General features: G+C 58.8%; 51 protein-coding genes and 2 pseudogenes (1 of these 53 running past the window's edge). 23 read left to right on the plus strand and 30 right to left on the minus strand.

Going from position 1 to position 57,671, the window contains the following annotated elements:
- Nucleotides 1–53 precede the first annotated feature (53 nt).
- Nucleotides 54–482: pseudogene (locus tag V7066_RS19065) on the plus strand (IS5 family transposase); the annotation flags it as partial.
- A gap of 165 nt (nt 483–647) precedes the next feature.
- Here V7066_RS19065 and V7066_RS19070 read toward each other — a convergent pair.
- The 5 genes from V7066_RS19070 to V7066_RS19090 all read right to left on the minus strand — a co-directional run bounded on the left by V7066_RS19070 (nt 648) and on the right by V7066_RS19090 (nt 6,515).
- Nucleotides 648–1,862, minus strand: coding sequence for an MFS transporter (locus tag V7066_RS19070; RefSeq protein ID WP_334184566.1), 1,215 nt, complete (start codon nt 1,860–1,862; stop codon nt 648–650).
- 27 nt (nt 1,863–1,889) lie between these two features.
- Complete coding sequence (locus V7066_RS19075) at nt 1,890–2,909, minus strand: SphA family protein (protein ID WP_334184567.1); 1,020 nt, start codon at nt 2,907–2,909, stop codon at nt 1,890–1,892.
- A 186-nt stretch (nt 2,910–3,095) separates the two neighbouring features.
- Complete coding sequence (locus V7066_RS19080) at nt 3,096–4,778, minus strand: bifunctional 3-(3-hydroxy-phenyl)propionate/3-hydroxycinnamic acid hydroxylase (RefSeq protein WP_334184568.1); 1,683 nt, start codon at nt 4,776–4,778, stop codon at nt 3,096–3,098.
- On the minus strand, nt 4,775–5,623 hold the full coding sequence (locus tag V7066_RS19085) for a fumarylacetoacetate hydrolase family protein (protein WP_334184569.1): 849 nt from the start codon (nt 5,621–5,623) through the stop codon (nt 4,775–4,777). Before V7066_RS19085 ends, V7066_RS19080 begins: the two co-directional genes overlap by 4 nt.
- 28 nt (nt 5,624–5,651) lie before the next feature.
- The gene (locus tag V7066_RS19090) at nt 5,652–6,515 is read right to left on the minus strand and encodes a VOC family protein (protein WP_334184570.1); all 864 of its coding nucleotides are present in this window, start codon (nt 6,513–6,515) and stop codon (nt 5,652–5,654) included.
- A 183-nt stretch (nt 6,516–6,698) separates the two neighbouring features.
- Here V7066_RS19090 and V7066_RS19095 point away from each other — a divergent pair, with 183 nt between their 5' ends.
- Both V7066_RS19095 and V7066_RS19100 read left to right on the plus strand, forming a co-directional pair.
- Complete coding sequence (locus tag V7066_RS19095; RefSeq protein ID WP_334184571.1) at nt 6,699–8,159, plus strand: carotenoid oxygenase family protein; 1,461 nt, start codon at nt 6,699–6,701, stop codon at nt 8,157–8,159.
- Between the two features lie 24 nt (nt 8,160–8,183).
- Nucleotides 8,184–9,659, plus strand: a complete 1,476-nt coding sequence (locus tag V7066_RS19100) for an aldehyde dehydrogenase family protein (RefSeq protein WP_334184572.1) — start codon at nt 8,184–8,186, stop codon at nt 9,657–9,659.
- A 52-nt stretch (nt 9,660–9,711) separates the two neighbouring features.
- Here the strand turns inward: V7066_RS19100 and V7066_RS19105 are convergent, their stop codons facing one another.
- A complete protein-coding gene (locus tag V7066_RS19105; protein WP_334184573.1) occupies nt 9,712–10,470 on the minus strand; it encodes an IclR family transcriptional regulator in 759 nt (252 codons plus the stop codon).
- A gap of 375 nt (nt 10,471–10,845) precedes the next feature.
- Nucleotides 10,846–11,814, minus strand: a complete 969-nt coding sequence (locus V7066_RS19110; RefSeq protein WP_334184574.1) for a helix-turn-helix domain-containing protein — start codon at nt 11,812–11,814, stop codon at nt 10,846–10,848.
- Between the two features lie 144 nt (nt 11,815–11,958).
- Between V7066_RS19110 and V7066_RS19115 the strand changes: the two genes are divergently transcribed.
- Genes V7066_RS19115 through V7066_RS19125 form a run of 3 tightly spaced genes read left to right on the plus strand, consistent with a single transcriptional unit; the run spans nt 11,959 to nt 15,108 of the window.
- A complete protein-coding gene (locus V7066_RS19115) occupies nt 11,959–13,173 on the plus strand; it encodes a flavin-dependent oxidoreductase (protein WP_334184575.1) in 1,215 nt (404 codons plus the stop codon).
- A 4-nt stretch (nt 13,174–13,177) separates the two neighbouring features.
- Nucleotides 13,178–14,257, plus strand: coding sequence for a maleylacetate reductase (locus tag V7066_RS19120; RefSeq protein ID WP_334184576.1), 1,080 nt, complete (start codon nt 13,178–13,180; stop codon nt 14,255–14,257).
- Between the two features lie 53 nt (nt 14,258–14,310).
- Nucleotides 14,311–15,108, plus strand: coding sequence for a dioxygenase family protein (locus tag V7066_RS19125; RefSeq protein ID WP_334184577.1), 798 nt, complete (start codon nt 14,311–14,313; stop codon nt 15,106–15,108).
- Nucleotides 15,109–15,319: 211 nt separating this feature from the next.
- On the opposite strand, the gene V7066_RS19130 is transcribed toward V7066_RS19125, so the two are convergent.
- The 7 genes from V7066_RS19130 to V7066_RS19160 form a co-directional block, all read right to left on the minus strand.
- Nucleotides 15,320–16,090 carry an IclR family transcriptional regulator domain-containing protein gene (locus V7066_RS19130; protein WP_334184578.1) on the minus strand — a complete coding sequence of 257 codons (771 nt, stop codon included), beginning with the start codon at nt 16,088–16,090 and terminating at the stop codon, nt 15,320–15,322.
- Nucleotides 16,087–17,289 (minus strand): 3-oxoadipyl-CoA thiolase, encoded by a 1,203-nt coding sequence (pcaF, locus tag V7066_RS19135; protein WP_334184579.1) that lies wholly within the window; start codon nt 17,287–17,289, stop codon nt 16,087–16,089. The genes V7066_RS19130 and pcaF overlap by 4 nt, the downstream gene beginning before the upstream one ends.
- Nucleotides 17,286–17,930, minus strand: coding sequence for a 3-oxoacid CoA-transferase subunit B (locus V7066_RS19140; RefSeq protein WP_334184580.1), 645 nt, complete (start codon nt 17,928–17,930; stop codon nt 17,286–17,288). The genes pcaF and V7066_RS19140 overlap by 4 nt, the downstream gene beginning before the upstream one ends.
- Nucleotides 17,930–18,655 (minus strand): CoA transferase subunit A, encoded by a 726-nt coding sequence (locus V7066_RS19145; RefSeq protein ID WP_334184627.1) that lies wholly within the window; start codon nt 18,653–18,655, stop codon nt 17,930–17,932. Before V7066_RS19145 ends, V7066_RS19140 begins: the two co-directional genes overlap by 1 nt.
- 737 nt (nt 18,656–19,392) lie before the next feature.
- Entirely contained in the window at nt 19,393–20,637 is a 1,245-nt protein-coding gene (locus V7066_RS19150; protein ID WP_334184581.1) for a type II toxin-antitoxin system HipA family toxin, read from the minus strand.
- Between the two features lie 5 nt (nt 20,638–20,642).
- The gene (locus tag V7066_RS19155; protein ID WP_123905526.1) at nt 20,643–20,984 is read right to left on the minus strand and encodes a helix-turn-helix domain-containing protein; all 342 of its coding nucleotides are present in this window, start codon (nt 20,982–20,984) and stop codon (nt 20,643–20,645) included.
- Nucleotides 20,985–21,219: 235 nt separating this feature from the next.
- Entirely contained in the window at nt 21,220–21,519 is a 300-nt protein-coding gene (locus V7066_RS19160) for a putative quinol monooxygenase (protein WP_334184582.1), read from the minus strand.
- A gap of 247 nt (nt 21,520–21,766) precedes the next feature.
- Between V7066_RS19160 and V7066_RS19165 the strand changes: the two genes are divergently transcribed.
- Nucleotides 21,767–22,687, plus strand: coding sequence for a LysR family transcriptional regulator (locus V7066_RS19165; RefSeq protein ID WP_334184583.1), 921 nt, complete (start codon nt 21,767–21,769; stop codon nt 22,685–22,687).
- Between the two features lie 185 nt (nt 22,688–22,872).
- Here the strand turns inward: V7066_RS19165 and V7066_RS19170 are convergent, their stop codons facing one another.
- The 4 genes from V7066_RS19170 to V7066_RS19185 are packed head-to-tail and all read right to left on the minus strand — an operon-like array spanning nt 22,873 to nt 29,824.
- Nucleotides 22,873–24,120 (minus strand): multidrug effflux MFS transporter, encoded by a 1,248-nt coding sequence (locus tag V7066_RS19170; RefSeq protein WP_334184584.1) that lies wholly within the window; start codon nt 24,118–24,120, stop codon nt 22,873–22,875.
- Nucleotides 24,117–25,532, minus strand: a complete 1,416-nt coding sequence (locus V7066_RS19175; RefSeq protein WP_334184585.1) for an efflux transporter outer membrane subunit — start codon at nt 25,530–25,532, stop codon at nt 24,117–24,119. Before V7066_RS19175 ends, V7066_RS19170 begins: the two co-directional genes overlap by 4 nt.
- 4 nt (nt 25,533–25,536) lie before the next feature.
- Nucleotides 25,537–28,713 (minus strand): efflux RND transporter permease subunit, encoded by a 3,177-nt coding sequence (locus tag V7066_RS19180; protein ID WP_334184628.1) that lies wholly within the window; start codon nt 28,711–28,713, stop codon nt 25,537–25,539.
- Nucleotides 28,714–28,723: 10 nt separating this feature from the next.
- Complete coding sequence (locus tag V7066_RS19185; protein ID WP_334184629.1) at nt 28,724–29,824, minus strand: efflux RND transporter periplasmic adaptor subunit; 1,101 nt, start codon at nt 29,822–29,824, stop codon at nt 28,724–28,726.
- A 136-nt stretch (nt 29,825–29,960) separates the two neighbouring features.
- Between V7066_RS19185 and V7066_RS19190 the strand changes: the two genes are divergently transcribed.
- From V7066_RS19190 to V7066_RS19200, 3 genes are all read left to right on the plus strand, one after another.
- Nucleotides 29,961–30,581: a TetR/AcrR family transcriptional regulator gene (locus V7066_RS19190; RefSeq protein ID WP_334184630.1), complete on the plus strand. Its 621-nt coding sequence runs from the start codon at nt 29,961–29,963 to the stop codon at nt 30,579–30,581.
- 405 nt (nt 30,582–30,986) lie between these two features.
- Nucleotides 30,987–31,286, plus strand: a complete 300-nt coding sequence (locus V7066_RS19195) for a Dabb family protein (RefSeq protein WP_334184586.1) — start codon at nt 30,987–30,989, stop codon at nt 31,284–31,286.
- A gap of 408 nt (nt 31,287–31,694) precedes the next feature.
- A protein-coding gene (locus tag V7066_RS19200) for an IS630 family transposase (RefSeq protein ID WP_334184587.1) occupies nt 31,695–32,635 on the plus strand; the annotation gives its coding sequence in 2 pieces (ribosomal slippage) (nt 31,695–32,040 and nt 32,040–32,635; 942 coding nt in all).
- Nucleotides 32,636–32,711: 76 nt separating this feature from the next.
- Here V7066_RS19200 and V7066_RS19205 read toward each other — a convergent pair.
- Together V7066_RS19205 and V7066_RS19210 are read right to left on the minus strand one after the other, a co-directional pair.
- On the minus strand, nt 32,712–33,113 hold the full coding sequence (locus tag V7066_RS19205) for an ArsR/SmtB family transcription factor (protein ID WP_334184588.1): 402 nt from the start codon (nt 33,111–33,113) through the stop codon (nt 32,712–32,714).
- Nucleotides 33,110–33,727 carry a peroxiredoxin gene (locus tag V7066_RS19210; RefSeq protein WP_334184631.1) on the minus strand — a complete coding sequence of 206 codons (618 nt, stop codon included), beginning with the start codon at nt 33,725–33,727 and terminating at the stop codon, nt 33,110–33,112. Before V7066_RS19210 ends, V7066_RS19205 begins: the two co-directional genes overlap by 4 nt.
- Before the next feature lie 144 nt (nt 33,728–33,871).
- Here V7066_RS19210 and V7066_RS19215 point away from each other — a divergent pair, with 144 nt between their 5' ends.
- The 4 genes and pseudogenes from V7066_RS19215 to V7066_RS19230 all read left to right on the plus strand — a co-directional run.
- Nucleotides 33,872–34,513, plus strand: coding sequence for an MBL fold metallo-hydrolase (locus V7066_RS19215; RefSeq protein WP_442947347.1), 642 nt, complete (start codon nt 33,872–33,874; stop codon nt 34,511–34,513).
- A 76-nt stretch (nt 34,514–34,589) separates the two neighbouring features.
- Nucleotides 34,590–36,083, plus strand: a complete 1,494-nt coding sequence (gene istA, locus V7066_RS19220) for an IS21 family transposase (protein ID WP_334184589.1) — start codon at nt 34,590–34,592, stop codon at nt 36,081–36,083.
- A complete protein-coding gene (istB, locus tag V7066_RS19225) occupies nt 36,080–36,847 on the plus strand; it encodes an IS21-like element ISSsp5 family helper ATPase IstB (protein WP_039390639.1) in 768 nt (255 codons plus the stop codon). Before istA ends, istB begins: the two co-directional genes overlap by 4 nt.
- 121 nt (nt 36,848–36,968) lie before the next feature.
- Nucleotides 36,969–37,571, plus strand: a pseudogene (locus V7066_RS19230) (IS3 family transposase); the annotation flags it as partial.
- A 133-nt stretch (nt 37,572–37,704) separates the two neighbouring features.
- Here V7066_RS19230 and V7066_RS19235 read toward each other — a convergent pair.
- The 9 genes from V7066_RS19235 to V7066_RS19275 all read right to left on the minus strand — a co-directional run bounded on the left by V7066_RS19235 (nt 37,705) and on the right by V7066_RS19275 (nt 46,716).
- Entirely contained in the window at nt 37,705–38,142 is a 438-nt protein-coding gene (locus V7066_RS19235) for a DUF2147 domain-containing protein (RefSeq protein WP_334184590.1), read from the minus strand.
- 82 nt (nt 38,143–38,224) lie between these two features.
- Nucleotides 38,225–39,418, minus strand: coding sequence for a phospholipase A (locus V7066_RS19240; protein ID WP_334184591.1), 1,194 nt, complete (start codon nt 39,416–39,418; stop codon nt 38,225–38,227).
- 1 nt (nt 39,419) lies between these two features.
- Nucleotides 39,420–40,703 carry an NAD(P)/FAD-dependent oxidoreductase gene (locus tag V7066_RS19245; protein WP_334184592.1) on the minus strand — a complete coding sequence of 428 codons (1,284 nt, stop codon included), beginning with the start codon at nt 40,701–40,703 and terminating at the stop codon, nt 39,420–39,422.
- A gap of 28 nt (nt 40,704–40,731) precedes the next feature.
- Nucleotides 40,732–41,310, minus strand: a complete 579-nt coding sequence (locus V7066_RS19250; protein WP_334184593.1) for an HdeD family acid-resistance protein — start codon at nt 41,308–41,310, stop codon at nt 40,732–40,734.
- A complete protein-coding gene (locus V7066_RS19255; RefSeq protein WP_334184594.1) occupies nt 41,307–41,771 on the minus strand; it encodes a CsbD family protein in 465 nt (154 codons plus the stop codon). The genes V7066_RS19250 and V7066_RS19255 overlap by 4 nt, the downstream gene beginning before the upstream one ends.
- On the minus strand, nt 41,771–42,493 hold the full coding sequence (locus V7066_RS19260) for a TetR/AcrR family transcriptional regulator (protein ID WP_334184632.1): 723 nt from the start codon (nt 42,491–42,493) through the stop codon (nt 41,771–41,773). Before V7066_RS19260 ends, V7066_RS19255 begins: the two co-directional genes overlap by 1 nt.
- Nucleotides 42,494–42,538: 45 nt before the next feature.
- Entirely contained in the window at nt 42,539–44,086 is a 1,548-nt protein-coding gene (locus tag V7066_RS19265) for a DHA2 family efflux MFS transporter permease subunit (protein ID WP_334184595.1), read from the minus strand.
- Between the two features lie 15 nt (nt 44,087–44,101).
- Nucleotides 44,102–45,268 (minus strand): HlyD family secretion protein, encoded by a 1,167-nt coding sequence (locus V7066_RS19270; RefSeq protein ID WP_442947348.1) that lies wholly within the window; start codon nt 45,266–45,268, stop codon nt 44,102–44,104.
- An 11-nt stretch (nt 45,269–45,279) separates the two neighbouring features.
- On the minus strand, nt 45,280–46,716 hold the full coding sequence (locus V7066_RS19275; RefSeq protein WP_334184596.1) for an efflux transporter outer membrane subunit: 1,437 nt from the start codon (nt 46,714–46,716) through the stop codon (nt 45,280–45,282).
- A gap of 110 nt (nt 46,717–46,826) precedes the next feature.
- Between V7066_RS19275 and V7066_RS19280 the strand changes: the two genes are divergently transcribed.
- The 7 genes from V7066_RS19280 to V7066_RS19310 all read left to right on the plus strand — a co-directional run bounded on the left by V7066_RS19280 (nt 46,827) and on the right by V7066_RS19310 (nt 54,373).
- Nucleotides 46,827–47,420, plus strand: coding sequence for a TetR/AcrR family transcriptional regulator (locus tag V7066_RS19280; protein ID WP_334184597.1), 594 nt, complete (start codon nt 46,827–46,829; stop codon nt 47,418–47,420).
- A gap of 760 nt (nt 47,421–48,180) precedes the next feature.
- Complete coding sequence (locus V7066_RS19285; protein ID WP_334184598.1) at nt 48,181–50,433, plus strand: TonB-dependent receptor; 2,253 nt, start codon at nt 48,181–48,183, stop codon at nt 50,431–50,433.
- Nucleotides 50,434–50,551: 118 nt separating this feature from the next.
- Nucleotides 50,552–51,301: an NAD(P)-dependent oxidoreductase gene (locus tag V7066_RS19290; protein ID WP_334184599.1), complete on the plus strand. Its 750-nt coding sequence runs from the start codon at nt 50,552–50,554 to the stop codon at nt 51,299–51,301.
- Between the two features lie 177 nt (nt 51,302–51,478).
- Entirely contained in the window at nt 51,479–52,726 is a 1,248-nt protein-coding gene (locus tag V7066_RS19295) for an MFS transporter (RefSeq protein ID WP_334184600.1), read from the plus strand.
- 9 nt (nt 52,727–52,735) lie between these two features.
- Nucleotides 52,736–52,861, plus strand: a complete 126-nt coding sequence (locus V7066_RS19300) for a hypothetical protein (protein ID WP_334184601.1) — start codon at nt 52,736–52,738, stop codon at nt 52,859–52,861.
- Nucleotides 52,862–52,913: 52 nt separating this feature from the next.
- Nucleotides 52,914–53,858, plus strand: coding sequence for a fumarylacetoacetate hydrolase family protein (locus V7066_RS19305; protein WP_334184602.1), 945 nt, complete (start codon nt 52,914–52,916; stop codon nt 53,856–53,858).
- Nucleotides 53,855–54,373 (plus strand): cupin domain-containing protein, encoded by a 519-nt coding sequence (locus tag V7066_RS19310; protein WP_334184603.1) that lies wholly within the window; start codon nt 53,855–53,857, stop codon nt 54,371–54,373. Before V7066_RS19305 ends, V7066_RS19310 begins: the two co-directional genes overlap by 4 nt.
- Nucleotides 54,374–54,837: 464 nt before the next feature.
- On the opposite strand, the gene V7066_RS19315 is transcribed toward V7066_RS19310, so the two are convergent.
- Nucleotides 54,838–55,758, minus strand: coding sequence for an NAD-dependent epimerase/dehydratase family protein (locus V7066_RS19315; RefSeq protein WP_334184604.1), 921 nt, complete (start codon nt 55,756–55,758; stop codon nt 54,838–54,840).
- 394 nt (nt 55,759–56,152) lie between these two features.
- On the opposite strand from V7066_RS19315, the gene V7066_RS19320 reads away from it, so the two are divergent.
- Together V7066_RS19320 and V7066_RS19325 are read left to right on the plus strand one after the other, a co-directional pair.
- Nucleotides 56,153–57,211, plus strand: coding sequence for a VOC family protein (locus tag V7066_RS19320; RefSeq protein WP_334184605.1), 1,059 nt, complete (start codon nt 56,153–56,155; stop codon nt 57,209–57,211).
- 20 nt (nt 57,212–57,231) lie between these two features.
- On the plus strand, nt 57,232–57,671 hold the start of the coding sequence (locus V7066_RS19325) for an FAD-dependent monooxygenase (protein WP_334184606.1). 682 nt of this gene lie beyond the right edge of the window; only the first 440 of its 1,122 coding nucleotides appear in the window; its start codon is at nt 57,232–57,234; the stop codon falls past the right edge of the window.

Consider the following 57,671-nt stretch of genomic DNA (forward strand, 5'->3'; position numbering starts at 1 on the left):
AACGCATGTCCGCGATTTTGTGAAACGGCTGTCCAGAACTTCTGAAATACGCAGCGGTTGGCGATGCGCCGACCCTGCCGGACCTGCTGACACAAATCCCGGCCGATGAGACCATAGTTAGCGTCGGCGGCGACGGTGCCTATGACACCAAGGACTGTCATGCTGCCATGGCCGGGCGCGATGCAGAACCGATTATCCCGGTTCGGCGCAATGGCTGACCATGGACAAAGGACGGGCCCGGCGTCGATGCTCGCAATGAAACGCTACGATCAATGAAGCGGCTTGGTCGTACCATCTGGAAAAAATGGAGCGGCTATCACCGGCGCAGTCTGGTCGAGACCAAAATGCATTGCTTCAAGCTACTGGGCTCACACGTCGCTGCGCGCACCTTCGAACGTCAGGTAAACGAACTCAAATTGCGCGCCACAATCCTCAATCGCTTCTCTGAAATAGGAACGCCCGTTACTGTCCGCGCTGCATAATATTAACAAGTAATTAGAGGTTTGCGTCGTCATAGGGTTACACAACAAAGCCATATCAAAAGGCAGTTGACCGGCGCCTACAGGAAATATTTGGCGACAATGTATTTCGATAACGAAGGGTGGTGGACACTCAAATTCCATTTCCCGCACAGATCCAATTCAATACTAGCGAAGGGATTTCGGGAATTTACTCCCAATCAAAAGAGACAAACTTCCACCAACTACCAGCGCGATAAATGAAAAAGCGCCGACTGCATGTGTCAATCCGCCGAGTACCGCCGTCACACAGATCACAAGAACAGGGCTGAAGAACTGACCCGACCAGAAGCTCGATTGCCACAGCCCCGCTCCCAATCCGCGCTGCTCCGGCGTTAACAAAGCCATTGCCCCTGTCACAAGGTTCGGTAGTGCTATTCCCCCGGCAAAGCTCGCCATGACGAGGCCCAAAACAAGTCCCGGATAAGTTTTGGCATATGCGGCCAGACCCAGCCCAACCGCAATCAACGTAAAGCACACCAAGCTAATCGAACTCAAGGGCCAGCGCCTGATCAGTACAAAGCAGAATGATCCTGCGACCACGGCGCTATTCGTAATGGCCGAGACCAAACCGACCGTGGCGGGGGACACCTTACCAATAGCATTGAGCAAATAAGGCGTTTGAATCTGTGCCACGTAAAAGCACAGCGAAAAAATCACCGTCGTGACGCAAACGATGAGGAGGCGCCTCCATGGAAGTGGAGCGACGCAAAGCGCTCGAACCCGGCGCTCGATTTCGACGTTGGGAATGAAATAGAAGACGGCGGGAACGAACAATAGGGAGAGTCCGTAGACCATGAACGGCGCCCGCCATCCCAGCTCGCCCAACGCGCCACCGATCATAGCGAAAGCCACAGCGGCAATGGACGCGCAAGCCGTCTGGAGGGAAAGAAGTCCTTCACGCCTCCCTTGGGTATAGAGATCGCCGATCAGCGCCGTCGAGCAGGTGATAATGACTCCTTCCGCAAGGCCCATCCCCGACCGCACTGCGATGATGGCCTCCAAACTCTTGAGAATGAGCGGAGACAGGCCGAAGATCGCGTAGAAAAACAGCGCGACAAGCAAAAGACGGCGCTTGCCCATCCGGTCTGCCAACCAGCCTACACATCCCGAGCTAACGGCAATAGCAAGAGCTGGGACGGTCAGCGCTATTGAAACCTTGAGGCGAAGGTCCGCCGTTCCGGTGAAGGCTTCTTCCATTTGCGGCAAGACCTGTGCGATCAGGAGCGTGCCGGCGATCGGCAGGCAAGCCAGTAGCGCGAGGATGATCCCGGGAGCCCGGCTCTCGACCAGATCACCGTGTGCGCTCAATGCCGGGTTGTCATGATGAACGATACTATGCATGACGCCTCTCCTGTGGCCGGTACGATCTCATCGGATCGGTACTATGAACAAAATGTTCAGTTGTGGTCCGTTCGCCAGATTACGGGTTTTGACCGGCAAATAGGCATTGATGTTTATTCGCCAATTGGGTAGCCGATCTATATATAATCCGGGTCCAATATATACGGCGGATCGCCTGGTATTGGGCAGGCTTATTCCGTTGATGCGATCGTTGGTTATTTGTTGGAGCGCATAGCCATTGAGGCCCAGTCCAACACGTGATGCTACCTCACGCGTCACTGTGAAGTTGCTCCACATCAGTTGCCCGGCCTGGCCATCCACAAACCTGAACCCGGGAATTTCCGGCGCATTGGGAATTTTCGATGTTTTGAAATTGTATAGATACTGCGCTCTTCCAGAGATCTCCCAACCTTTCGCGGGCAGGGCAGTCCACGCGACATAGGGATTGATCGACCAATAGCCGCTGCTCTGGTTGAGGTCCCGACGGCTGTTGAAACTACCTGTCGGCGCAATCACGTCCAGGGCGATCCGGAAGGATGCGATCGGTCGATGGTTCCGCATGATCGGCTTGAACTGCAAAAACGGGCCGAAGGTCAGATCACCGAATTTTGTTCCATTATCGGCCAGGCGCTGCCCGCCATTGCCGAAACGGGCATCGATGCGTGTAATCGGGACCAACAGATCGAAGCCCAGGGCATTGCCGCCGATCGTAACCGGCGAGGTGATCGAGAACTGAGTCAGCGATGTAGTAGTGTCGATCCGCGGATCGTCGAAAGACGACGATTCGTGCGAGTTCGAATCGGTTATTGAGTTCAGGTGATTGTGCCGAAAATATTGAAGTACAGTTATTCCGGGCTCCAGTGTACTGAAGCCGTCGTTGAAGCTCGTACTGCCCAGATTGATGCCGTTCGGAGGAACCACAAGATCGGGTATCTGGGACGCTGGCAAGCTGGTGGCGGATGCACCCGCCGACTGGGCCGTCACAGGGCTCGAGACCACCAGCGTAACTACCGAGCAGAATGACCAGCCAAGAACATTTGCTTTCAACACACTTCTCCCCCGGGGTGGGGAAATCCCCCACCCTCATTATCGTTATCGGTACCGTATGGCGCCGTTTGTTTAGCGTTATTCCCGGATTTGCGGAATAATGTCAATATCACAAAATTCCGTTATAGGTGGGATTTTGCGTTTTATATTGGCGAGGAGCTATCCATCCCTATACCGGGCGGACCCTCACGCCACCAAGCGAGAAAGGACCGGTTTTCCCGGGCTCGCACCGAGCAAATTTGCGAGATTATCGGCAACCTCGGCTGCGTCCTCCAGGGCGAAGTTCGCCAGTACATATCGATCCGGTCGGATGAGAAATACCGCATCACCAACCTGTCCCGCAGCATCGGCCAAAACCCCGGAAGGATCGGTCACGATGTCCACGTCCTCATGAACGATGTCTGGAACCGCCGCATTTGGAGGCAGAACCGCCACCATCTTAGGTTGTAACCTGGCGAGCGCTGGCTTGCGCACCAGTTTACTGAGTTCCCCGATGTTTTCGGTAAGCGCAACAAGAGCAAATCCATTGCCCATGATCTCATCGAGTAACACCAGACTGCCATCAGCACGCAGGACCTGAGGTTGCGGCAGGAGACGACCTACGCTCGTGGCACGCACGGACTTTCCGTCCGGCAGCAGGAAGCCCTCCCTGAAACGAGGTTTGGGTTTATATTTCATCTGTGCGAAATAGTCCCGAGCGCGGGGCCAGCAGCCAAGCAGATGAAACAGACTTCTGGTCACGAAGCCAATCGCCGCATTGCGCGGCCCCATGATCCGCCCCATCCGCAGAGCCAACCCGATCATCTCCCGAACATGGTCACGCCGTTCGGATTCATAGCTCTTGAGAATGTCGGCCCGCAGGATTCCGCCGGTCACCCAGGCAAGTTTCCAGGCAAGGTTGTGGGCGTCACGAATGCAGCTGTTCATGCCCTGACCGGCAAAGGGTGGGGTGAGGTGACAGGCATCACCCGCCAGGAATACCCGCCCCGACGACCATTGTGGTGCGACCCGGGCGTGGAAAGTATAGACGACTTTGCGACTGATCCGGCTGCCTGGATGTACCCCGTGATCGGACAGAAGTTTCTCCACCCGCTCCTGGCTAACCATATCGTCCGGGCTTTCCCCGGTGAGCAGCTTGAATTCGAAGCGCCGTGTCGCGTTCGGCCCGGGCAGCGCAATACATGGGCGCCTCGTATTGCAGAACACCATGGTCTCTCGGCTCAGTGTCGGCGAATCCTCAAGATCAACGATCAGCCATTTCTCCTCGAAGGTTTCGCCATCGAGCCGCAGCCCCAAAGCACCGCGAACCGGGCTTTTCGCGCCATCCGCGCCGACCAGATAGGCACAGCGGACCATATGCCTTTGTCCAGCAGCATTTTTGAGATGAACGATGACGTTCTCTTCGACCTGCTCAAAGCTCTCCAGCGTCCAGCCGAACAATGCGTCGACCGTTTCTGACGACACGAGTGCTTCGCGCAGTTGCGACTCAAACAGGGGCTGACGGAAGGCATTGCGCCGCGGGTAGCCGTATGGTTCCTCGCTGGGTTCCACCTTCAGAAAGAGATCGCCGGCGGGGCCATAATATTCTGATCCATAGCCAGCGACGATGTCTGGCATCACCCTGTCGATCACGCCTGCCGCCTGCATCGTGCGCAAAGACTCATCGTCAATCGAGACCGCACGAGGCTCCTGTACGGTCGTCGCGTTACGCTCGACCAGCAGCGCGTAAGTTCCATAACGTGACAGGAGATTGGCTAGCGACAGGCCGGTGGGCCCGCCACCAACGATCACCACCGGATAAAGACTCGAGACATGCCTTCCATTGATGGCGATAGGACCGGATGCCGGGGAGGGGGGCAAGTCGGTCACAGTTCTGCCTGCACGTCGTTGATAAGCAGGCCGACACCCGGAATGTCGATTTCGACGCGGTCACCGACTTTGAGCCAAAGCGGCGGCTGGCGCTTGGCGCCGACACCGCCGGGCGTTCCGGTCGCGATTACATCCCCGGGCGAAAGTGGGGTGAAACGAGAGATATAGGAAATGATGAGGGGAATCGGGAAAATCATGTCCGAAGTCGGCTGAGACTGGACAATCTCCCCGTTGAGCCGTGTCGTTACCGACAAACGGCTAGGATCGGGAATTTCGTCGGAGGTGACAAGCCAAGGTCCAAAAGCGCCGGTGCCTGGGAAGTTCTTGCCTGGGGTGAACTGGCGCGTATGCCACTGCCAATCCCGCACCGAGGCATCGTCGTAGCAGGCATAACCAGCGACATGCGACAGAGCCTCGGCTTCGGAAATCGCACGTCCCCCCTTGCCGATCACGATCGCCAGTTCGCCTTCGAAATCCAGCATTGTGGAGACTGCAGGCAGAATGATCGGTTGTTCATGGCCGATCTGGCTGTCCGCGAAGCGCGTAAAGATCGAGGGGTACTCGGTTTTGTCGCGCCCCGTTTCCTGGCGATGGCTTTCATAATTGTGACCAACGCAGAAAATCTTCGCCGGATTGGGGATGACGGGAGCAAAGTGGATGTCTGCAATCGCAATGCGCGGAGCCGTATCCTTCGCGCTCTCGATCTCGTTCAACGCGCCATGAGCGAGAACCGCCTTCAGGTCGCCATGTTCCCCGCCAAGCACAGTGCCGACATCGATCACCACGTCATTTTCAACAATGCCATAACTCGCGCGACCATTGCTTTCGTAACTCGCCAGTTTCATGAAAAATTCCTTGATACGATTATTGAAATCAACTGCGCAAGAGGCCTTGGCCCCAGCTGTTCAGGGTGCGCTGTTCGTGCGGCCATTGGCCCACAGGGCGGTCGTGTTTTACGACTTCCAGTTCAGCGGATATTTCGACCCAGTTGCCGTCTGGATCGTGAACAAAGATAAACAGGTTGTTGCCTGGACCATGCCGTCCCGGCCCCCACTGCACCTTGATATGACGTGCTGCCATGTGATCGGCCCAGTCGCGGATCGCATTCCAATCCGTGGTCTCATAGCAATGATGATCGAGCCGGTCTTCAGGCGCGAGGAAGACAGCGAAGCTATGATGCTCTTCACTGCAGCGCAGGAACGAGGTGCGCACTTCTCCCTGATCATCCAGCACGACATCGGACAAAGTGAAACCCAACACGTCCGTGAAAAAGGCGATGATTTTATCTGGGGTCCGACTGGCGAGTACCACATGCTGGAGGCGCGCGGACAAGGCGTGGCTTGACACGGAAGGCGGGCCATCATGGGCAAGACCGAACACAAAGCGATTGCCATCCGGATCACTGACCTCGACCGCTTCATCGAACATCAGTGTCGGACCGTCATGATACGGCCAGCCGGCCTCCCGAATGCGACTGCGCAGACGCGTAAGTTCGTCGGCGCCGGGAAGAGCATAACCGGCGCACACGAGCGATTTGGGCTTTCCGGCGACGAAAATCAGGTTGCGATCCGGTGCGCGCGCCACGATCGCATCGCCCTGTCGAGAAAGGCTGTAATCCATGACTTCCTCGTAAAAGGCAGCCGTTCGAGCGGGATCAGCACATGCGATCTCGAGATAATGGAGGTTCGCGAGCAATGTTTCGGGCGGGCGGCCCCAACGGTCTTGGGGAAAATTCATCAGGCTCTCCTGTTGGGATCAACCACTTCTGGCCAATTGCCTCAAAATCACATGATTCCTATATACACGGAAAAATGTTGTCAATTGTCTTGCACTCGCTATATCGATTCCGTCGATCGCGGCCTTACGCGATCCGATGGAACGCGACGCAGAACCGCCCATGTTGAGGAAGGAACTCCTGGAATGGCCCTTAAATTTCCCGATACGCCGGATTTCACCGGGCCCTTGTATGCACCGTCCCGGTTCGAAGGCGTCGTGCGCGACCTCGAGGTGATGGGCACCGTTCCGGCGGAGTTGAACGGGCGATTCGTGCAGGTGTCGCCTGATCCAATCTACCCGCCGATGCTGGGGGATGATATTTTCTTCAATGGCGACGGCGCGGTGACCTCATTTCATTTCAGTGGCGGCCATGTCGATATTCAACGCCGTTATGTGGAAACAGAACGTTTGACACGTCAACGCGCTGCGCGCCGGTCGCTTCACGGCCTTTACCGCAATCCCTTTACAGACGATCCCAGCGTCAAGGGCCTGAATCGCAGCACCGCCAACACCAACATCGTTCCCTTCAATGGTATGCTACTGGCTCTTAAGGAGGACAGTCTTCCTTATGCGATGAATCCGGCAACGCTGGACACCATCGGGGAATGGGACTTTGGTGGTCAGATCGGGAACGCCCCGTTCACAGCACACCCAAAATTCGATCCTGAAAATGGAAACCTGCTTGCGATCGGCTATGAGGCGCGCGGTTTAGCCACACGCGATATCGTCTATTACGAATTTTCCGCAGATGGGAAAAAGCTGCACGAAATCTGGATCGAGGCACCTTATGCCAGTTCCGTTCATGATTTCGCGGTCACTCCCAACTATGTGATCATCCCGGTCCCACCTTTAACCTCGGACCGAGACCGAATGGAAAAGGGCGGACGCCATTTCGAATGGCAAGCCGATCTTGAGTTCCAATATGGTGTGATGCGACGCGATGGCGACGGGAGCGATATTCGCTGGTTTACCGGGCCCGGTTGCTTCCAGGCCCACGTCCTCAATGCCTATGAGGAGGATAATGCCGTCCACATCGATATGCCGAGCGCTGACGGAAATGTTTTCTTTTTCTTTCCCGAGGCCGACGGCAGCGCCCCGGCACCTGAAACACTGCACTTCCACCTGGCTCGCTGGACGTTCGATCTGCAGAGCAACTCGAACATTGCCGTGCATACCAACTTGCTCGACTTGCCGTGCGAATTTCCGCGCTGCGATCCCCGTGTTTCAGGTCTACCCTATCGCCATGCAGTCATGCTCGGTTGCGATATGAGCCTTTATGCAATGGATCGGCTGGGGCCGCCGCCGTGGCAGTTCTTCAACATGCTTGCCCATTTCGATGTTGCTACGGGAAAATATGAGGCCTGGTCGGGCGGCGATGCTGAGTGTTTTCAGGAACCGACATTCGTTCCGCGCTCCCCTGATGCTCCCGAAGGTGATGGCTTTGTCCTGGCTCTACTGAACCATCTCGAGACGAGGACGACGGAGTTGGTCATCCTCGAAGCGCTCGACCTTGCCAAGGGTCCGATCGCGCGCGTCAAACTGCCATTCAGGCTGCGCATGAGCCTGCATGGAAACTGGCTCCCAGAAGCCACGCAAGCTGCATGATCCAGGAAATTACAGGAAACGCGAATGACATTGAACCCAACAGCCTATAGCGATCTCGATCGCCAATTCATCAATGGTATCTGGCGATCGGGACGCTCGGGTAAAACCCTGAGCAATACGAACCCCTATGATGGCAGCGTCATCAACGCGATCTCGCTTGCCAGTGCCGACGATCTTGACGACGCCTATTGCGCCGCAGAGACGGCTCAGCAGCAATGGGCTCTGACTTCGCACGGCGAACGCAGTGCTCTCTTCCTGCGCGTCCTGAGTATTTTGGACACGCGCAAGGAGGAGATCATCGCCTGGCTGGTGCGCGAAACCGGTGCGACCCTGCTCAAGGCGACTGTCGAATGGAACGCCTTGCGCGGCGGCACGCTCGAAGCGATCGCACTTCCGTCACGCGTCGAAGGCAAAATCATGCCGATCGACATTCCCGGGAAGCAGAGCTTCGTATTTCGCGAACCGCTGGGAGTGATCGGCGTGATAAGCCCCTGGAACTTCCCGATGCATCTGTCCAACCGTTCGATCGCACCGGCGCTCGCCTTGGGCAACGCGGTGGTCGTGAAGCCGGCGGAAGACACACCTGTCACCGGCGGCTTATTGCTCGCCAAAATTTACGAGGAAGCGGGACTTCCTGCGGGACTCCTTAATATCGTTGTCGGTGATGTCACAGAAATCGGTGACGTCTTCACACTCCATTGTGCTCCCAAGCTGATCTCATTCACCGGCTCGACGCGTGTCGGTCGGCGGATCGCCGAGTTGGCGGTTACGGGCAAGCGTCTCAAGCATGTCGGCCTCGAACTGGGGGGCAATGCGCCAATCGTGGTGCTGGATGACGCTGACCTCGACGTGGCGGTTCGGGCTGCCGCGTTTGCCCGCTTCTTCCATAACGGTCAGATATGCATGAGCGGGAATCGCATCATCGTTGACACCACGCTCTATGATGAGTTCGTCGAGCGCTTCGTAGACCATGTCCGCACGTTCAAGGTCGGCGATCCGGCCGATCCGGCGACCGTCATCGGCCCTCTCATGAACCTGAAGCAGAAAGAGGCAGCTCTTCAAAATATCGCAATGGCTCGTGCTGCCGGTTTCGAAGAAAAGCTGGGGGGCGAAGTCGATGGCCTGTTGGTGCCCCCACATGTCTTTGCAGGCGTCCCCAATGACAGTGCTTTCGCGCAAGCTGAACAGTTCGCTCCTGTCGCGCCGATCATTCGCGCGAATAGCGAACAGGAGGCTTTACAGCTTGCGAATGCAACGGAGTATGGCCTTTCAAGTGCCGTTTTCACGCGCGATCTGGGACGAGGCCTTCGCTTCGCCCGCAAGATCGAAGCAGGCATGACGCATATCAACGACATTTCTATCCAGGATAGTCCTTTCAATATGTTTGGCGGAGAGAAGAACAGCGGCATCGGCCGGTTCAATGGAGACTGGATCCTCTCCGAACTCACCACCGACCACTGGATTACGCTCCAGGACACACCTCGCAACTATCCATTCTGACGTCGGGCGATCGATCTTTTAAAACAGGATCGATCGCCGATCGGATCGCCTGTCATCTTTCCTGCAACGCTTGGGTCACACTGCGCCCAGCGTCGATAACCGCCCGCTTCACACTTTCCAACCTTGCAGGGACGTCCACGAAGGGTGGGGAGGGGACAACCAGGCCGATACTGCCCATCACAACGCCATCGCTATCGAATACGGGCGCCGAGATACCCATGAGGCCAGGATCGAGTTCACCAATCGTGACCAGCACGCCTGGCTTGCGCAAACGGCGCATTTCCCGCTTGAACTCATCCCAATCGCTCCCCAGGCCCGCCTTCGCCACGTCCGAACGAGCGGCGTCGTAAAATCTGCGCAAAGGACGCGAAGTGAGATGGGCGAGAATGGCCTTGGAAGCGGCACCACGTTCAAGCGGCATCGGACGGCCACGCTCGTAGCTGATCGCAAAACTTGGGGCATGCGGGACATATTGATCCACGCACATCACCTGCAGGCGATAAATGCGGCAGAGCAGACCAACGGCTTCGCTGTCCGCTGCAACTACGAGGTCCTGCAAGGCGCCTTGAGCTTCGTGGATGAGCGGATCGAATCTGCGCGTCAGCCGATCCAGTTCTATAACCGCGGGGCCGATGCTATAACGTCCGCCTTTGCCTGATACTAACAAGCCGGCTTTCACCAGGCTCCCGACATATTGATAGGCCGTGCTCCCCGACAGGTTGAGCCGAGCCCCCACCGCGTCAACAGTCCACTCCGGGTTGTCGATTGTGAAAAGCTCGAGAATCGAAAGCACTTTGTCTGCCGTCGACATATGTTTCCCTGTTTCCCCCTCCTGTCTGGCATAGTAGGTGAGGATAGCAAAATTATCTGTTTAGAGGAAAGGCTTACCCGCCGCTATCGTGGCAACCACGCCAAATTTATAAATTTTTTGTCCGAAATTCAAAACGTATCTCTCCCATGCCAATCGTGGACCGTCACCCTACGGATCGGAGATCTGCATAGCATGGGCGACGATCTCGCGCTCATTCAGACCCAATCGCAGCATTCCGAGGACGGACAGGTTCTTTCGGATGCTCACCCCGATTTGGTTCAATCATTTTTCCGGCTCATCCGGCCGCGGCGAGCGTGATGTCCGGGGCTACGCGCCGGGGAGAATAAGGTGCGTAAACACTGTCCAATTTGATACTCAGTCTGATGGACAAGGGCGGGACAGGCGATCACGCAAACGCTCGTTTCTTGGAAGCGCAAAACCCTGTAATACCTCACCCTGGACCGGGGTCTTGTGCGAGCGCTCCCGAAACGCCGTCGGCGTTTCCCCTGTTCGGGTGGCGAAGAAGCGACTGAAATAGGACGGTGACGAAAAGCGAAGATCGTAGGCGATGTCGGCGATCGGCCTGTCGCTGAACACCAATTGCCGCTTGGCTTCGAGCATCACGCGATCATGTATCAGTTCGCCCGCGGTGCGACCGGTGACGGCCTTAATGCTACGCGAAAGATGGGTCGGCGTTATTGACAGCATGGAGGCGTAATCACCGACCGAACGAGTCTCGTCGAAATTTCGATCCAGCATCTGCTGGAAGCGGCTGGCCAGTTCCTGCCTGCGGTCGGTGATGCGGGTCAGCGTTTCTTCGGCGTCCGCCAGGCCGCGGTGCAGGGAGATTAGCAAGAGAAAGAATAGGGCCTCCAACGCCGCATATCGCTCCTCGCCCTGTTCTTCCTTCTCATTCTCGATCCTTTGTGCCCAGCGAAGGGCATTTTCGACAGCATCGCCGTGCGTAGGCCCCAAAACGATTTGTGGGCGGCTGATCCAGCGATCCAGCCAAAGCTTGCCGTCCGATAAACGGGCGATGTTCGCGGTCGGGACGGTGAGAACCCAGCCAGTTATCCCGCGTGGATATTCGAAGGCGTGGTTGCAAAGCGCTGGTATCCAGACGACCGCAGGACCATCGATGCTACAGGGCTCGTGGTCGACGCGCCCCTCGATCCGGCCTTCGCCAAAGACAAATAGTTGCGCCAGCCCTTCATGATAATGGGCATCAACCTGCCATTCGTGAATGTGGCTGCGATCGGATACCCGCTCGCAGTTGAGGAAGCCGACATGGGCAGAGACGTCCCCAGCAACATATCTATTGCGATCGAGTGTGCCGAGGGTCATCGGTCCGCCTGATGTTGGAATTGTGCTATTCTTTGTCACATCGCTGAATTGATTCCAAGCGCTCGATGCGTGATTTTTCTCTCACGAAAGGTAGTCGTTCTCCCGCGCCGGGCGCTTTGGAGACGGCAATGGGAGAGAGGAATTATGACATCCATCTCGATTGCGGGCGCCGGTATTGGCGGCCTGACGGCAGCTTTGTGCCTCCACGCCAAGGGCTTTACAGATATCAGGATCTTCGAGGCCGTGCCCGAGATCAAGCCGCTCGGTGTTGGCATCAACGTCATGCCGCACTCCTCGGAGGTCCTTCATAATCTCGGTCTTGGCGAGGCTCTGGACGAAATTGCCGTGCGCACGCGTTGCATTGAATATCGCACGCGCTTCGGTCATCTTATCCAGTCCGATCCACGCAGCGTCGAGGCAGGATTTGCCGCCCCGCAATATTCGATCCATCGTGGCGAGTTGCAGTTTCTGCTCTTTGAAACCGTTCGCGAGCGCCTCGGCGCCGACGCCATCGAAGTTGGCAAACCCGTGACCGGCTTCATCCAAACCGATGACAAGGTGACCGTGCTGTTCGAGGATGGCGATAGCTACGAGACCGATATCTTGATCGGTGCCGGCGGCCTACGCTGCAAGGTGCGCGCGCAACTTCACCCCGATGAAGGGCCGCTGTGTTACGAGGGAACGATGATGTTCCGTGGCGCCACGCAAACCGATGTGATCGGTGACGGCCGCACGATGGTGATCGCCGGCAACCACGACGTGAAGTTCGTGACCTATCCGATCAGCGAGAAGCAGCGCAAGGAAGGCAAGGCGCTCACCAACTGGGTGGCCGAAGTGCGCGTTGATCGCCCGCGCCACATTCAGGACGCCGACTGGAACCGGGATGCCACCTTCGACTATCTGACACCTTTCCAGGATTTCCAGATGGCCGACATGGATATCGTCGCGATCATGAAAGCCGCCCCCTCGGTGACGGAATTTCCGATGATTGACCGGGATCCCGTTGCCTTCTGGACACAAGGACGTGTGACGCTGCTCGGCGATGCCGCCCACCCGATGTATCCGATCGGAGCCAATGGCGCGAGCCAGGCGATTATCGACGGTCGCGCGCTTGCCGAAGCTCTGGCCGCCGATGCGGGTACCCAGGGCCTGCAAGCCTATGAGGCCGAACGCCGGCCGGTCACGGCCAAAGTCGTGCTGATGAACCGCCAGGGCGGCCCGGAACAGGTGCTCGACATCGCGGACGCGCGGGTGAAGGGGCCGGACGACAAGATCGAAGATCTCATCACGGCCCAGGAACTCGAAGACGTCGCGGCCAATTATCGCGCCGTGGCCGGTTTCCAGAAGCGGACGGTGTAAAGCCATGCCGGTTTTCCATGCAGGCTTCGATCCAGCCAGTCCACCAACGCGCGTTCGCTTCGAATGCGGCGCGCGCCATGGCCTCGCCCGGGAACTCGACGCACTGGCGCTTGCCCGTGCGCTGGTGCTGACAACGCCCCAGCAGCGCGGGCAGGGTGAGGAAATTATCGGGAATCGGGGTGACCGCGCCGTAGGCCTGTTCACCAATGCCACGATGCATACGCCGGTCGAGGTTACCCAAGCCGCGCTTGCCGAGGCCTCCCGCACCGGGGCGGATTGCGTGATTGCGATCGGAGGCGGCTCGACGATCGGGCTGGGCAAAGCGATCGCGCTGCGCACCGACCTGCCACAAATCGTGCTGCCGACCACCTATGCGGGGTCCGAAGCAACGCCGGTGCTTGGTCAGACCGAGAATGGCGTCAAGACCACGCTCAAATCCGAAAAGGTCCAGCCCGAGGTCATCATCTACGACGCCGAACTGGTCGCAACGCTGCCGGTCACAATGACCGTCACAAGCGGTCTCAACGCCATGGCGCATGCGGTGGAGGGGCTTTACTCGCAGGATGCCAGCCGCCTTTCGAGCGCGCTCGCGATGGACGGTATCCGGGCGTTTGTTGCCGGTCTCCCCGGTGTTGTTGCCGAGCCCGGCGATCTGGCGTCTCGCGAGGACACGTTGTTCGGCGCCTGGCTTTGCGGCACCGTACTTGCTCAGGTCGGCATGGCGCTCCATCACAAGCTTTGCCACACACTTGGTGGCACGCTGAACCTGCCTCATGCGGAAACCCATGCCATCATTCTTCCGCACGCGACTGCCTATAACGAGCCATGCGCGCCAGCGGCCCTGAAGCCTGTGGCTGAGCTGCTGGGCAGCGACAGTGCCGCTGGCGGGCTCTATGATTTCGCCGAGCGCATGGGCGCGCCCACGGCACTCAAGTCCCTTGGTGTCGCAGAGGAAGATCTGGACCGGATCGCCGATCTTGCGTCCCGTTCGCCTTACCCGAACCCGCGCCCGATCGAGCGCGACGGCATCCGTCACCTTCTTCAGGGCGCCTGGGAAGGTCGGCGTCCGGTCGAGGAGGCTTGAAAATGACCTGCTATTTCACAGAGGAAGGCTCGGTCGAGGCGGTTAACGTCCGCATGGGCGAAAACATCAATCCCCGCCTCGCGGAGGTCATGAGCGCGCTGGTCCGGCACCTGCACGGCTTCGCCAAGGAGGTCCAGCTTACCCAGGACGAGTGGGACCTGGCGATCGCCTTCCTGACGAGGACCGGCCAGATCTGTTCGGAAGAACGGCAGGAGTTCATCCTCCTGTCCGACACGCTGGGCTTTTCCATGCTGGTGGACGCGATCAACAACCGCCGTCCCTCCGGTGCGACGGAAAATACCGTCTTCGGCCCGTTCCATGTTGATGGCGCGCCGGTCCGGCAGATGGGCGACTGCATTTCACTGGACGGCAAGGGCGATAGCTGCCTCTTCGAAGGTCGGGTGCTCGATCTGCACGGCGAGCCGATCGAGAATGCCTGCGTCGATGTCTGGTCGGACAATTCCGAGGGCTTCTATGACGTCCAGCAGCCCGATATTCAGCCTAAGTGGAACAATCGCGGTCGGTTCGTGACTGGCACTGATGGTGTATATCGTTTCATCGGGATTAAGCCGGTCAGCTATCCGATCCCTGATGACGGTCCGGTCGGGCAAATGCTGGGTCACCTCGGACGGCATCCCTATCGGCCCGCGCATATGCATTTTCTGGTGACCGCGCCAGGCTTCAAGAAGATCGTCACGCACACGTTTGTCGGCGATGATCCTTACCTCGCATCGGACACCGTTTTCGGTGTCAAGGAGACCCTCATCGCGCCATTTGAGCATGTGCGCGGCGAAACCGAATGGCGCTCGCCGTTCGACTTCGTGATGGTGCCGGAGGAGCGATCCAGCTGATGTCAAGGCCTCACCTCTGCCGCCGATCCATGCCGAAACGGCGGTTGCCGCGCTGATTAACGGATGCATTTCGGTGCTTTGAATGATATGCTGTTAGAGCGTCATTTTTGGATTTCGGACGATTTTACATTTGCTGCGTGAACGGCTTACTTTTTCCGCAAACCTTCGGGTCGCAAATAAACTGAAAGGTGGCGGTACTGGGTCTGGATGATCAGGTGATGACGTCACCTGCGACAGCGCCCAGTTGGGTCGCTGCGTCGCGGAGGCATGGCAGAACCACGGCCTGTAATTTCTCGGTGCTGTGTTCGAGGGCGTTGACGCCAACATTGAGCGCGGCGATCACGCGGCTCTGGCGGTCGCGTACGGGTACTGCGATCGAACGCAACCCGATTTCCAGTTCCTGATCGATCAGCGCGAAATCTTCGCGGGCGACGATATTGAGAATATCCGAGAGCCGCACGCGGTCGGTAATGGTGTGATTGGTATGGGCCGTCAGTTCGCCAGGAAGCAGTGCCTCGCGTTCGCGCGGGGGCAGGGCGGACAAAAGCACACGGCCCATTGACGTGCACCAGGCCGGCAGGCGACTTCCGACATGCAGGCCGATCGCCATGATCCGGCTTCGCGAGGCTCGCGCCACATAGAGGATATCGGTCCCGTCGAGTACGCCGAGCGAGCAGCTTTCGCCGAGCTTATCACGCAATTGTTCAAGGATCGGCTGCGCGAGCGCGGACAAGGAACGATCCGACAAATATGTTTCAGCCAGGCGCAGAACGCGTGGACGCACGGCGAACTGCCGCCCGTCCTGCGACACGTAACCCGTTGCCGCGAGCGTGTGCAGGCAACGCGCGACTACCCCGCGCGGCAGGCCCGTATGGCTGGCAAGACTGGCGACGCTCTGCCCTGGCCCCAAATCCGCGAAAGCTTCCAGAACAGTGAGACCACGCGCCAGCGATTGCATGAAATTCGGATCGGAAGAACTCACACTCGCTCCAGCAGGACGGCAATGCCCTGACCCACACCGATACACATGAACGCTATGGCATATCGCCCGCCGCCACGTTGCAGTTCCTCGACCGCGCTCATCGCGATACGCGCGCCTGACATGCCCAGCGGATGGCCCAGTGCGATCGCTCCGCCATTGGGATTGACGCGCGGGTCCGCGGGATCGAGGCCGAGGTCGCGCAGACTGGCGATGGCCTGGGCCGCAAAAGCTTCGTTGAGTTCGATCACGTCAAGCTGGGCCATTGTCAGCCCGGTGCGGGCGAGCAGGCGCTTTGCCGCATCGACGGGTCCGATCCCCATGACACGCGGTGCGACACCGGCGCTTGCCATCGCCACAACGCGGGCGCGGGGTGTGAGGCCATGGGCCTTGGCAGCAGCCTCGCTTGCAACCAGCATTGCTGCGGCGCCATCATTCAGGCCACTCGCGTTGCCCGCCGTGATCGTGCCGTCGGCGCGAACCACGGGCTTCAGCTTGGCCAAGGCCTCAAGGCTGGAAAGGCGAGGGTGTTCATCCATGGCGAAGATGACAGGATCTCTCTTCTTTTGCGGGATCTCCACCGGGACGATTTCTGCCGCGAGGCGTCCATTGGCCTGCGCCGCTGCACATTTCTGCTGGCTGGCCAGCGCAAAAATGTCCTGATCCTCGCGGCTGACGTTCCAGTCGGTGGCGACGTTCTCGGCGGTCTGCGGCATGGTGTCGACGCCCCAGGCAGTCGCCATCCTGGGGTTGATGAAGCGCCAGCCGAGCGTTGTATCCTCGATCTTCTGGTCGCGGGCGAAGGCGCCTCCCGCCTTGCTCAGTACATAGGGCGCGCGGGTCATGCTTTCCGCGCCGCCGGCGATCATCAGGTCGGCATCGCCGCTGCGGATCGCCTGCGCGGCGATGCCCACTGCGTTCAGTCCCGAGCCGCACAGGCGATTGACGGTGGCGCCGGGGACTTCTTTGGGCAGGCCCGACAGGAGTCCGGCCATCCGCGCCAGATTGCGATTGTCTTCACCCGCCTGGTTAGCGCAGCCGAGGATGATATCGTCCACAGCCCCCCAGTCCACGCCCGGGTTGCGCGCTATCAGCGCCTTCAGGGGCAGTGCTGCCAGATCGTCAGCACGGATGGTGGCAAGCGAACCGCCCAAGCGACCGATCGGTGTGCGGATAGCATCGCAGATAAAAGCTTCGGTCATGCTGCGGATACTTTCAAGGGGGCTCCGGTTTTGGCGATTACCTCATCCGTCGACACGTCAGGCGCGGTTTCAATGAGGGTGAGACCCTCGCCATTTCTGTCGACCGCGATCACGGCAAGATCGGTGATTATCAGGTCGACAACCCCTTTGCCGGTGAGCGGCAATGTGCACTCGGGCAGGATCTTCGGCGCGCCGGACTTCGCACAATGGTCCATTACGACCACAATGCGCTTGACGCCCGCCACCAGATCCATTGCCCCACCCATGCCTTTCACCATCTTGCCGGGGATGGTCCAGTTTGCGAGATCGCCATTGGCTGCAACTTCCATTGCACCCAGCACGGCCATGTCAATATGGCCGCCCCGGATCATGGCAAAGCTGTCGGCGCTGGAAAAGAAGCTGCTGGTAGGGAGCGCTGTGACAGTCTGCTTGCCGGCGTTGATGAGATCAGGATCGGCTTCGCCCTCGAAAGGGAAGGGGCCGATGCCAAGCAGGCCATTCTCGCTTTGCAGGGTCACGGTGATGTCGTCCGGCACGTAATTGGCCACGAGCGTCGGTATGCCGATACCGAGGTTCACATAATAGCCGTCCTGCAATTCCTGCGCGGCGCGCGCGGCCATCTGGTCACGGGTCCAGGGCATTATGCCGTCTCCTCTGCCGAAATTTCACGAGGGCGCGTGGTCAGTTTCTCGATGCGCTTTTCATTGATCGTCGCTAGTACGATACGATCGACATAGATGCCGGGCGTATGGATGCAGTCAGGATTGAAGCTGCCCTCGGGAACGATCTCCTCAACCTCAACCACGGTGACCTTGCCAGCCGTTGCCATGTTGGGGTTGAAGTTGCGCGCTGTCTTTCGGAACATCAGATTGCCCGCCGGATCAGCGCGCCAGGCCTTGATGATCGATAGATCGGCGCGCAGCCAGGTCTCGCGGACATAGTCCTCGCCCTCGAACGACTCGACCGGTTTGCCCTCGGCCACAACGGTGCCGACACCGGTCTTGGTATAGAAGGCCGGGATGCCTGCGCCGCCTGCCCGGATCCGCTCGGCCAGCGTGCCCTGAGGGTTGAGTTCCAGCTCCAGTTCGCCCGAGAGATACTGCTGCTCGAACAGCTTGTTCTCGCCGACATAGGAAGAGATCATCTTCTTAACCTGGCGGCTTTTCAGCAGCATCCACAAGCCAAATCCATCGGCCCCGGCATTGTTGGATATGACCGTGAGCTCCTTCACACCGCGCGCGCGAATCTCTGGGATCAGGCTTTCCGGATTGCCCGAAAGGCCGAAGCCACCGGACATGATCGTCATGCCATCGAACAGCAGTCCTTCAAGCGCTGACGCGGGACTTGAAAAGATTTTACTTGCCATGCCGCTCCTCAAATCTGAATGTCCGATTATCGGACTTAATGTTTGATTATCGTTCTTGATACTGTGGGCCATTCCTCGGGTCAAACCATGTTTTGCGATCGGCACCAGACACGACATGCCCTTGGCATGAAGTCAAAGTGTTGAGAGAACTCACCGAGCGTTTGGTTACAGACGGCGCGGCCATCCTCATCCTCGCCCAGAACGGCTGTTTTCATTTGATCGCAAGGGGTCTCGGCGACACCCCGCCCATCGCAGCGAATACCGCCCTGTGGCAGATGAGATGAGTACGATCTGCACCTGCCAGCCGAGGGCACATGGCCCCAAGGTGTTCAGGGCGAGGGGGGGGATGTTGCCTCTCCGGTCGCAGTACGGTTTGATGAGGAAGGCTGCGGGCCCGGTTGAAAGATTGACCGTGTAGCAAATCGGCAGGGCGATCTCTTCGCGTGAGCGCCAAACGCCTTATGAGGCGACTCCAGCCCATTTGTGCTGACATGACATAGTGCTGGGTTGAAATTGACAAAAAAGGTTTGCCGGAATCTGGGGTTGATTCAGAGAATTCCGCGCGACTGCGCCACAGCAGCTTCAGGGTTGATAACGACAGCCCCCAGTTGTCAATGAAATCGTCGTCCCCTGTTCGGGCGGCAGATATTGGGTAATCTGGTAGGTCCCATCGGCAGCTTGCGGCTTCGCTCGCCCGTAAGCTCCGCCTTTCGGGTTCCTTGACCCGGGCCGGGCGTTCAGCAGCCTGCCAACCGGAAACACGTGGCGAAGCGTCCACGATCGGCTGCATTGACGCCGGCCTGGGTGAAGTGCTCCTCCCAGCCTGCACCCACCTGCGCGCGCATGTCTTCGACCATGCTGGTAGCCTGGTCGACACCAAGGTCGAAGCTAGCAGCGCCAGCAAGAGCATTGGCAATTGTGGCATCCCTGCCTTGCGGGCCGACTCCCAACACGAGACGCCTTTCCAGACCAATCTGCGGCTTGGGTACGACATCGTAGAGCGGTGACAGCCGCCAGCCTTTGCTGTCGAACAGGAAGCCATGATTGCGTAGGTGGTCGTCGTCATTCGTGACGAGGATATTGAACACCATGCGCCGGAACAGTTCATGCAGATCGCGGCGCACCTCGGTGCCATGCTGACGAAGGACGGCGGCGAGGTCCGCATAGCTGTAGCGGCTCACTTCGCTTTCATGCGCACCGAGCATGGTCAGGCCGGAGGCGAAAGGCCGCCGCTCCAGCCAGTTGCCGTGCGACACGCGATCGAATCGTTCGATCAGGTAAATATCGCGTTCCAGCACTTGCCTGAAGTCGAGTGCTGGAACGTCGAGACCGCAAGTCGCGGCAAGGCGCATGGTGGCAAGCTCGATCCGGCATTCGGGGAAGCTGTCCCCACGCATTTGGAACTTGGCGATCCATGGCTGGCCGTCGAGTTCGGTCGCTGCTTTCGGACGTGCGCCGCCGAGTGACGAACCGGCGGTCAGCAGCCGTCGCAGGTTTTCGTCGAGCTGATCGACATGCTGTGCGCGCTCGGCAGCTTCGGCCAGTTCTTCCAAGGTAAAATGCTCGCCCGGCGCATCGCTTGTCCCCCATGGTGTGATGCGTTCCGGGCGTTCGGGCGTAGGGCCGAACGCCAATGCGCCCACCCTGTAGTCGCCCGAGGCGAGGATCAGGTCGATGTCGCTCGGCAGGCGATCCCCCATCGCCTTGTACATCAGGTACTGGCCCCAGCCATCGGGAGCCGCATCGCGGATACCGCCAAAGACGGCAAAGCCTTCTTCGGTCCGGAATGTGCGTTCGGTGCCCGGATCGTGAAGCGGCAGTGCCACCGGATCGACGGGGACGCGATCCGAACGGGTGAGGTAGCGGCGGCCATAGGCAAAGGTCGCGAACTGGTTGCGCGGCTCATCGGTCATCGTTAGCAGCCCTGCCGGGACAGGGCCGCCTTCGAGATGGAGGAAAACGTAGGTACGGACCGTCGCCATGGCGGTCAGAAATCCAGCTCGTCGCTGCTGACAGCGTGCGTCGTCTTGGGCAGCCGGGCGAGGTCTTCGCTGATGCCAGCCCGGTCGGTATCGGGAGCCACAAGCTCGGCCAGGCGCTGGGTCATGCCAAAGACGTGAAGGGCACTGGCCAGCACGGCCAGACCCACGGTCGCATCGCCCGCCTCAAGTCGCTGGAGCGTCTGCACCGAAACCAGCATGCGTTCGGCCATCAACCGTTGCGGCAGCTTGCGGCGGCGGCGGGCAATGGAAATGTCCTTACCCAGCTGCGCAATCGCGCGTTGGCTCTGAGGCGGCAGACCGCTAGCTGCTCTGGATGCGCGTGACATTAGGGGATTATGACATATCAGGTTAAAAACATCAATCTAACATGATATGTCATGCTCATGTTGCGATGTCAGATTATCGATTCTCGCAATTACGCCGCCGCGACCGGCTTGCGACAGAGACCAGCACAGGTGGGCAATGAACCGCGGAGCGGCGCGGCAATACCTGCCGCGCCCGTTCTACCCTTCATTATCGGTTTGCGATCGCCTGGCGATACCCTGAAACTTCAACGCTGCGTCAGAAGAAGGAGCTTACTGTCTGGCTGTGAATGACGACAGGCGGTGTTTTGAAGAAACCGCCGGCGGCGTCACGCCAGAGTTGAAAGGCGGGAGAATTCCGGAAGTCGACCATATGGGCGTCCACCGTCTCCCAACGCACCATCAGGCGGTAGCGGGATGGATCCTCGATCTCGCGTTCCAGGGACATGCCATGGCAGCCCGGTGCTGCGCGGAACACTGAGGCAACCGAGGTCACGGCGGTTTCAAAGGCTTCCGCCTGGGCAGGATCGATGGTGAGATGGGCGACTTCGGTGATCATGGTGAACCTTTCGTTTCGATAATGGGCTTAGCTTTGCAAAGGGTGCCGAGCAAGTCTCCCGGGGGCTTTTGCGAAAAGCGCTGGACGGAAAATAGATCGATGGCGGAGGGTCGGCGCATCATGGTCGGTGCCCATTCGGGTCTGGACGCACACTACTCCGAAAATTGCAGTTCGATGGCGTCCATCCCTTGGCCTTGAACCTCGGTTTGTGTTGCCAGAACCGGGTAGCGCGGGCTAGACGACTGATATGCGTTTTCAGAAACTTGACCTCAACTTGCTCGTAGCTCTGGACGCTTTGCTGCAGGAGCGAAGTGTCAGCCTTGCGGCGGATCGCCTGCATCTTAGTCAATCCGCCACGAGCAGCGCGCTCGGGCGGTTGCGTGACTATTTCGAGGATGAACTGCTCATCCTCAAAGGACGTCAGATGGCGCTGACACCACGTGGTGAGGAACTCATGGAACCGGTGCGTGCCGTGCTCGATCAGATACGGTCGACCATCGCCAAGACCCAGCCATTTGATCCTGCTATTTCCGATCGCGCTATCAGCATCATGGCGTCGGATTATGTACTGGAGGTGCTGCTGCGTCCCGCCCTCCTGCATTTCGCGGAAGAAGCGCCGAACATGTCCTTCGAGATATCGCCGCTTGGTGATGATGTTGTCGAAGAACTCCAGCGCGGACGAGCGGATATCCTGATCGGCCTCGATACGGCTATATCGACCGAACTACCCAGCATGCCTTTGTTCGAGGATGATTATGTGGTGGTAGGCTGGTCGGGGAATCGGGCGCTCAAGGGTGAAATGAGCCGCGAACTTTATGAAGAGTTGGGTCATATCACCGTGCGCTTCGGTCGGCAGCGCACACAGAGTTTCGAGGAGCGCGCGCTCAAGGGGCGGTCCATCGAACGGCGCAATGAGATCATTGCGCCTTCCTTCACGGCGGTTGCCAGTCTACTGGTTGGCTCCCAGCGTATCGCGACCATGCACCGCATGCTCGCTAGACGAATGATGAAGAGCCTGCCCCTCAAAGCGATCGAGGTTCCATTCGACTTGCCGCGCATCTGCCTTGCCGCACAATGGTCCCCTGCCATGGCGAATGACGCAGCCATTAACTGGGTGGTAACGCGCCTCAAGGAACTGGGAGCGGAACCTGATATTTGGATGACCTAGAGCATGATCCGTTCATACTGAGTCGGATCATGCTCAATTTGTCTTTTGTTTTCCGCATTTTCCAAGCCAGCAGATGATGCCATCTGCTTCGAAAATGCTCTAGGCGAACCATCGCATTTGCCTCAGGATGATAGGTCGATAGCCTGTCGTCCCCAGGTCACTGCGGTCTCAAGGCATTGTGACTTTCATTCTCCTCGAAGCGCCTGAGGCGTGGCAACGAAAGTGGCAAAAGCAACGATACAGCCAGCGATGCCGCACAAGGCGACGGTGGCGACCATGGGAAGCGCTGTTCCATTGGCCATGACACCGACGGCAAACGAGGCCAATACACCAGCCCCGAACCGGAGGGCGCCCATGAGCGCGGATGCCGTTCCCGAGATCGCGCCATGCGCCTCCATCGCCAGGACGCCGCCCAGCGACATGACGAACGCCATGGCCGTGATGACCACGAAGAGCAGGAGGGAGAGCATGAAGACATTCATGTGGTCCCACCAGGCTAGAGCGGTGAGCAGGACCGCCGCGATCGTGTAGACCAGGATCGCGGCCTTCACCATGGTTTCCGCCCGGACATAGCGCATAAGGCGCGCCGATGCCTGCGCGCCCGCCATCAGGCCCAAAGAGTTGACGGCAAAAATCACGCTGTAGACGGTCGGCGTCAGGCCATAGAGCGAGATGAAGACGAAGGACGATGCGGAAAGGTAGGCAAAGAAACCTCCCTGCGCGAGCGCCATAACTGCCACATAGGGGATGAAATCCCTGCTGACCGACAAGCGCAGATAGTTGCGGACCGTTTCAATCGGGTGGCTAGCGGTTCGCAATTCCTTCAAGCGCGTTTCCGGCAAACCGAGCGCCACCAGCGCGATGCAGATGGCGCCGAACGCGGCCAATACCTCAAAGATTGTCGGCCAGGGTGCCAGTGCCAGAATGCCGGTCCCGAGTAATGGCCCGATGATGGGCGCGATGCCTTGCACAATCATCATCAGTGCGATGAGGCTTACGGCTGTACGACCGGTGTAGAGATCACGTACCACGGCAAAGCCGATGGCCATACCCATCGAGCCCCCAACTCCCTGGGCCAACCTCCATGCTGTCAACTGTCCGGCTGTCGTCGCCATAGCGGATCCGAGAGAACCGATGATGAATATCAGGAGCCCGATATAGATCAGAGGTTTACGACCGAACCGGTCCGATAGCGGGCCGAAGAATAATTGCCCGATCATCATGCCACCGAAGAAGCTCATGAGACTGAACTGGATCGCGCCTTCACCGGTGTGCAAACTTGCGGCAATCTGAGGCATGCCTGGCAAGTACATGTCAGTGGATAAAGGGCCCAGGGCTCCGATCGCGCCCAGGATAGGGGCGATATGGCGGGACGATCTTTGTCTCGCAGGGTGTCTCTCGTTGTCGTTGTGAAAGGACGAGCCAACTGTCATCCCGCGATCCCTCCCCCAAAGGCACGATACAGCTCGATCAGATTCGAACTACGATCGAGCTTCGCCGTCACCAATGCCTGTCTGGCTGCATAGAGTGTCCGTTCCGCATCCAACGTCGTCAGAAAGCCATCGACGCCGGCCCGATAGCGCGCCTCCGAAAGGCGTGCGGCAATTGCTGCGGCGTCTGCCCGGCTCGCGAGCGCGCCAAGCTGCTCATCGATGGTGCCACGCTGCGCAAGCGCGTCGGCGACCTCCCGAAAGGCCGTTTGGACGGCTTTTTCATAGGTGGCGATGGCAGCGTCACGACCGGCTTCGGCATATCTGAGATTGGCGCGATTGCGTCCAAAATTGAAGATTGGCACGCTCACCTGCGGCGCGAAGCTCCAGGTGCCCGAGCCGTTTCCGAAGAGGCTGGAAAGACCTGAACTTAAAGCTCCGGCGGAAGCGGTGAGTGAAATCGTGGGAAAGAAGGCTGCCCGCGCAGCCCCGATGTTGGCGTTCTGCGCTATAAGTTGCCGCTCGGCCTGGCGTACGTCTGGTCGATGCAGCAGCACTTCCGATGCCAGGCCAGCTGGCAGGTTCGATATTGTGAAAATACCGGTTCCCAACTCTTTTGGGAGATGGTCAGCCGTAACTGTGGCGCCGACAAGCAGGTTGAGGGCATTTTTATCTTTTGCGATCTGCGTAGTGGCGACCGCTATGTCGTAACGGGCCTGATCATAATTGGTCTGGGCTTGACGGACTTCGAGTTCCGAGCCGATTCCCTGGGAAAAACGGGCCTTTGTAAGGTCAAGCGTTTGCCGATAGGCATCCAGTGTCTGGCTTGAGAGCGTGAGCTGATCCTGATCGGATGCCAGGGTGAGCCAGGCCGAGGCGATTTCGGCGATGAGGCTGATCCTCGTTGATCGCTGAGCCTCCTCCGTCGCGAAATATTGCTGAAGTGCTGCTTCGCTCAGGTTGCGAAGCCGACCGAACAGGTCGAGTTCGAAGGAGGAGAGCCCAATATTTGCGCTGTAGCTCTCGGTGTCGCGGTTTGCGCCAGGCAGGGTTGCATCCACGGCTGTGCGTTCGACTGTCGCATCGCCACTGGCTGTCACCGTCGGAAGCAAGTCGGATCGCTGAACCCGGTAGGTCGCGCGCGCCTGGAGCACATTAGCCGCTGCGATCCGCAGATCCCGGTTGTTGCTAAGTCCCTGCGCAATCACCAGACGCAGTCGCGCGTCCGTGAAGAAGGTCTGCCAGGGGATGTCGGGGATAGAGTTCTGCATGTCGGCCTGAGCCCCCGAGGGTTCAGCCTGAGGGAGATTGGCCGGAACGGCCAGCGCAGGGCGATGATAGCTTGGCGCGAGGTTGCAACCGCCAAGCAGGGAGGCGCCGGCTATCAGGGCAAAGGGCGTGCGGAATGACAACATGAGATCAGGCTCCGTGCGGCGCGGTTGCCTCGTCCACGGCGCCTTCCGGCGACCCTGGTGATGCAGATTGCGCGCTGCGCTTGAACAGGCGGTTCACGATGACGAAGAATACCGGCACCAGAAAGATCGCGAGCACCGTCGCGGTCAGCATGCCGCCGACCACGCTGCGACCGATAGCGTTCTGACCACCCGCGCCGGCGCCGTTGGAAATCGCCAGCGGCAGGACGCCGAAGATGAAGGCGAGGGAGGTCATCAGGATTGGGCGGAGGCGCAGCTTCGCTGCCTCTATGACCGCCTGCACACTCTCCATGCCCAATCGTACCCGCTCCTCGGCAAATTCCACGATGAGGATCGCGTTCTTGGCCGCAACGCCGATCGTCGTGATCAGGCCGACCTGCAGATAGATGTCATTGGTGAGCCCGGTGATCCAGGCGGCCAGCAGCGCTCCGACGACACCAAGTGGCACCACGAGAATAACCGAGAAAGGCACCGACCAACTCTCGTACAAGGCGGCAAGACAAAGGAACACGATCAGGAGAGACAGCGCATAAAGAGCGGGGGCCTGCCCACCTGAAAGCTGTTCCTCGTAAGAAAGGCCTGTCCACTCGAAACCCGTGCCAGCAGGCAGTTTCGCATGGAGTTCCTCCATTGCCTGCATCGCATTGCCCGAGCTGTAACCGGAGGCCGGCGATCCGAGTATCTCCATGGACGGCGATCCATTGTACCGGTTGAGCTGGGCGGGGGCCATTTTCCATTGCGAACTTGAGAAAGCGGAGAAGGGCGCCATCGTACCGCTTTCGCTCCGTACGAACAGGTCGTTGAGGCTTTCAGGGGCCATGCGATAGGGCGCGTCGGCCTGGATGTAGACCTTTTTCACGCGTCCCCGGTCGATGAAGTCGTTGACGTAGGAGCCGCCCCAGGCCGTCGAGAGCGTGTTGTTGATCGTCGCTAGTTCCAGGCCCAAGGCGCCTGCCTTGTCCTGGTCGACATCGACCTTGAATTGAGGTGCATCGTCCAGGCTCTGAGGGCGCGTCTGGCTCAGCCGCTTGTCGCTGGCGGCCATGCCAAGTAGCTGATTACGGGCCGCCAGGAGCTTTTCGTGACCGATATCACCGGTATCGACGAGCTGGAAATCGAAACCCGAGGCATTCCCCAGTTCCTGAACTGCTGGCGGGATCATGGCGAATATCTGACCGTCTTGCCATGAGGCGAAGGCGCTGGCGGCGCGCGCCATGATCGCGGGCGCCTTGTTGCCACTTCCGCTGCGCTCGCCCCAATCCTTGAAGGAAACAAACGCCATGCCGGTATTCTGAGCCTGACCGTTGAAGCTGAAGCCCGACACGGTGAAGACTGCATCGACATTGCTTTTCTCGTCTCCCAGGAAGTGGTTGCGAACCCGGTCGAGCGCGGCGTTGGTGCGATTGGTGGTAGCGCCGGCGGGAAGCTGGACAAGCGCCACCGCCATGCCTTGGTCCTCTTCCGGCAGGAAGCCGCTTGGAAGCCGCATGAATATGAACACCATGCCGCCTACGATCAGAAGATAGACAAGAAGCGAGCGCTTCCAGTTCCTGGTCGCCTTTGCCACGCCGCGGCCATAGCGTTCGACATTGTTGTCGAACATCGTGTTGAACCAGCCGAAGAAGCGACCCAGAAGGCCATTCCCATGGTCCTTTTCGGGGTCGTGCGGCTTGAGAATGGTGGCGCAAAGTGCCGGGGTCAGAATGAGGGCTACCAATACCGACAGCGCCATGGCCGACACGATGGTGATCGAGAACTGGCGATAGATAACGCCGGTGGAACCGCCAAAAAACGCCATTGGCAGGAACACGGCCGAGAGCACGAGGCCGATGCCGATCAGCGCCCCGCTGATCTGGTCCATCGATTTTCGCGCGGCCTCGAGGGGGGAAAGATGTTCCTCCTGGATTAAGCGTTCGACATTCTCGACGACAACGATCGCATCGTCGACCAGAAGACCGATCGCCAGCACCATGCCAAAAAGTGTCAGCGTGTTGATAGAGAAGCCGGCCAACTGAAGAACTGCGAACGATCCCAGCAGCACAACTGGTACGGCGATCGTCGGAATAAGTGTTGCGCGCCAGTTCTGCAGGAACAGAAACATGACGAAGAAGACGAGCACGACCGCTTCAATAAGCGTGTGAATGACCTGTTCGACCGAAAGCCTGACAAAAGGCGATGAGTCGTAAGGATAAGCGACCTTGATATCCGCTGGGAATGATTCCGAAAGTTCTCCCATGCGCTCCTTGACGGCGGCGACAGTGTCAAGAGCGTTCGCGCCTGGGGCGAGCTTGATCGCGAAGCCCGCGGCCGGGCTGCCATTGTACTTTGCATTGATGGAGTAATCTTCAGGCCCGATCTCGATCCGTGCGACGTCGCGCAACCTGACGATGGCACCGTCGCTGCCGGACTTAAGGCGTATGGCGCCAAATTGCTCTGGGGTCTGCAAACGTGATTGTGCCGCGACGCTGGCATTGAGCATCTGCTCTTTGGGCGCGGGTAGCGCACCAAGCTGGCCTGCGGAAACCTGCGCGTTCTGGGCTTCCACGGCAGATGTCACATCCGCCATGGTCAAGGCGTAATTGGTGAGCTTGGTGGGATCGACCCAGATCCTCATTGCATATTGGGCACCCAGTATCTGCGTGTCACCAACGCCTTTGACGCGGCTTAGCGGATCTTGCACACGCGACGCGATATAGTCCGAAAGGTCACCCGAACTGCGTTTCCCACTGTCTGAATAGAGACTGATAACGAGAAGGAAAGTCGAGGACGATTTTGTTACCTTGATGCCTTGCTGTTGCACTTCCTGTGGGAGGAGTGGCGTAGCTGCCTGTAACTTATTCTGCACCTGCACCTGAGCGGTGTCGGGATCCGTCCCTTGTTCGAAAGTAAGCGTGATCGTCACGCTGCCTGAAGAACTGCTGGTCGAGGAGAAATAGCGCAGATTATCGATGCCTTTCATCTGCTGTTCGATAATCTGTGTCGTGGTATTTTCGAGGGTCTGTGCATCGGCCCCCGGACAGGTCGCGGAAATCTGAACGCTTGGCGGTGCGATCGAAGGGAATTGAGCGACCGAAAGACTGCGGATTGCAATGCCGCCGGCGAGCATCAGGACAATGGCGATGACCCAGGCAAAGATCGGGCGATCGATGAAGTAGCGCGATATCGACATGGGCTCAGTTCCGCTTTCCGGCATTCTGCGCCTGCCAGGCGACTGGTTTGACACTCGCACCAGCACGAAGGTTCTGGCCGCCTTCCACGATCAGCCTGTCGCCCGCTTTAAGTCCTTTCGTGACGAGCCAGTTTCCGCCCATGGTGCGTGGTGCTGTTAGCGTGCGTTGCTCGGCCTTGTCGTTCGAGCCGACCACCCAGGCGGTCGGGTTGCCGCGCTCGTCCCGGGAAATCGCTTGCTGGGGGGCAAGGATGGCGCGGGCCTTTCGCCCTTGCACGAGTTGCGCCCGCACATACATGCCCGGAAGGAGCAATCCCTGCGGGTTCGGAAAGAGGGCACGTAGTGTGACTGAACCCGTTGTCTGATCCACGGTCACGTCGGAAAATTGTAATGTGCCGGTCTGGTCGTAAATGCTGCCATCCTCGAGAAGGAGGCGCACCGTTGCGTTTCCCGAACCGTCGCGCGAAAGTTCTCCCGACAGCAGTTGCTTGCGTAGCCGGATCAGGTCCGCGCTAGACTGGGTGAGGTCTACATAGATCGGGTCGAGCCGCTGGATGGTGGTCAATGCATTGGTCTGGCTTGCCGATACAAGTGCCCCGACCGTGTAGATTGATCGGCCGATCCGTCCGCTGATTGGCGCGGAGACCCGGGTCCGGCGCAGATCGATCTCTGCTGTTTGAAGTGCGGCTCGCTGCGCGGCAATTTCTGCTCGAGCTTCGCCTGCGCTGGCGACCGCATTCTCATAATCCTGTTTACCAACGGCGTTGATTTTGACCAGTTCGCCATAGCGCCTCGCGAGGCCATCGGCTGCCGCGATCGAGGCTTGGGCTTTGCCAAGCGCCGCGCGCGCGTTGGCCGCCTGCGCACGATAAGGTGCAGGGTCGATCTCATAGAGTGCCTGTCCGGCACGGACCATATCACCTTCGCGGAACAGGCGCTTGAGGATGATGCCGCTGACCTGAGGGCGTACATCCGATATCTCATAGGCGGTCGTCCGGCCCGGGAGTTCGGTAGTGAGGGTCACGGCCTCTTCCTTGACAGTGACGAACCCAACAGTGGGCTGGACCGCTGGCGGGGCGGCGTGCTCTCCACAGGCAGTCAGCATCAGCGGCAAAACCAGGAGTGACGGTAAGCGTGGCAGCAAGCTCATAGGGGCGACTCGCAAAATATGTTAGTGATCGATTACAATCAATTTTGCTGCTAGTGCGAAGAGCCAAGAAGGTCAAGGAGGGGAAACGGTGATGGGAGCAAAGGGCGCGCGCGAAAAAATCAAGGGCGGTCCGGAGGCCCGGCGCAGGCATGTTATGGGGGCAGCGAGAAGGCTCTTTCTGGCGCATGGCTTCCATGCGACCGGTATTGCTCAAATCGCGAAAGATGCTGGGGTGCATGTCGTCCAGATTTATCGCGACTTTGGAAGCAAGGAGGATATCATCGCAGCTATTGCTGAGGATGAAGTCCGCGCTTCCATGGAAGAAGCTACCTGCGCCGCGAGTGGGATCGGTGGCGTTCAGGGTTTTCGGCGTTGGATACGGGGGCATATCGACCGCCAATTGCATTCCGACGAACCGGACCTGTTCCTCGAGATCGTTGCGGAAGCATCAAGAAACCCTAGAATTGCTGCCGTATTTCAGAAAGTCGATAGTCACGCCCGCAAGGCCTTGGCAGAAGTATTTGCACGACTTGCGCCGGCATCGGTGACAGCTGGCGAACTGGAAACGCAGGTGGAACTCTTTATCACTTTGACCGCAGGACTCTATGCGCGCATGGTCGCCCATCCGCATCTGGACAAGCGAAGTTTTGTCGCCAGGATCGAGGCCATTCTGGAGCGGGAGATTTTCGGACCAAGCGCTCGCACAGAGTAGCTGATAATAGGTGTTCGTGCGCGATATGTGCCGTTGTATCGGAACAGCAGGAGGTGTATTTTGCTCTCCAACCAGCATGATGGCTGGGTTGGAGAGCGAACATGACCAGAAGAGGAGAGGTGGTCTGCCACAAGCTTGTCCTGGCAGCATTCCTGATGGCGCCGCTATGGTATGCCTTCGATGCGTGGATATATGTCATGCGATAATTAGATGGTTGTCCAGCGAAAGCCAAAAGGTCGCTCCATCGGCCAGTTGCTGCGCGCCAAATAGAATTTGCGAGCTGTTTTATACGATCGTGCTGGCCGTATCGGGTTATGGACGGTGGTACACGGATTGGCGCATTTCGGAATCCACGGGGTAGCAATAGCGATCCAGCCATTCCTGTTTTGTATTTGGAGCCGATTAGTGATCAAGCATATCGTAATGTGGAATGTGCGCGGTGAAACGCCGGAGGAAAAGGCTGACACAGCTGCCCTTGTAAAGTCGAGGTTCGAGGCATTGGCCAACCTTATCCCGGGCCTTATCAAGCTTGAGGTGGGGGTTGATTGCAGCAACGTCGACTATGCCTGCGACATGGTCCTCTACACTGAGTTTGAGAGTGCCGAAGCCCTTGCCGCCTACGCCATTCATCCGGAACATCTTCGTGCGCGCGATGAATTGCTCGGCACACGCGTCGCCCGGTATCAGGTTGACTATTTCATATAAATGCCTTTGAAAATGAAACATTATTCATCCGCTTGGCTCACGCAAATTGCAGCGTGTCGATTGGCCAGCATCGGCGCCCGTGCAGCGGCGGCCTAAATTACGAGATCTGTTGCGCCAAGTGCGTGAGGAGGGGCCCCTGCTAGGTCCAGTCCGTTAACACCGCTGCACCTCAAGCCTGCTTGGATCGTGTGAGGCATGCATCGAAAGGACTGTCCCGCAAAGCGCCGTGATGCGGCGACCCATGTCGATCGCGGGGAGGACCGTGCTCCCGGCAAGCATCTCCCGCACAAGAAGGCGCTTGCAAATCCCGCCATTAGAGCGGTTTTCGACCGTTCTGAATCGGCATGGGATTCCCTTTGGGCGCGATTTCTGATTCAGAATCCGTGCTGGTGAAGGAGGCCGGCATGGATGGCTCTTTCGATGGATTTGCGCACTCGGCTCTTGGCAGCGGTGGATAGTGGATCGAGTTGCCGTGCTGCGGCGGCCCGGTTCGGTGTAGCACCATCAACGGCGGTCCGCTGGCGAGCACAGCAGCGTGAGACGGGTGACATTGCCCCAAAGCCCCGCGGCGGGGATATGCGCTCGCGGCGGATGGAAGAGCGGGCAGCGGACATTCTGGCCATTTGGGAGGAGCGCAGGGACATCACCCTCGAAGAACTGCGGTTGGCGCTTGCGGACAAGGGCATGGACGTTTCCGTTGCCGGTCTACATCGCTTTTTTGTTCGCCGTGGACTGACGCGCAAAAAAAGACAGGCCATGCGATAGAGCAAGATCGACCCGACGTCCTGAAGCAGCGTCAGGACTGGTTCGAGGGTCAACTCGATCTCGAACCGGAGCGCCTGGTCTTCATCGACGAAACCTGGACTGCGACCAATATGACCCGCAGCCACGGTCGCTGCCCTAAAGGCGAACGACTGCGGATGGGTTTCCCGCACGGCCACCGCAAGACCACCACCCTGGTCGCTGGCCTGCGCATGACCGGCATGGTCGCGCCCATGGTGCTCGATGGGCCGATCAACGGCGACTGGTTCGAAGCCTACGTCGCTCAGGTCCTCGTCCCCGAACTGCGGCCCGGCGACGTCGTCATCATGGACAACCTGTCGAGCCACAAGCGCGCATCGGTGCAGGTGCTCATCGAGGCCGCAGGCGCAACCCTGCGCTTTCTCCCGCCTTACAGCCCCGACTTCAACCCGATCGAGAAAGCGTTCTCCCGCCTGAAGGCCATGCTCCGTAAAGCGGGCGAGCGAACGGTCAGCGGCCTGTGGAGCTTGATCGGCAAACTCGTCGATATCTTCCAGCCCCAGGAATGCGCCAACTACTTCAGATCATGTGGCTATGAGCCAGAATGATCGAAAAATGCTCTAGACGACCGGGAGGCACGCTGTTGATGGTGACGTCGCGTTTCTATCGACAGGTGCGGAATGTTCATTCTTCGATCGACATCATGCGGACGAAGCTGGCTGCGCCATCGTCTCGAGCATGATCGTGTTCTTTTTGCCCTGCATTTTCGCGCCGATGTAGAGATGCCGAAGCTTCGCCAAAGATGGCCTGTATCATCTGGATATCCGGTTTGTTGTGCGGATTTGCCAGGGAGTAAAAGACCTGCTTGGCCTGTCGACGGGTCGTGACCTCGCCGCGACGGCGAAGCTCGCCCAATTGCTGGCTGAGTGCTGGCTGACCTATTCTGGTTACTTGATCGATTTCGGCCACGGATTGCTCACCGACGTCCTGTAGCAGTGACAGGATCATCAGCCGCTGTGGTTGTGCGAACAGTCGGAGGCGCTCAGCTGCAGATGCTGCGCTTTCGCGGTCCCTATAAAAACTCATGACGCGTACCTGCAAAACCAGTCCGCTTCCGCGTTATCGTCTGAGGCTGGGAGCAACAGGGGCTTGCCCGGCTGCCAACCTTCCGGCGTGAACAACTGAGTGTCCTGCGATGCTTGAAGTGCCGCAAGGGTGCGAATCATTTCGTCAACCGATCGACCTATGGAGAGCGGGTAATGCGTGATGGCGCGAACTATGCCGTCGGGGTCGATAAAGAAAGTCGCGCGAACGGCGGCGCTGTCGGTCGAGCGGCTGTCGATCATCCCATAGGATCGGCCGATCACCATGGAGGGGTCTTCGACGACCGGGAAATCGATTTCAACGTCGAATAGTGTGCGAATGGCACGCATCCACGCGCGATGGGCGTAAAGGCTATCGACGGACAAGCCCAACAGCCCGCATCCCATTTCTTCGAAACGCGGCTGCGCGCGCGCAAAGGAGACAAATTCGGTCGTGCAGACCGGCGTGAAGTCAGCCGGATGAGAAAAGAACAGCACCCATTTGCCTCGGAAATCGGAAAGCCGCATTTGTCCTTTGGTGGTTCGAGCTTCAAAATCGGGCGCCGGATCTCCCATGCGAGGGATTGTCGGGGCAGGTGGTCGGAGTTCTTCTGTCATCTGTTGCCCTTTTTCACTGAGAAGCGGGCCGCGCAAGACAGTTTCATGATCGGCAGGTCGTGAAACTGTTTGCAATTGCCTCATTGACCTCCGTCAAAATTATAATTACAAAATACTGTAAATATCAATATGTAAGATATGTAAATGACGGATATTCCATTGCACGAAGCGGCCAACCAGGTGGCCAATCCGGGCGCAAGGCCTCGTGTTCAGGCCTTTTTCGACGGCGTTACATCGACCGTCACTTATGTCGTGCATGATCCCGAGAGCCTGGAGGCAGCGGTGATCGACAGTGTGCTCGACTATGATCCCGCGTCGGGGCGGACCCAAACGGTAGCGGCAGACAAGGTCATCAAGCATGTCCGCGATCTGGGCCTGCGCGTTACCTGGTTGCTGGAGACCCATGCCCATGCCGATCATATCTCCGCTGCCCCCTATTTGCGTGAAAAACTTGGCGGTGCTGTAGCAATCGGAGAGGATATCTCGGCAGTCCAGGAAGCCTTTCGCCCCATTTTCAATATGGGATGTGAAGCTGAAAATGCAGAATGCGGTTTCGACAGGCTATGGCGTGATGGCGATCATTTCGCCATCGGCGCGTTGCCGGTGACAGTTCTCCATGTGCCCGGGCACACACCCGCATGCGTCGCGTACGTCATCGCGGACACGGTCTTCGTCGGTGATACGATGTTCATGCCCGATTACGGAACCGCCAGAGCGGATTTTCCCGGAGGAGACGCCAGGGTGAGAACGGCGGAGCAATATTCGGCCACGCTAGCGGCGGGATAGTCCCGCTGCGGGCGGCGTAAAAGTCGTCCACCTTGAAGCCTTTCTGCCAAGTCAGGGAGGTGTGGGGATCTACAGCGTGGAACTTTATCTTCAGGTCCGTTTGGCTTGCGCGGATGGCATGAGCCAGCGGGCGGCGGCGAAGCGTTTCAATGTGTCGCGCGATACGGTGCGCAAGATGCTGTCGTTTTCATCGCCGCCGGGTTACCGGCGTCAGTCTGCACCGCAGCGCCCGAAGCTGGACGGGTTTGTGGGGATCATCGATGGATGGCTTGAGGGGGATCGCGGTGTCCCGCGCAAGCAGCGCCATACGGCGAAGCGGGTATTCGACCGTTTACGCACCGAGCATGGTTTCACTGGCGGCTATACGATCATCAAGGATTACATCCGGGAGCGCGAGCAGCGCAGCCGGGAGATGTTCGTGCCGCTGGCGCACCCGGCAGGCGATGCGCAGGCCGATTTCGGGGAAGCTCTGGTGGAGATCGGCGGGGTGGAGCAAAAAGCCTACTTCTTTGCGCTCGATTTGCCGCACAGTGACGCCTGCTATGTGCGGGCCTATCCGGCGGCGGTGGCGGAAGCCTGGGTGGACGGACACGTCCATGCCTTCGCGTTCTTCGGCGCGGTGCCGCGCTCTATCGTCTACGACAACGATCGCTGTCTTGTTGCGAAGATCCTGCCCGACGGCACGCGCAAGCGTGCCACGCTGTTCAGCGCTTTCCTGTCGCATTATGTGATCCGCGACCGCTATGCCCGCCCGGGCAAGGGGAACGAGAAAGGCAATGTGGAAGGGCTGGTAGGTTACTGCCGCCGCAATTTCATGGTGCCGATCCCGAAGTCCCCGACCTGGGAGGCCTTCAACCTGTGGCTGGAGGAGCAATGCCGCAAGCGCCAGCAGGACAAGGTGCGCGGGGAGAGCGAGACGATCGGTGAGCGCTTGCAACGCGATCTCGCGGCCATGCAGCCTCTGCCCGCTACACCCTTCGAGGCCTGCGATCAGGCGGGCGGGCGGGTCTCCTCGCAATCCCTGGTGCGCTACAGGACCAACGATTATTCGGTTCCGGTGGCCTGGGGCCATCAGGAGGTCTGGATCAGGGCCTATGTCGATGAAGTGGTGATCGGCTGCCGCAGCGAAGTCATCGCCCGTCATCCTCGTTGTTATGCCCGCGAGGAGGTTATCTTCGACCCGCTCCATTATCTCCCGCTGATCGAGCAGAAGATCAACGCATTCGACCAGGCTGCCCCTTTGCAGGGCTGGGATTTGCCCGAAGCGTTCACGACACTGCAGCGGTTGATGGAAGGCCGCATGCACAAGCATGGCAGGCGTGAATATGTACAGGTGCTGCGCCTGCTGGAAACGTTCACCGTCGCCGATCTCCAGGCGGCGGTGGAACAGGCCATTGATCTTGGCGCCATCGGCTTCGATGCCGTCAAGCACCTCGTCCTGTGCCGGGTCGAACGCGTACCGCCCAGGCTGGACCTGGACGTCTATCCCTTCCTGCCACGCACAACGGTCGAGAAGACCTTTGCCAGAGCCTATCTGAGCCTGCTCTCCGACCAGCAGGAGGCCGCATGAGCGATCAGGCCCCGGAGCTTCTTCTCGCTCACAATCTCAAGGCACTCAAGCTGCCTACGTGCCTGCGAGAGCATCACAAGCTCGCGCGGCAATGTGCCGCTGAAGGCGTCGATCACATCCGCTTCCTTGCTCGTCTCGTCGAGATGGAGATGATCGACAGGGAGCGTCGTATGGTCGAGCGGCGCATCAAGGCCGCGCGCTTCCCCGCCGTCAAAAGCCTCGACAGCTTCGACTTCGCCGTCATTCCCAGGCTCAACAAGATGCAGGTGCTCGAGATGGCGCGCTGCGAGTGGATTGAGCGGCGTGAGAACGCCATCGCTCTGGGGCCATCTGGCACCGGAAAGACGCACGTAGCTTTGGGGCTCGGACTGGCAGCATGCCAGAAAGGGCTGTCGGTGGGCTTCACCACTGCGGCGGCGCTGGTCAGCGAAATGATGGAGGCGCGCGACGAGCGGCGTCTCCTGCGCTTCCAGAAGCAGATGGTCGGATACAAACTGCTCATCATCGACGAACTGGGCTTCGTACCGCTCTCCAAGACCGGCGCCGAACTGCTGTTCGAGCTGATCTCCCAGCGTTACGAACGCGGCTCCACCTTGATCACCAGCAACCTGCCCTTCGACGAATGGACCGAAACCTTCGGATCCGAGCGTCTCACAGGCGCGCTCCTTGACCGCCTGACCCATCACGTCAGCATCCTCGAGATGAACGGCGAAAGCTATCGCCTCGCTCACAGCCGGGCCCGCAAGGCTAAAACCAAACCCTGAAAATTACGCCAAAGCCGGGGGGAGTGCCCCTCGGGCTACGCCCTCACGCCACTCCCCCCGGCGTGTAACACGATGGCCTGGTTTTACGCCGCCGCATGGCCGACTTTTGCTCCGCCGTTGACAGCGAACGCACAGGATTTACAACGAGTTGGGTCTTCAGCTGCGAAACAAGACGCCCAAGCGAAGGGTGAAGGCAAAGCTGAGGGAAGACCGCTGCGCGGCCTCCCGCATCAACGATGTGTGGGCCATGGACTTCGTCCATGACCAGCTTGCAACGGGCCGCAAGATCCGTGTCCTGACCGTAGTCGACACGTTCTCACGGTTCTCGCCGGTGCTCGATCCGCGCTTCAGCTACCGCGGCGAAGATGTCGTGCAGACCCTTGAGGTGGCCTGTGCCGTGGTCGGGTATCCCAGGACGATCCGAGTTGACCAGGGTTCCGAGTTCATCAGCCGCGATCTGGATCTGTGGGCCTACACCAACGGCGTGACGTTGGACTTCTCCCGGCCTGGGAAGCCCACCGACAATGCCTACATCGAAGCGTTCAATGGTCGCTTCCGGGCCGAGTGCTTGAACACCCACTGGTTCCTGACACTTGCAGATGCCCGCGAAAAGTTGGAGGATTGGCGCAGGTACTACAACGAGGATCGGCCGCACGGTGCCATCGGCAACAAGCCCCCGATCACGCTGATGAAACCCGATGACGCGCCCAGCCCGTCACCGTGAACTTGGCCGGGAAACTCTAGCCCGGGGTGGTCCAGAGAATGGTGTCGGATCACAAACCGGCAGACTCTCGTTATGACCGCGGGACCAGCGGGGAGCAGGTCAGTCCAGATGACCGGGGTTTAGCCTCTGTATATCATTCGCTGACGCGCTTCCATAACTGAGACTTGCACCCTATCCGGCCAAACAGGCATCCTTGAGCCTTGATAGTGTCCTGATCCACTATGGTGACCGTTCCAGTAAAAGTCTGGCGAAGATCGGGGATATAAACCTTTCCACGCCATTCCCTATCGCTTTGCTGAATGAAATCCCTGAACAGCTGTGCGCCCACCAATGAATTGGTTCCCCCTTTGCGGGCATCCGCTTTCGCCTTTTCACTGGCCCAAACGACAACGCCACATATCCGCCCCTCACAGGTTTCTGCACGAACGTGCACGCTATCCTGAGGATTTCGCCATGTTCCCAGGGTCGTAGCCTGCGCATGTGCGTCGCGGACAGGAACAACCACCAACACAACAGCCGCCATCAGAGCCGAGAGCAGGGGGGCACGCCAGTGCGCCGTCGGTTGTTTCAAGTGCTCTTCCATATGCGGACAGGAAGGGGAGGATTGATACATCAGTCCAGAACCTCGCATCAAAATTGATGATTACGGGCGACTATCGCACCAGGGCGAAGCCGATCCGGAATCGGCTGCTACGCCGGTTATAGTCGAGCAGGTTCTCGCCATAGCCGTAGAAGGATTGCGCAAAGAGGTAGAGGTCAGGACCTCCTCCCAGAAGGCGAGGAAGCGGATAGGATATGTCGCCGTTGATTGCACCCTTGCCTGTATCAAAATTGAACCTTGTACTGGTGGAAAGCCGTAGTCCTTCTGTGGCCCCGATCTCCATGAACAAGCTGGCGTGGCCGCGATAGCGTGCAATATCCGGATTGTCGGACTTGTCGCCAAAATAGACAGAAAGCCGGGGAGCAATCGTCAGGCTATAATCACCATCCAACGGAAGGGCAGCCATCGGCCCGGCATAGATGCTGTTAATGCTCCGCGACTGCGGGCCATCACGCCCATTCGATTCGTGACGGATACCAGCCTGTGCCGAAAGCGAAACACCGCTGTTAAGGGTCACCGATGGGGCGATGTAAATCAGTTCAGGCTGGAAATCGATGTTCCGAAAGGGCGAGGAGTTCGCCCCCAAATCCCAGAACATACGCTGGGTATAGGCAAAATATACACCATCGCGCCAGGAGGAGGTCTTTTGCGCAACCGTGCCGAATAAGCGATATTTGAAGCTGAGCTGGATCCGGGCTTCACTGTTCGTTCCCGGCCCGTAGACAGCGTAGGTGGGCTCGTAGGGCGACAGGTTTTTCGCAAAAGCATTGCCGGCGGTTCGATCGGTTGGAGGCGCGGCAGGTTGCCTGCTGCTGGGCGCACTCATGGTGGCCGGATTCTCGGCAGCGGGCGGCGCTGAACTGGCGATGGCAATCCTGACGGCCGGCGTCGACCAGGCAGGAATGGAAAGCAGGCGGCCAGGTTGCAGCTCGTTCCGGGCTGACCGATAACGCGCCTGCGCAAATGATACAGCGGAAATATTCATATGCGGCGGTGTTTCCGGAGCCCGTTCCAGCACTATCGTGCGTTCGCCTTCATTCGCATCCGTTCGTGCCTCGATACGGTCCGGCAGCACCATCTCTGCTTCGAGGTTGGTCGGGTTGAGCAAACGCAACTCTACAGCGGTATGAGCCGGCCCATCCTGAAAAAAGTGTCCGATCAGGACTTCGACGCACGTCTGGGCGTGCGCCGCCGCCGGCAATGCACAGCACAGGAAGGCACTCCCCGTCGATACAAGGATGCGCATATCAGCTCAGCCTTTCCTTAGGGCGGGCGGGGGAAGCCAGAATCTCGGCAAGCCACAGCAGGCTACCGCGCACCGGACCATAGATGCGAGCCTGATGACGACGATAGAGAAACGCATGTCCCAATTGGGCTACCCGTCCGCGCAGGAAACCGCCCTTGAAGAAGCCGAAACGACCCATGGTTCCATAGGCGGCATATCCCCCAAGCGAGACCAGCGAGCCAAAATCGCGATAGCGAAACTCCGGCACATCGCATCCCTGCAGCATCGCCGGGAGATATCGTCCAAGATAGACGCTTTGCTGAAAGGCGACTTGCGCTGTGGTGGGTAAAGGCGCGTCATTTTGCTTCGCCACCACGCTGGCGCAATCTCCCAGGGCATAGATGGCAGGGTCGGATGAAGCGAGCCTGGCATTGACGACAATCTGGCCCAGCTTGCTGTGGTCCACACCATCGATGTCGGCGATGAAACGGGGCGCGCGAACACCTGCAGCCCAAAGGAGGATGTCGGCATCTATCCTTTCGCCTCCGTTGAACGAAAATCCATGGCTGTCCGCACTCGCGACACGCCTGTTCGTCAGTACCTTTATGCCCAGATCTTCCAGCACGCACAAAGCCGCTCGCGCCACTTTTTCCGGGAACGGTCCCAATATGCGAGACTGCGATTCTATCAGCGTCACCTGAAGATTGTCTCGCGCGCCTGCAGCGCCATGCTGCTCGACCACTTCGGCAATCCGGATGAGTTCGGCGGCAAGCTCCACCCCGGTCGCGCCGCCGCCGACAATCGCGATTGCGATCGGCCTGCCCAATGCGACGGCGCGCACCAGATCGATACGCAGGCGGTTGTTGAAAGCCATCGCCTCCTTTCGGCAGTCGATGGTCAGACAATATTGGGCAACGCCGGGTGTCCCGAAATCATTTGCCCGGCTGCCGGCTGCCAGGATGAGTGTATCATAAGCGATGTCGCGTTCAGGAACGACTTCGACGCCATCGATCTTGAGAGGAGACAATCTGATCTTCCGTCTCGTCCGATCAATCGCGATGACCTCCCCGGGATCGAAGCGAAAGCCACGTTTGCGTGCCTGCGCAATAAAGCTCGCCTCTACCGCGCTTGCATCCGCCGTGCCGGCTGCGATCGTGTGGAGCATGGGTTTCCATATATGAGCGGGCTCCCGATCTACGAGGCGTACATCGAACTCCAACTGTTTCGCCGGTGTTCCGGCCAGTTGATTGGCGAGATCGAGGCCAGCAACGCCCCCGCCCACGATCACGATTTGACGCTTCGACATACTAACATCCCTTCGAGCTTGCGGATGATTATGGTCGGAAGTCGGTAAACGTGCGAACCGCCGCAGACATTGCGGTGCTTCGCTCAACGGTCACGATGAGGAGAAAAACTCCGCGTAGTATCAAGCACAAGCCCAGCATTGAGGCCGCATATCCGATAGCCGTGATCGGGTTTGCCGCTAGAAGAACGCCACCGCAAATCAGCTTCACGAGAGCAATACCCAACAGCCAGGGCCTGCCGAACGACCATCTGAAAGCGAGAAGGAGCATGGCGATGCCAGCTAATAAAAACCAGGCGCCAGTCAGCCAGACCAGCGCTGTTACAGCAGACAAGGGCGTTACCAGCGCGATCGTACCGACAATGGCTGTTGCACATCCCAAGGCAACATCGGATCGCTCCGTCTTGCGTCTCGCAAAACCGGCGACGATCATCAATATACCATAAGCGACGAGCGTGATACCAATCATGATCCCTATCGAAAGACCTGCCGTCAGGGGAAAGATCAGCGCTAATATCCCGAGGGCAATGATCGCCGCCGCATAAATCTGCATCCACCTTGGTTCATTCTTTAGTCGGAGGCGCTTTCTGAGTGGTTTGACCGTCTTCATTGGTCATCTCCCTGTCGTTCTCGCTCCTCGAACCAGGTCCGGACACGGGCCAACCAGTCATTGATCTGCTGCGCGGCGGCGTCTTCGGAGAGCCGGTAGCGCTGCTTGAGACAATCGATCAGTTCCTCGGCATCGCGGACAACGCGCTCTCGCCTCTCTTCGAGTTGCACGGCAGTTGCATTTGCGTCGATCTGCAGGTCGCTCCACCGATCCCGCATCGCTTCACTAAAACGCGTCCACTGCGCATCGACCCATGCCCGAGGTTCGAATTCCTTCTGCCAACGCCTGAGGCTGTCCTCCGCCTCTTCGCGCGCAAGTCCGAATTCTTTTTGCAGATGTCCCGTGATCTCCTGCAGGTTGGCGCGCAGCTCACCTTTATGATCCTCAAGGCTTTCAGCCCAGAGCCGCTGGATACGACCGTAAATGATCTTCCAGTTTCCTTCGATTTGGTCCTTGTTCATCATTGGCTTCCTTCATGGGATGACAGGGAAGTTGGTTGACGCTCCGGCGATGTGAATTCCTGTCGGATATCGCTACAACACAGAAGCCAGCGCTCGATGCGTTCGGCGAGAGCCTCTTTGTCCTGGCCGTCTTCAAGGCCGGCGAGCAAGGCGATCTGCGCATCGGCGACCACGCAAGCGAGGAATAGTTCGGCACAAAAGTCCACGTCAGTGAGCGCGCAAGGGGTATGAGACGCATATTTTCGTAACAGGGAACGGACCTGTACGCGCAATGCCGAGGAAAGGTCGCGATAGAGATCCGCTATCAATGGGTATTTATGGCCCTCGGCGATGATCATCCGCAGAAGATCGATAGCGTCCCGCTCGGTGACGACCTTGACCAACTGATCGATGGCATCTCTCAGATTGACGATGTCGGGTTTACGAGGCGACGATATGTCTGAAACGGCATCGGTAAATTGTGCGGCTTCTTCGCGGACGACTGCCTCGAAGAGGCCAAACTTGTTTCTGAAATGAAAGTAGATCGTTCCGCGAGATCCACCAACGCGCGCGATAATATCGTCGATGGTTGTTGCGGCATAACCCTTCACGCGGAAAGCGTCCCGCGCCGCGCTCATCAGTTGCTCTCTGCATGCCTGAGCGCGCAGCGATCGGCGGGAGACGGGCCGATCGCTGCGGGCCTGGATGGACGACATAGCCATGGCTTTCTTGTATTCCACCATCTCAATCACTCTCCCGGATCTAGCGCGGTCACATGGCTGGCAGGCCTAGTGGCCACCACTGGTGTCAATCGGCCCCTTGGGCTTGGGCGAAAGCCATATAACCGTCGCGGCGAGCGCGAAGCACAATGTGATGGCAGCGAACATATCGAGGGTGGCGAGCATGACGCTTTGTGCCTCGACGATGTTTGTGAGCGTCGCGGTGGCGGCATCGGTCGACATGCTGTTGCTCAGACTATCGATGGCCGCCTGCCCGTTTTGCATAGCGCCAGCCAACTCAGTCTGGTTTTCTCTCGCCGCATCCGACCATCCTGTCTGAACGACGGAGGTTGCGATCGCGCCCCCCATGGTTCGCATGAAGCTGGCAAGGCCCGCGGCATTCACCTGCTCCTGCGGGTCCACACTGGCGATCGCGATCCCCGAGACAGGCACGAAGAGCATCACCATGAAAGGCCCGGTCAGAAGCGTTGGCCAGGCCATCTGCAGGAACGTCACATCCTGATTGAAACCCATCCGCCAGGCCGTCATCGCTCCAAGCCCCAAAAGGCCGATGGAGACGATCAGGCGAGGATCGTATCTGTTCACCGCGATGCCGACGAGTGGTGAGGCTACGACCGCCAATACGCCCATGATGCCGGTTGCATAGCCCGACCATGTGGATGTGTAGCCCATATTCTGTTGCAGCCAGAGTGGGATGATGACGATGGAAGCAAAGAAGGCGCCGAATCCACAGGCAAATGTCAGCGCGGCCGCGGTGAAGCCGCGATGGCGAAATACGCGCAGATCGACCACGGGATGCTTTTCCGTGAATTCCCAGATCAGGAAGGCAACAAATCCGATTGCGGCTATGACTGCCAGCCACCTGATTTCGGCCGACGCGAACCAGTCGTGATTGCGCCCCTCGTCGAGCATGATCTGGAAGGCAGCGACCCAAACGACCAGGAGGGCAAAGCCGATCTTGTCGATCATGGCCGGTTCGGTGGGATCGGGCTGCCCCTTGAGCAGAATGACAACCATTGCGCCGCCAACGGCTGCGACTGTCGCAGGCAGGATGAAAATCCACTCCCAGCCCATATTATCGCAGATGATACCGCCGAAGATGGGGCCTGCAATTGGCCCCACCAGCGTGGTCATCGCCCAGATCACCGTGCCTTGCGTCGCCTTTTCTGGAGGGAAAATGCGCAGCAGCAGGATTTGTGCAAGCGGCATGATCGGGCCACCGACAAAGCCCAGCAGTACGCGCCCCGCAATCAACATGCCAAGCGAGCTCGCCAGACCGCAGAATACGGAAATAACGGCAAACGCCAGGTAGCAGGTGATGAACACGCGCTGCGCCCCGAATCTCTTGGTCAGCCATCCGGTAAGAGGAACGGTAATCGCCTCAGCGACTGCGTAAGAGGTGATGACCCAGGTGCCCTGGGTCGAGGATACCCCGAGCGATCCTGATATGGTCGAGACCGAGACATTGGCGATGCTGGTATCGAGAACGACAAGGAAGTTCCCGAGGCCGATCGCTACGGCGGCAAGCAGCAGCTTGGCGCCGGTCAACGGCCCTGCAGGTTCGCTTGCACGAAGGGCGGTGAGAACATTGGCCACGGCAAGCACTCCCGCTTAGTTGGAAACGTCGATGTCGACGGTCATCGACAGGCCGACCCGCAGGGGATGCTCGGCCAACTGCCTGGGATCGAGGGCGATGCGAACCGGCAGACGTTGCACGACCTTGATCCAGTTGCCGGTGGCATTTTGAGAGGGCACAACGGCAAAGGCCGATCCGGTGCCACCGGAGAAGCCGATAACTTTCCCGGTGTATTTCACATCGCCGCCATAAAGATCCGACGTCAGCGTAACAGGCTGGCCCGGCCGCACTTTTGCCAATTGCACTTCCTTGAAATTGGCATCGACAAAAGCTGCCTGGACTGGAACCACGACCATGAGGCTCTGGCCGGCCTGGACACGCTGACCGACCTGCACCTGACGTTTCGAGACGGTCCCGTCCACGGGAGCACGAATGATGGTTCGCTCGAGATTGACACGCGCCTGGTCCAGCGCGGCCCGGGCTGCGAGAACCTCCGGATTGGTGTCGACGCTCGTACCTTCGATCTTCGCCCTGTTCGCGTCGCGATCGCCGACGGCGCTGTCGCGATTGGCACTCGCCTGAGCCTGCGAGGCCTGAGCACTGCGCAGATTTGCCGCCGCGCTGTTGAAGGCGTTGCGCGCGCTTGTCACTTCATCCCCGGACACCGATCCCGAGGCAACAAGTGCCTCGCGCCGTTCCAGATCGATACGCGCCTTTTCCAGATCGGACCGTGCTGCGGCCAGTTGTGCGCTTGCCCGCGCCTGATCGGCGGCACGCGAGGCAATCTGCGCCTTGAGGCCGCTATCGGTAGCGACAAGACCCCGCACCTTGCGTTCGGTCATGGCGAGTTCCGCCTCGGCCTGAGCTACGGCGATCCTGGCGTCGGTATCGTCCAGCTTGAGGAGGATGTCCCCACGTTTCACCATTTGCGTGTCGTCAACGAGCACCTCAAGCACGGGACCGCCGATCAGCGGCGTGATCTGCGCGCTGTGGGCGCCCACATAGGCATTGTCGGTTTCGACATGGCGTGACGCGACGAGAACGTCATAGGCATAGTAACCGCCGCCCAGAATAGCGACTGCGGCGCCAAGCGTGAGGAACATCTTCTTGCGCTTGGCTGCGGTCGCCGCATCGTCGGCTTCTTCGCTACCTGCACCCGAAGCGGGTGCGTCCTGATCTCTTTCGGAGGAAGAACTGGTCATCAAAATATCCTTCAAGAACGAAAGCCGCCGCCCAATGAGCGGATCAAGGCGATGTCGAGACTGAAAACGCGGGTTTGGAGCGAAGCCACGGTCTGTCTGGTGGAGATCAACGTGTCTTCGGCCGTGAGGACGTCGAGATAGGTTGCAAGCCCCCCTCTGTAGCGGTTGTTGGCAACGGTCCATGCGGCTTGCGCGGCGCGTTCGGCGGCCTGTGCTCGATCGAGGCGCGCACTCAGGGCACGCTGGCTCGCCGCAGCGTCGGCGACCTCGCGAAGAGCCTGCACGAGAGTTCCGTCATATTGCGCGACCGCGGACTGATAGTCCGCCTCGGATCCCCGGTAATTGGCCCGCAGGCGCCCACCGTCGAAAATAGGAAGCGAAAGAGCAGGAGCGACCGAGCCATAGTCCGATCCGGACTTGAAGATCTTGTCGATCCCCATTGCCTGCATCCCGATCAGGCCGGTCAGGTTGATATTGGGGTAGAAGGCTGCCCGTGCCTGCTTGATCCGGCTCGCGGCCGCTTCCGCAGTCAAGCGCGCGGCGATGATGTCGGGCCTGCGTCCGATCAATTCTGCCGGTATATTCGCGGGCAACCCCTCCACACCCGATGTCCGCAGCATCGGACGGGTAATCGTCAGTCCGCGATCGGGGCCCGCGCCCATAAGGGCGGCAATACGGTTGCGGGTGAGAGCAATTGTCTCCTCGAGCGCAGCCAATTGCCCTTGTGCGGACGCCAAGGATGAGGCGGCGCGTTGGACCGCGCCATCATTTTCAAGGCCCTTGTTCCGACGGCCGACGATCAGATCATGCGTTTGCCCACGCACGCGCACCGCATCCTGTGCCGCGTCCAGCTCGGCATAGTAACCGGCAAGGTCGGCATAGGCGTTGGCAATACCAGCCGCGACAGTGAGCCGCGTAGCGGCAGCTTCGGCCTGTGCCGCCTGCGCATCGGCTTTTGCGGCAGCGAGCGCAGCGCGGTTCTTGCCCCAGAAATCCAGCTCCCAGTTCAGACTAAGAGAGGCCTGGCCATAGTCGGGCCACCCGCGCGGCGCAAAACCGGAAGGGAAGAGATAATTGTCGCTCTGCTGGCTGAGGCCGCCTTCGGCGCTTGCGTTAATGGACGGCAGGAGTTGACTGCGCGCTTGTCCCACAATGGCCTGCGCGCGATCGAAACGCGCTTGCGCGACACGAATGTCCGTCGCTCCACCCAAGCCCTCCGCGATCAGACTGTCAAGTTGCCCATCGCCAAATGCTTTCCACCATCCATCGGACGGCCACTCCGCTTGCCCGGATTCCAGAGCCCTGGCCGCCTCAAAGCTTTGCGGCCCCGCGATCGGCTGAAGAGCGGTTTTATGAGGCGCAGTAGCGCAACCACTTACCGCCAGAGCTGCAACGAGTGTCGTTGCAAGCCGCAACCTTCCAGCACTTCCCTCAAGAGATATCTGCACGGACGACTCCGTCGTAAACTGAACGGTACGGTCGATAATCCGATCAGCCTTGCGTCGTCAACTGAAAAGTGTACAGGTCGGTCGGCAATTTGTTTACGAGAGGAGATGGCATGCGCACAAAGAGCGATGCCCGCAGAAAAGCCATTGTGGAGATCGCCACTCAGCTGTTTCGCGAAGTGGGCTATGAACGGGCGAGCATGGCGTCGATCTCTGCCAGGGTCGGTGGATCGAAAGCTACGCTTTATCATTACTTCAGTTCGAAGGATGAGCTTTTCGCGGCGGCGATGATCGAAGCGATCGAAGAGCAGGCCGAAGAAATTGCGACGATTCTCGATCCGACCAACGATGATCTCGATCAGGTTTTGCTGAAGTTCGGGGAGGCCTATCTGCGTCTTATGACGGCGCCTGAGGCGTTGGCGATCCTTCGAACGGCGGTTGCCGATGCAGCAAAGAGTCAACTTGGACCCGATCTTTATAGACGCGGGCCTCGGCGTGGGCTGGAACAGATCGCTGAATATTTACGCGCGCTGCAGCAACGCGGGTCGCTGGTGCAGGCGGATTCATTTCTGATGGCGGCACATTTAAGAGGATTGCTCGAGGCCGGTCAACTTGAACCACTGCTATTCGGCGCCGATATCGAATTTAAATCATACTTGGCAGTGAAAGCAGCAGTCGATAGTTTTCTGAAAATCTATCGAAATTAGCTTGGTGGCGCGTCGCCTCGCGATGACGCCAGAGTGTCATGAGTTTAAAATGGGCGTTCTTGGTGTTTTGGCATCGGGAACATTACAGAGATGGCGATCCAGGTGCGATGCGCCATCCCTTCTCACTCATCTGCCCCTCGCCATATCTTGACGGCGATCACTATGAATCAGCTTTCGATTTCGGATCAAATTTGTGCGGCTAGACAATATGAGGCGAACAAACCGACGATGGCTGCCAACACATCCTCATGCTTGAACTGTCGGGCAACGATGATCGCCATGATTTAGCTGCACAGAACTGCATTCCTCTGCCGACTTCGGCAATGAACGGTCGGGATGCAAACACCTTTCAACAAAGGCTTAAGTCCCCCACCGGGCCTGCCTCGAATAGCAATGTCTCAGGATCGACGGAACTGATAGCGTGATTTGAATGCTTCAATACCAGTACCGACGGCAAAGCGTTTTGGCCCCTCCGGCAACATTCTCGGCACACCTCTGCGAGGCAATGCTTCAGCTAGTCAAAACGACTTTCTCGACCGCTTGAAATCGCCGATCCAATCGCGTCCTGCCTGTTTTCGCAACGCCAGTCGAACGGGAAAGGCTTTTCCCGATCCCCCCAACATCCTGAGTCGCGGTTCGTCGCCACACAAGCGTGGATAGCTCATCTTTACGCAATGGATTTGACTGACGGCGCACATCCCCGTCTTTTCGCGCTCGCAGAGACCGGCATTCCAAGTCGGCCAATTGGGGAGAGTGATTAATGAAACTCGGCAGTTATTCTTTTAGCGCAAGCACTTGCGCTATCATTTTCGCGACGATAGCCTCGTCGCTCGCATTTGTTACACCCGCGCAAGCCCAGAACGTTTCGACCGGTCCCGGCGGAGATCGGGCTTCGGTTGCGGGGCAGCAGGGTGGACAAGCCGTAAGTGACAGCGGCGTCCAGGACATCGTCGTGACAGCGCAACGGCGGTCTGAATCCGTGCAAAAGTCGTCTGTGAGCATCGAGGTTCTCGATAGCAAGCGGCTGCTAGAAGGCGGGATCACGAGCGCGAAGGATTTGGCCACGCTCACGGCTGGAGTCCAGATCGGGCAGGGCGGCGCCGAAACCCAGATATATATCCGGGGCGTGGGCGACTTTGGCGGCAATGTGCTGGCGCAGGGGTCGGTCTCGTTCAATATCGACGGTGTGGCAGTCGGCAGTCCGTCCTCGTTCGGTCCAGAATTCTACGATCTCGAACGCGTCGAAATCCTGAAAGGACCGCAGGGTACCTTGTACGGCCGCAATTCCTCGGGCGGCGCCGTCAATTTGCTGACCGCGCGTCCCAAGCACGAGTTTAGCGGCTATCTGCAAAGCGAAGTTGGCAATTATGATCTGGTCCGCCTGACAGGTGCGGTGAACGTGCCGATTTCCTCGACGCTGGCGATGCGTGCGTCGTTTCAGGGGACGCATCGCGACGGCTACCTGTCTGACGGCACCAATGACGACAAGTCTGTCGCCGGAAGGGTTCATGTCCTTTGGGAACCGAGCGCGGATGTCTCCCTGCTCGTCACCGGTAGCGCAGCTCATGTCGGCGGGAAAGGGCAGGGCGCTGCACAATTGCCGGTCATCGATGGAGATCCGTGGCTCGGTACGTCAGATCCCAAGGTGTCCGCCTACTATAACAGTATCGGGGTGGCCTCGCTTCCAGACAATGCGCGGTTAAGAAATGACCTGCGTAACATTTCGGCAGAGTTGAACGCAAACCTCGGCTTTGCCAAGCTCACGTTCATCCCGGCCTACCGCTATGGAAAGATCGACGTCCGCCACACATCCCTGGGTTTTCCTGCCCAGGACAAGCAGACGTCCAAACAAACCAGCATGGAGCTGCGGCTTTCGAACGAGACGGACAAATGGAAGTGGGTGATCGGCGGGTTCTTTTTCGATATGGACCAGCTTTCGGATCTCTACGTCGACCAGCGCCCGGTCCAATATGTTCATATCGATGTTCCGAACCTGGGAACACGCAGCTATGCCGCGTTTGCCGATGCGACCTATAGTCTGACGCCCTCCTTCCGCCTTCTTGGCGGACTGCGCTACACGCATGAGAAGCGCTCGATTGATGGAACGGTCACTGTCACCAATTCCGATGGGTCAATCGGTTCCGGGTTGCTGGGTACATCCTACAGTGGGAGCAAGGTGACCTGGAAAGCCGGCTTCGAATATGATGTGGCTCCGCGATCGATGCTCTATGGCACCGTGAGCACCGGCTTCAAGGCAGGGGGCGTCAATTTTGCTCCCTCCGGACCTGAGGCGACGTACAAGCCCGAGCGGATTACCGCCTACACGATTGGTTCGCGCAACCGCTTCTTCGACAACAAGGTCCAGCTCAACCTGGAAGGGTTCTACTGGGACTACCGGGATCACCAGGAGAATGTCCTGGGACCGGTGTCGGGTGGACTGGTGCTGGTGACCCTGCGCAACGCCGGCAAGGCGACGATCTATGGCGGATCGGCGGATCTAGTCGTCAAGCCAAGCAATGCCGACACCCTGCACTTCGCGGTCGAATATGTCCATTCGCGATATGACAGCTTCCTGCTGCCGACCGCCGACGGCGGCCCGCCGAGCGCTGCCCAGACCGGATGCAAGGATGCTGGATCGGGGTATGCCGATTGCTCCGGCTTCCAACTCCTGCGCGCCCCGACCTGGTCGGGATCAGCCCGCTATGAGCATCGTTTCGACCTTGCCAATGGCGGCACTATTACACCCAGTTTCGATCTGACCTTTGCTTCCTCACGTTGGCTCCAGGCGAGTTTCCTCGCACCCAATGCGCTGGCACCGGCCTATGCCACCGGGAATGTTCAGCTGAACTATGAAGCGCCGGGCGAGCGGTTCTCGGCGGGGCTGTGGATGCGCAATATCTGGAACGAGGCCGTCTACACCAGCGCGGAGCAATCCTTCTTCGCGAGCAGTCACTTCTTCGCGAACATCGGTGCTCCCCGGACATACGGTGTGCGGGCCGGGATCAAGTTCTAGGCGGCCTGACGGTTCGGCCGAAAATGTGGGAACGAAAGGGGCGGTCGGCTGGAATGTCCAGACCCGATCCGCCCCTTCGGAAATGTTATAATTGATCTATTCTTCGGAGTGATGCGTGATGAAAATTGCTGTCATAGGTGGGACCGGTTTCGTCGGTTCGTTTGTCGTTGAGGAGGCCCTCAAGCGAGGTCATGAGACCACCGCGATCGTACGGCGCCCCGAAACAGTGCCGGTTCGTCCCGGACTGACCGCGGTAGGTGTCGATGTCCAGGACCCTGACCGGCTGGGCGTGCCCTATGACGAGGATCGTCTGGTCCGCGCATTTGATGGCCACGATGTTATCATCAGCTGCTTCAACCCAGGTCATGACCTGCGCGTCAATCCGAACCTGTACCGAGACGTTATCGAAGGGACCCGCGCTATCATCGATGGCATGAACCGTTCCGACGTCAATCGGATCGTCTATCTCGGTGGGGCAGGCAGCCTTCATGTGCCGAGCGGCAAAATGCTGGTCGATGATCTCGATTTTTTTGCAAGCCTGGTGGCGAATACTCCTGAAGGCACGCTGGTTCCTGAAGGGCCGCCGATCATCGATATTCCGCGTGCCGCGCGGATTGCGCTCTATCTCTTCGAGCTGGAGAAGGCGCTTGAATGGACCTTCTTCTCTCCGCCGCTCTACATGGGCAATTTCGACCGCGCCACCGGCCGCGTCCGTTACGGCAGCGATGCCATGCTACTCGATGAAAACGGCAATTCCGCCTTGCTTGATATCAGGGATCTGGCCTTTGCACTCGTCGAGGAAGCGGAGAAGGCCCAACACGTTCGCAAGCATGTGACTGTCGCGACAGAGCCTCCAATCAAAATGTGAAGTGATGCCGCCCCGGACCGGGCACGGCTTCAGCAAGACCGCTGGTCCATATGGTCGAATGTCGAGAATGCGAAATCGTTGGTTACTTGAAGCTGCGGACCGATATTGCCGATATGGATCGATCGTCCCGCTCGGCTTCAGCAATCCAACTTTTGATACAATGTGAGGATGTCGGGCATGGAGGTAATTGCTGCCGGAGACGAAGTGGCTTTTGGGCCATCATCGCGATCGCCATTGGGCGAGCTTGGGGTCGCCATCATATTGGCCGGCGCATTCGGGGCAGTAATGCTGGATCGCATGATCCAGCTTTTCCTGGCGCCCGCTTTGAGCGAAGATTTGCATTTGACGGCGAGCCAGTTGGGCGTTTTGGCCGGTGTAGTGAGCTTCGCATGGGCGGTATCCACCGTGCTCTTCGGGGTGATATCGGATCGTGTTGGGCGCAAGCGCGTCATTGTTCCCGCCGTCATCGCTTTCTCTATCATGTCGATCTTGTCCGGTTTGGCGCGAAACTATCATGAGTTGCTTATGGCCCGGGCACTGCTTGGCCTTTGCGAGGGCCCATGCTGGTCGGTCATCATGGCACTGATGGCCGACCTTTCTTCGGAAAGCCGAAGGGGGCGCAACATAGGCATCATCAACTGTGTTGGAGCATTGGCAGGATCCGCTCTCGCACCGATTTTTGCCACGCAGATCGCCGCCGCTTTCGGCTGGCGCATGGCCTTCTTTCTCGCCGGCATACCCGGTTTTGTCTTTGCACTGGGGATTCTGCTGTGGGTTCCCGAGCACAAGCGAATACCTCCAAAAACGAAAGAACCGCCGCATCTGGCTGAAATCGTGAAAAGCCCCGATATGTGGTTGTGCCTTCTGGCAGCGACATGTTTCACCACTTTCCTGATGTCTTTCTCCCTGTTTGCGCCTCTGTTCCTGAGCAAGGCGTCAGGGCTCGACGGCCGGACAATCGGCTATGTGATGGCATTGTCTGGGGCAGGGGGCGTCGTTTACGGGCTGCTCGGACCGGCAAGCTCTGATCGTTTCGGATATACGCGGGTCCTGCTGGTCTGCGCAGCCGCGAGTGCCCTGCTGGCAATCCTGTTTCTTACGGGCCCCAATCTTCCCTGGCCGTTGCTGGGGTTCGGGGCGTTCATCTTGACTACGGTTCCGGCGGTCGGCACGCTTTTGCTCGTCCTCCTGCCTGTCGCGTTCGCACCGGCACGAGCCGCGGCATCGGCCATCGGCTTTGTCGCGATCGGCGCGGAAGGTGTCGGCGCCGCACTTGGACCCGTCATAGCGGGCTATGCATCGGATCATTGGGGCATGTCGGCACCGTTGCTGCTGTGCACCGGGACAATGTGCGTCGTTATGGTGATCGGCCTTATCTTGCATCAAAAGTCTCGAGCCAGCCGGTCGAAGCGCTCGACCGAGTAGCGGCGGCAAGTGACCCCGGATGCGCCGGACGATCATCGCGGCGGCAAGCCGACGAAGAACCTGCCCTTCGGATGCGCCGGCGTGCCTGTCCATCCCGAAACGTCGATGCGCGACATTGATGATATGCTTTTGTGATTGGGAATTGTCCCATTTACCCGTGCCCTATTTGTAACATCGGAGGAAAAGGATGCGTTTGGCGACATTGAAAAGCGAGACACCCGACGGCCGGCTGGCGGTGATCGCGCCTGGCGGAGAGGCGTTCGCGTGGGCGCCTGTGGCGACTCTGCAGCAAGCCCTGGAGAATTGGACCGAAGTGGCGCCGCAACTGGCCCAGATCACGTCATTTCCCGAAGCGCTCGAGCCGGAACAACTCTGCGCGCCGCTGCCGCGGGCCTGGCAATGGCTGGACGGGTCCGCGTTCCCCAGCCATGGCGATTTGATGGAGCGACTCCTCGATGTGCAGCCTCTTCGAACCGGATTGCCCTATATGTATCAGGGCGTCTCGGACCGTTTCTATGGTCCTCACGACGATGTCCGCTTCAACGACGAAGCGCTCGGCATCGATTTCGAGGGCGAGTTCGGCGTCATTGTCGACCATGTCCCGATGGGCACGACGGCTGCCGAGGCCATGGATCACATCAAGCTCATCGTCCAGATCAACGACTGGTCGCTACGTATGCTGGCCGGCCAGGAAATGAAGACCGGCTTCGGCTGGGTCCAGGCAAAACCGCATTGCAGCATGGCGCCCTTCGCGGTGACGCCTGATGAACTGGGTGACCAGTGGCGCAACGGACGCATCTGCGTCGATCTTCTCATCGACTGGAACGGTCGCAGGTTCGGCGCGGCGAACGGCGAACCCATGTCCTATGGCCTCCATGAACTGGTCGCCCATGCGGCGCGCACGCGTGACCTGGTGGCCGGCAGCATCATCGGGTCAGGCACCGTCTCCAACGCCAATTATCGTGAGGTAGGATCCTCCTGCATCGCCGAACACCGTGCGATCGAAACACTCGATCAGGGCAAGCCGCAGACCGAATTCATGCGCTTTGGCGATCGCGTGCGCATGGAAGCCAAAACCGCCGACGGACGCGCGCCGTTCGGCGCCATCGAGCAGAAGGTAGTAGAAGCATGAGCGAAGCATTGTCTGATTCCGGACTTCCCCTGGTCCAGCGCGTCGTCACCGGGCATGACGAGAATGGGCGCGCGATTTTCAAATCCGAGGACTTCAGTCCGACCAAGCTCATCCCGGCCGGTGACGCATCGATGCTGTTGATCTGGACGACGGCGACCGTTCCGGCCGACAATAATGACGAAACCGACGGGCGTGAACGAGATGCGGGTCTCACTCTCAACAAGGGCTCCGTGATCCGGGTGGTCGATACGCCTCCCGGCAAAGAGAGCCCGATGCATCGCACGAACAGCATCGATTATGGCATCGTTCTCAAGGGTGAGATCGAGCTCGAACTCGATGACGGAACCAAGAAGACCGTCCACGAGGGTGGGATCATCATCCAGCGTGGCACCATTCACCGTTGGCGCAACACATCCGACAAAGTGTGCCGCATCGCTTTCATCCTGATCGAAGCGCCGGCCTATCTTCACAACGGCAAACCGCTCGAGGAAGACAAGCCGGAGGACAAACATTAAGCGTAGCGTCTGTCGGGGCCTCGCCTGTTACGCTAAAAAAGCCGTGCAAGATGGATGATCTTCACGAGTCCCGTTCAGGCGAGGCCCCGAAATGCGTTCGAGAGGAAAACAGCCGGTTTGTTGCACGCGCGCCTCGCGTGAGGCAATGCGTCAACATCAACGCTGTGGCTGGCTTCTCAGGATTGCCGAAAGACCGGCAAGGGATTTTTCTTCTGCCGGACGCTTGGTGGCAAGAATCAAAACAATGATCCGAATAGGTGCGTCGTTCGCATGCCCACCTTCATGCAGGTGTCATGGCTTTCCAGTTCGAAAGCGCCAACATCATTGCCTAATACGCGACACGATCGCACACTCTGGCCTCGTCGAAGCCATTGAAATCATATAAGGGAGAGCGCCCGCTCTAGTTTGCCGCGAAGGCATACTTGAGCGGGCGTGCTCCCTTACGCTATTCTCCAAGCCTTCCTTTACTTCAGCGTTGCCAGAGCACTGGTCACCAGTGCTTCCAGGCTGCCGTCGTGGACAAAACCGGCCTTGTCCGCGAGCGGCGTCGCAAGGGGGGGCTGGGCGGCGAAGGCTACTTCAAGCGCGTGGTCCGGGACATAATTGACCAGTTCGGGAGAGACGCCGCATTGACGTGCGATTTCCTCTGCCAATGCCTTCATAGCGATGCGCTGGGCAGGCAGCGCCACGGCGCGCGTAGGTGGCAGCAGCGTCACATCAAGATCAAGCGCGTGAAGGAAGTTTCTTGCGCAACAGGCAACCGACTGCGCCCAGATCAAGCCATGCGCGGACACCGGACAGGTGAAGCGCTCATTGGCCTTGAGGGCATGAAAGATATTGCTCATAAATGCCGACTTCAGGCCAGATGGCGCCTTTGGACGGGCCAAAATGCCCGAAAGCCGCACGGTCACCCCGTCCAGCAGCCCGCGATTGGAGAACATAGCGACGGCGTCTTCCATCATGGCCTTATGTCCGCCGTATATCATCTTGGGCGATAGCGGGGTCGCGTCATCGACATGATCAGGGAAGGGGTCGCCGTAGACTGCGATCGAACTGGCGTAGACAAATCGGGGGCAGGAGGCCACTTCGGCTGCCTCCAACATAAAGTCGTACATGGCATCGACATTAATCCGGCGCGACGCAACCGGGTCCGCTTCGGCCGCGCCACCTGGTACAGTCGCAAGATGAATGATTGCGTCGCATCCGTTGGCCAGTGCTTCGGCGCGAACAGCCGGATCGGAAAGATCGCCAGCCACTTGCTCAACGCCGTCCGGAAGACCAGGCAGCACCCGATCCAGAGCCATCACATCGTTGCCGCGGCTGAAGAGTTGCGAAACAATCTCGCGCCCGACGAACCCGCCGGCGCCCGTAACGATCACGCGCATACCATGTCTCTCCTCACCATCTGATTTCTTGATGCTGCCTCCCTCAAAACGACGGCGGCCAAGGGCAACGAATAGGTCCTGTCGCCCCAAACGTCCTATCCATATCGTGAATGGTTCGCATTGACGGTCCTGAAAGCTGTCTACAGGGTGATGCATCCATGTGAACTATGAAGCGGTGCCCGCATGTTAGAATATCGCGGCGGCGTATCACAAAGCAGAACCCGACCCGGCGCTACCGCCGTGGGAGCGGATCGGAAAAGACTGATCATCATATGGTCACTTTAACAATCTTTCGTTTCGGCGGGGTCGATAGGTGGGCTCTACCAAAAGCATTTCCATACCACCTCTCCAGCGACGATGATCCGCCAACAGAACTTTGGAGCGGACGGCTGACATGAGCATATTGGGTGTCGAAAGCGTGGTGTTCGGTGTCGAGGATGTCGAGACATGTGCGCGTTTCTGGAGGGACTTCGGTCTCGTGGAAATTTCTTGCGCTGCCGATGAGGCCGTGTTTGAGGTTCAGAGCGGGTCGAAGGTCATTGTATGGCATGGCGATGACGGGCGGTTGCCTCCCCGCAATTTTGCAGGCAACGGAATCCGTCTGACATATTGGGGTGTCGATACGCAGGAAAGCCTGGACCGGCTGGTCGCCGGGATCGAGACGATGTGCGAGGTTTCGCGCCATGCCGATGGCTCGGTCATCTTCCAGGCTCCCGACGGTCAGCATCTTGGCTTGCGCGTATGGGCCAAGCGGCGCGTGCTCTCCTGTCCCGACCCGGTCAATGCGCCCGACAACATCAAGCGTCTCAACCAGCACCGCCAATGGCGCCAGAAAGCCATCCCCAAGACGATCAACCATGTCGTCTTCTTCTCACCCGATTATGTCGGATCGTACGAATTCTATCGCGACAAGCTGGGATTCCGCTATTCCGATCACAGCAAGGGCATCGGCATCTTCGCGCGTTCCGACGGCACGTTCGAGCATCATTCGATCTTCTGGGTCAATTCCGACCTTCCGTTCGCACCCGATGGGCATGCGTTCATGCATATCGCTTTCGGGGTCGACGACATCGACGAGGTGATGCTCGGCGCCAACATCATGGAGAAGAAGGGCTGGAAGAACACGAGCATGAACGCCTCGGGCGGCATCTCGCGCCACCGTATTTCCTCTGCGATTTATTATTACGTGGACAATCCAGCCGGTGGCGAAGCCGAATACCATGCCGACACCGACTATCTCGATGATAATTGGGTGCCGCGTGCCTGGGATTTCAAATTCGGCTCTCTTCTCTGGGCAAACAACGCGCTCCCTATCTTCCGCGGCGATGACATTCCCTGGGATATGAGCTTCGATGCCGAGGAAAAGTCGTTCGATCCCTATCGCAAGGGGAAGCCTTCACCGGACGTGGAACGATTGGCGGCACTGACCAAAGACGATGAGCACGCGATCTAAGTGCGTAGCAGAGGGGTAACATGGCAAGCTATAATATTCTCGTCGTGGGCGGCGGGATCGGGGGCATGGCATCGGCCGTCGCTCTCACCCGGGCCGGTCACAAGGTTGAGCTCATCGACATCGACCCGCAGTGGCGCGTATCCGGCGCGGGGATCACGATCACTGGTCCCACGTTGCGTGCCTATAAGCAACTTGGGCTGCTCGAAGAGATCAAGTCGCAAGGCGCTGTCACGACCGGCGAACGCATCTACCGCTATGATGGCGAATTTCTCGTCGACATGGATAAGCCTGTGCTGGAGGAGGGGCTTCCCGCTACCGGCGGGATAATGCGCCCCGTGCTGCATCACATCATGCAGAAACAGGTCAACGAACTGGGGGTGACCGTTCGGCTCGGCCTGACGGTCGACGGCATCGAACAGCGTGCGGATGCCGTCGATGTGGCATTCAGCAATGGCGATCA

It is taken from the genome of Novosphingobium sp., from assembly GCF_036820275.1.
Taxonomy (GTDB): domain Bacteria; phylum Pseudomonadota; class Alphaproteobacteria; order Sphingomonadales; family Sphingomonadaceae; genus Novosphingobium.

Coding starts and splice junctions, on each gene's coding strand:
- V7066_RS19070 (WP_334184566.1), bottom strand. CDS start 1,862: ATGCATAGTATCGTTCATCATGACAACCCGGCATTGAGCGCACACGGT.
- V7066_RS19085 (WP_334184569.1), bottom strand. CDS start 5,623: ATGAAACTGGCGAGTTACGAAAGCAATGGTCGCGCGAGTTATGGCATT.
- V7066_RS19090 (WP_334184570.1), bottom strand. CDS start 6,515: ATGAATTTTCCCCAAGACCGTTGGGGCCGCCCGCCCGAAACATTGCTC.
- V7066_RS19095 (WP_334184571.1), top strand. CDS start 6,699: ATGGCCCTTAAATTTCCCGATACGCCGGATTTCACCGGGCCCTTGTAT.
- V7066_RS19100 (WP_334184572.1), top strand. CDS start 8,184: ATGACATTGAACCCAACAGCCTATAGCGATCTCGATCGCCAATTCATC.
- V7066_RS19105 (WP_334184573.1), bottom strand. CDS start 10,470: ATGTCGACGGCAGACAAAGTGCTTTCGATTCTCGAGCTTTTCACAATC.
- V7066_RS19110 (WP_334184574.1), bottom strand. CDS start 11,814: ATGACCCTCGGCACACTCGATCGCAATAGATATGTTGCTGGGGACGTC.
- V7066_RS19115 (WP_334184575.1), top strand. CDS start 11,959: ATGACATCCATCTCGATTGCGGGCGCCGGTATTGGCGGCCTGACGGCA.
- V7066_RS19120 (WP_334184576.1), top strand. CDS start 13,178: ATGCCGGTTTTCCATGCAGGCTTCGATCCAGCCAGTCCACCAACGCGC.
- V7066_RS19125 (WP_334184577.1), top strand. CDS start 14,311: ATGGGCGAAAACATCAATCCCCGCCTCGCGGAGGTCATGAGCGCGCTG.
- pcaF (WP_334184579.1), bottom strand. CDS start 17,289: ATGACCGAAGCTTTTATCTGCGATGCTATCCGCACACCGATCGGTCGC.
- V7066_RS19140 (WP_334184580.1), bottom strand. CDS start 17,930: ATGCCCTGGACCCGTGACCAGATGGCCGCGCGCGCCGCGCAGGAATTG.
- V7066_RS19145 (WP_334184627.1), bottom strand. CDS start 18,655: ATGGCAAGTAAAATCTTTTCAAGTCCCGCGTCAGCGCTTGAAGGACTG.
- V7066_RS19150 (WP_334184581.1), bottom strand. CDS start 20,637: ATGGCGACGGTCCGTACCTACGTTTTCCTCCATCTCGAAGGCGGCCCT.
- V7066_RS19155 (WP_123905526.1), bottom strand. CDS start 20,984: ATGTCACGCGCATCCAGAGCAGCTAGCGGTCTGCCGCCTCAGAGCCAA.
- V7066_RS19160 (WP_334184582.1), bottom strand. CDS start 21,519: ATGATCACCGAAGTCGCCCATCTCACCATCGATCCTGCCCAGGCGGAA.
- V7066_RS19165 (WP_334184583.1), top strand. CDS start 21,767: ATGCGTTTTCAGAAACTTGACCTCAACTTGCTCGTAGCTCTGGACGCT.
- V7066_RS19170 (WP_334184584.1), bottom strand. CDS start 24,120: ATGACAGTTGGCTCGTCCTTTCACAACGACAACGAGAGACACCCTGCG.
- V7066_RS19175 (WP_334184585.1), bottom strand. CDS start 25,532: ATGTTGTCATTCCGCACGCCCTTTGCCCTGATAGCCGGCGCCTCCCTG.
- V7066_RS19185 (WP_334184629.1), bottom strand. CDS start 29,824: ATGCTGACTGCCTGTGGAGAGCACGCCGCCCCGCCAGCGGTCCAGCCC.
- V7066_RS19190 (WP_334184630.1), top strand. CDS start 29,961: ATGGGAGCAAAGGGCGCGCGCGAAAAAATCAAGGGCGGTCCGGAGGCC.
- V7066_RS19205 (WP_334184588.1), bottom strand. CDS start 33,113: ATGAGTTTTTATAGGGACCGCGAAAGCGCAGCATCTGCAGCTGAGCGC.
- V7066_RS19210 (WP_334184631.1), bottom strand. CDS start 33,727: ATGACAGAAGAACTCCGACCACCTGCCCCGACAATCCCTCGCATGGGA.
- V7066_RS19215 (WP_442947347.1), top strand. CDS start 33,872: ATGACGGATATTCCATTGCACGAAGCGGCCAACCAGGTGGCCAATCCG.
- istB (WP_039390639.1), top strand. CDS start 36,080: ATGAGCGATCAGGCCCCGGAGCTTCTTCTCGCTCACAATCTCAAGGCA.
- V7066_RS19240 (WP_334184591.1), bottom strand. CDS start 39,418: ATGCGCATCCTTGTATCGACGGGGAGTGCCTTCCTGTGCTGTGCATTG.
- V7066_RS19245 (WP_334184592.1), bottom strand. CDS start 40,703: ATGTCGAAGCGTCAAATCGTGATCGTGGGCGGGGGCGTTGCTGGCCTC.
- V7066_RS19250 (WP_334184593.1), bottom strand. CDS start 41,310: ATGAAGACGGTCAAACCACTCAGAAAGCGCCTCCGACTAAAGAATGAA.
- V7066_RS19255 (WP_334184594.1), bottom strand. CDS start 41,771: ATGAACAAGGACCAAATCGAAGGAAACTGGAAGATCATTTACGGTCGT.
- V7066_RS19260 (WP_334184632.1), bottom strand. CDS start 42,493: ATGGTGGAATACAAGAAAGCCATGGCTATGTCGTCCATCCAGGCCCGC.
- V7066_RS19270 (WP_442947348.1), bottom strand. CDS start 45,268: ATGACCAGTTCTTCCTCCGAAAGAGATCAGGACGCACCCGCTTCGGGT.
- V7066_RS19280 (WP_334184597.1), top strand. CDS start 46,827: ATGCGCACAAAGAGCGATGCCCGCAGAAAAGCCATTGTGGAGATCGCC.
- V7066_RS19285 (WP_334184598.1), top strand. CDS start 48,181: ATGAAACTCGGCAGTTATTCTTTTAGCGCAAGCACTTGCGCTATCATT.
- V7066_RS19290 (WP_334184599.1), top strand. CDS start 50,552: ATGAAAATTGCTGTCATAGGTGGGACCGGTTTCGTCGGTTCGTTTGTC.
- V7066_RS19295 (WP_334184600.1), top strand. CDS start 51,479: ATGGAGGTAATTGCTGCCGGAGACGAAGTGGCTTTTGGGCCATCATCG.
- V7066_RS19305 (WP_334184602.1), top strand. CDS start 52,914: ATGCGTTTGGCGACATTGAAAAGCGAGACACCCGACGGCCGGCTGGCG.
- V7066_RS19310 (WP_334184603.1), top strand. CDS start 53,855: ATGAGCGAAGCATTGTCTGATTCCGGACTTCCCCTGGTCCAGCGCGTC.
- V7066_RS19315 (WP_334184604.1), bottom strand. CDS start 55,758: ATGCGCGTGATCGTTACGGGCGCCGGCGGGTTCGTCGGGCGCGAGATT.
- V7066_RS19320 (WP_334184605.1), top strand. CDS start 56,153: ATGAGCATATTGGGTGTCGAAAGCGTGGTGTTCGGTGTCGAGGATGTC.